Source organism: Volucribacter amazonae (assembly GCF_029783845.1).
In the GTDB taxonomy this organism is placed as follows: domain Bacteria; phylum Pseudomonadota; class Gammaproteobacteria; order Enterobacterales; family Pasteurellaceae; genus Volucribacter; species Volucribacter amazonae.
Genome location: NZ_LWID01000001.1, coordinates 1 through 57,671, shown reverse-complemented (window position 1 = coordinate 57,671; position 57,671 = coordinate 1). Strand labels below are relative to the sequence as shown.

At 36.1% G+C, this 57,671-nt stretch carries 59 protein-coding genes, 6 pseudogenes and 1 riboswitch (1 of these 66 running past the window's edge); of the genes and pseudogenes, 35 read left to right on the top strand and 30 right to left on the bottom strand.

The genetic code is table 11. From position 1 onward, the window contains the following. From A6A20_RS00325 to A6A20_RS00315, 3 genes are all read left to right on the top strand, one after another. Positions 1–431 carry the 3' portion of a T6SS immunity protein Tdi1 domain-containing protein gene (locus tag A6A20_RS00325; protein WP_279571605.1) on the top strand. 199 nt of this gene lie to the left of the window's left edge, so the window shows 431 of its 630 coding nt (coding positions 200–630); its start codon lies beyond the left edge, outside the window; it ends in the stop codon at positions 429–431. Positions 432–450: 19 nt separating this feature from the next. Beyond that, a complete protein-coding gene (locus tag A6A20_RS00320) occupies positions 451–930 on the top strand; it encodes a hypothetical protein (protein ID WP_279571604.1) in 480 nt (159 codons plus the stop codon). A gap of 76 nt (positions 931–1,006) precedes the next feature. Next, positions 1,007–1,438, top strand: coding sequence for a DUF7832 domain-containing protein (locus tag A6A20_RS00315; protein WP_279571603.1), 432 nt, complete (start codon positions 1,007–1,009; stop codon positions 1,436–1,438). A gap of 377 nt (positions 1,439–1,815) precedes the next feature. On the opposite strand, the gene A6A20_RS00310 is transcribed toward A6A20_RS00315, so the two are convergent. Both A6A20_RS00310 and cls read right to left on the bottom strand, forming a co-directional pair. Next, positions 1,816–2,457 (bottom strand): histidine phosphatase family protein, encoded by a 642-nt coding sequence (locus A6A20_RS00310; protein ID WP_279571602.1) that lies wholly within the window; start codon positions 2,455–2,457, stop codon positions 1,816–1,818. 38 nt (positions 2,458–2,495) lie between these two features. Then, on the bottom strand, positions 2,496–3,971 hold the full coding sequence (cls, locus tag A6A20_RS00305) for a cardiolipin synthase (RefSeq protein ID WP_279571601.1): 1,476 nt from the start codon (positions 3,969–3,971) through the stop codon (positions 2,496–2,498). A gap of 45 nt (positions 3,972–4,016) precedes the next feature. On the opposite strand from cls, the gene A6A20_RS00300 reads away from it, so the two are divergent. From A6A20_RS00300 to folC, 6 genes are all read left to right on the top strand, one after another. After that, positions 4,017–4,673, top strand: a complete 657-nt coding sequence (locus A6A20_RS00300) for a TIGR01621 family pseudouridine synthase (RefSeq protein WP_279573704.1) — start codon at positions 4,017–4,019, stop codon at positions 4,671–4,673. A gap of 224 nt (positions 4,674–4,897) precedes the next feature. Further along, entirely contained in the window at positions 4,898–5,887 is a 990-nt protein-coding gene (gene pheS, locus A6A20_RS00295) for a phenylalanine--tRNA ligase subunit alpha (RefSeq protein WP_132687982.1), read from the top strand. 18 nt (positions 5,888–5,905) lie between these two features. Further along, a complete protein-coding gene (gene pheT, locus A6A20_RS00290) occupies positions 5,906–8,293 on the top strand; it encodes a phenylalanine--tRNA ligase subunit beta (RefSeq protein WP_279571600.1) in 2,388 nt (795 codons plus the stop codon). Between the two features lie 3 nt (positions 8,294–8,296). Continuing rightward, complete coding sequence (locus A6A20_RS00285; RefSeq protein ID WP_279571599.1) at positions 8,297–8,587, top strand: integration host factor subunit alpha; 291 nt, start codon at positions 8,297–8,299, stop codon at positions 8,585–8,587. Between the two features lie 156 nt (positions 8,588–8,743). Continuing rightward, on the top strand, positions 8,744–9,262 hold the full coding sequence (locus A6A20_RS00280) for an NlpC/P60 family protein (RefSeq protein WP_279571598.1): 519 nt from the start codon (positions 8,744–8,746) through the stop codon (positions 9,260–9,262). 14 nt (positions 9,263–9,276) lie between these two features. After that, the gene (gene folC / locus A6A20_RS00275; RefSeq protein ID WP_279571597.1) at positions 9,277–10,584 is read left to right on the top strand and encodes a bifunctional tetrahydrofolate synthase/dihydrofolate synthase; all 1,308 of its coding nucleotides are present in this window, start codon (positions 9,277–9,279) and stop codon (positions 10,582–10,584) included. Between the two features lie 207 nt (positions 10,585–10,791). Here folC and A6A20_RS12675 read toward each other — a convergent pair whose 3' ends face one another. The 13 genes and pseudogenes from A6A20_RS12675 to A6A20_RS00210 all read right to left on the bottom strand — a co-directional run bounded on the left by A6A20_RS12675 (position 10,792) and on the right by A6A20_RS00210 (position 21,320). Further along, a complete protein-coding gene (locus tag A6A20_RS12675) occupies positions 10,792–11,154 on the bottom strand; it encodes a T6SS immunity protein Tdi1 domain-containing protein (RefSeq protein ID WP_341670582.1) in 363 nt (120 codons plus the stop codon). Further along, positions 11,143–11,298, bottom strand: a pseudogene (locus A6A20_RS00265) (GAD-like domain-containing protein); the annotation flags it as partial. The gene A6A20_RS12675 and the pseudogene A6A20_RS00265, both read right to left, overlap by 12 nt. Before the next feature lie 153 nt (positions 11,299–11,451). Continuing rightward, positions 11,452–12,081 (bottom strand): T6SS immunity protein Tdi1 domain-containing protein, encoded by a 630-nt coding sequence (locus A6A20_RS00260; protein WP_279571596.1) that lies wholly within the window; start codon positions 12,079–12,081, stop codon positions 11,452–11,454. A gap of 22 nt (positions 12,082–12,103) precedes the next feature. Next, positions 12,104–12,733, bottom strand: coding sequence for a T6SS immunity protein Tdi1 domain-containing protein (locus tag A6A20_RS00255; RefSeq protein ID WP_279571595.1), 630 nt, complete (start codon positions 12,731–12,733; stop codon positions 12,104–12,106). A gap of 54 nt (positions 12,734–12,787) precedes the next feature. Next, positions 12,788–13,240: a YrhA family protein gene (locus tag A6A20_RS00250; RefSeq protein WP_279571594.1), complete on the bottom strand. Its 453-nt coding sequence runs from the start codon at positions 13,238–13,240 to the stop codon at positions 12,788–12,790. Between the two features lie 353 nt (positions 13,241–13,593). After that, a complete protein-coding gene (gene trpA / locus A6A20_RS00245; RefSeq protein WP_279571593.1) occupies positions 13,594–14,406 on the bottom strand; it encodes a tryptophan synthase subunit alpha in 813 nt (270 codons plus the stop codon). Continuing rightward, positions 14,406–15,605, bottom strand: coding sequence for a tryptophan synthase subunit beta (trpB, locus tag A6A20_RS00240; protein WP_279571592.1), 1,200 nt, complete (start codon positions 15,603–15,605; stop codon positions 14,406–14,408). The genes trpA and trpB overlap by 1 nt, the downstream gene beginning before the upstream one ends. A gap of 3 nt (positions 15,606–15,608) precedes the next feature. Then, positions 15,609–17,030 (bottom strand): bifunctional indole-3-glycerol-phosphate synthase TrpC/phosphoribosylanthranilate isomerase TrpF, encoded by a 1,422-nt coding sequence (gene trpCF, locus A6A20_RS00235; RefSeq protein WP_279571591.1) that lies wholly within the window; start codon positions 17,028–17,030, stop codon positions 15,609–15,611. A gap of 13 nt (positions 17,031–17,043) precedes the next feature. Further along, positions 17,044–18,045, bottom strand: coding sequence for an anthranilate phosphoribosyltransferase (trpD, locus tag A6A20_RS00230; RefSeq protein WP_279571590.1), 1,002 nt, complete (start codon positions 18,043–18,045; stop codon positions 17,044–17,046). Positions 18,046–18,066: 21 nt separating this feature from the next. Then, entirely contained in the window at positions 18,067–18,453 is a 387-nt protein-coding gene (locus A6A20_RS00225; protein ID WP_279571589.1) for a tautomerase family protein, read from the bottom strand. 23 nt (positions 18,454–18,476) lie between these two features. Then, complete coding sequence (locus tag A6A20_RS00220) at positions 18,477–19,061, bottom strand: aminodeoxychorismate/anthranilate synthase component II (protein WP_279571588.1); 585 nt, start codon at positions 19,059–19,061, stop codon at positions 18,477–18,479. Positions 19,062–19,076: 15 nt separating this feature from the next. Beyond that, positions 19,077–20,624: an anthranilate synthase component I gene (gene trpE / locus A6A20_RS00215; protein WP_279571587.1), complete on the bottom strand. Its 1,548-nt coding sequence runs from the start codon at positions 20,622–20,624 to the stop codon at positions 19,077–19,079. A gap of 102 nt (positions 20,625–20,726) precedes the next feature. Further along, the gene (locus tag A6A20_RS00210) at positions 20,727–21,320 is read right to left on the bottom strand and encodes an FMN-dependent NADH-azoreductase (RefSeq protein WP_279571586.1); all 594 of its coding nucleotides are present in this window, start codon (positions 21,318–21,320) and stop codon (positions 20,727–20,729) included. A gap of 222 nt (positions 21,321–21,542) precedes the next feature. On the opposite strand from A6A20_RS00210, the gene sohB reads away from it, so the two are divergent. The 4 genes from sohB to A6A20_RS00190 all read left to right on the top strand — a co-directional run bounded on the left by sohB (position 21,543) and on the right by A6A20_RS00190 (position 24,090). After that, on the top strand, positions 21,543–22,604 hold the full coding sequence (gene sohB / locus A6A20_RS00205; RefSeq protein WP_279571585.1) for a protease SohB: 1,062 nt from the start codon (positions 21,543–21,545) through the stop codon (positions 22,602–22,604). A gap of 7 nt (positions 22,605–22,611) precedes the next feature. Further along, complete coding sequence (locus A6A20_RS00200) at positions 22,612–22,926, top strand: YqcC family protein (RefSeq protein WP_279573702.1); 315 nt, start codon at positions 22,612–22,614, stop codon at positions 22,924–22,926. Continuing rightward, positions 22,919–23,686, top strand: coding sequence for a tRNA pseudouridine(65) synthase TruC (gene truC, locus A6A20_RS00195; RefSeq protein ID WP_279573701.1), 768 nt, complete (start codon positions 22,919–22,921; stop codon positions 23,684–23,686). Before A6A20_RS00200 ends, truC begins: the two co-directional genes overlap by 8 nt. A gap of 224 nt (positions 23,687–23,910) precedes the next feature. Next, the gene (locus tag A6A20_RS00190; protein WP_279571584.1) at positions 23,911–24,090 is read left to right on the top strand and encodes a YoaH family protein; all 180 of its coding nucleotides are present in this window, start codon (positions 23,911–23,913) and stop codon (positions 24,088–24,090) included. 10 nt (positions 24,091–24,100) lie between these two features. Here the strand turns inward: A6A20_RS00190 and uspE are convergent, their stop codons facing one another. Together uspE and A6A20_RS00180 are read right to left on the bottom strand one after the other, a co-directional pair. Beyond that, a complete protein-coding gene (gene uspE, locus A6A20_RS00185) occupies positions 24,101–25,030 on the bottom strand; it encodes a universal stress protein UspE (protein WP_279571583.1) in 930 nt (309 codons plus the stop codon). Positions 25,031–25,140: 110 nt separating this feature from the next. After that, positions 25,141–25,914 carry an FNR family transcription factor gene (locus A6A20_RS00180; protein ID WP_279571582.1) on the bottom strand — a complete coding sequence of 258 codons (774 nt, stop codon included), beginning with the start codon at positions 25,912–25,914 and terminating at the stop codon, positions 25,141–25,143. Between the two features lie 160 nt (positions 25,915–26,074). Between A6A20_RS00180 and A6A20_RS00175 the strand changes: the two genes are divergently transcribed. Further along, on the top strand, positions 26,075–26,227 hold the full coding sequence (locus tag A6A20_RS00175) for a hypothetical protein (protein ID WP_279571581.1): 153 nt from the start codon (positions 26,075–26,077) through the stop codon (positions 26,225–26,227). Between the two features lie 9 nt (positions 26,228–26,236). Here A6A20_RS00175 and yedF read toward each other — a convergent pair whose 3' ends face one another. From yedF to A6A20_RS00150, 5 genes are all read right to left on the bottom strand, one after another. Further along, entirely contained in the window at positions 26,237–26,485 is a 249-nt protein-coding gene (gene yedF / locus A6A20_RS00170) for a sulfurtransferase-like selenium metabolism protein YedF (RefSeq protein WP_279571580.1), read from the bottom strand. 16 nt (positions 26,486–26,501) lie between these two features. After that, complete coding sequence (gene yedE / locus A6A20_RS00165) at positions 26,502–27,695, bottom strand: selenium metabolism membrane protein YedE/FdhT (protein WP_279571579.1); 1,194 nt, start codon at positions 27,693–27,695, stop codon at positions 26,502–26,504. Positions 27,696–27,875: 180 nt separating this feature from the next. Continuing rightward, entirely contained in the window at positions 27,876–28,598 is a 723-nt protein-coding gene (gene moeB, locus A6A20_RS00160) for a molybdopterin-synthase adenylyltransferase MoeB (RefSeq protein ID WP_279571578.1), read from the bottom strand. A gap of 4 nt (positions 28,599–28,602) precedes the next feature. Beyond that, complete coding sequence (gene moeA / locus A6A20_RS00155) at positions 28,603–29,832, bottom strand: molybdopterin molybdotransferase MoeA (RefSeq protein ID WP_279571577.1); 1,230 nt, start codon at positions 29,830–29,832, stop codon at positions 28,603–28,605. Between the two features lie 86 nt (positions 29,833–29,918). Next, positions 29,919–31,799: a UDP-glucose:protein N-beta-glucosyltransferase gene (locus A6A20_RS00150; protein WP_279571576.1), complete on the bottom strand. Its 1,881-nt coding sequence runs from the start codon at positions 31,797–31,799 to the stop codon at positions 29,919–29,921. 181 nt (positions 31,800–31,980) lie between these two features. On the opposite strand from A6A20_RS00150, the gene folE reads away from it, so the two are divergent. Beyond that, positions 31,981–32,637 (top strand): GTP cyclohydrolase I FolE, encoded by a 657-nt coding sequence (folE, locus tag A6A20_RS00145; RefSeq protein ID WP_279571575.1) that lies wholly within the window; start codon positions 31,981–31,983, stop codon positions 32,635–32,637. A gap of 46 nt (positions 32,638–32,683) precedes the next feature. Here the strand turns inward: folE and A6A20_RS00140 are convergent, their stop codons facing one another. Next, a complete protein-coding gene (locus A6A20_RS00140; protein ID WP_279571574.1) occupies positions 32,684–33,238 on the bottom strand; it encodes an NAD(P)H nitroreductase in 555 nt (184 codons plus the stop codon). A 199-nt stretch (positions 33,239–33,437) separates the two neighbouring features. On the opposite strand from A6A20_RS00140, the gene sppA reads away from it, so the two are divergent. Beyond that, positions 33,438–35,306 (top strand): signal peptide peptidase SppA, encoded by a 1,869-nt coding sequence (gene sppA, locus A6A20_RS00135; RefSeq protein ID WP_279571573.1) that lies wholly within the window; start codon positions 33,438–33,440, stop codon positions 35,304–35,306. Positions 35,307–35,401: 95 nt separating this feature from the next. On the opposite strand, the gene minC is transcribed toward sppA, so the two are convergent. Next, positions 35,402–36,064, bottom strand: coding sequence for a septum site-determining protein MinC (minC, locus tag A6A20_RS00130; protein ID WP_279573700.1), 663 nt, complete (start codon positions 36,062–36,064; stop codon positions 35,402–35,404). A gap of 93 nt (positions 36,065–36,157) precedes the next feature. Here minC and A6A20_RS00125 point away from each other — a divergent pair, with 93 nt between their 5' ends. Continuing rightward, positions 36,158–36,436: a YcgL domain-containing protein gene (locus A6A20_RS00125; RefSeq protein WP_279571572.1), complete on the top strand. Its 279-nt coding sequence runs from the start codon at positions 36,158–36,160 to the stop codon at positions 36,434–36,436. A gap of 4 nt (positions 36,437–36,440) precedes the next feature. On the opposite strand, the gene A6A20_RS00120 is transcribed toward A6A20_RS00125, so the two are convergent. Further along, positions 36,441–36,755, bottom strand: coding sequence for an HI1450 family dsDNA-mimic protein (locus A6A20_RS00120; RefSeq protein ID WP_279571571.1), 315 nt, complete (start codon positions 36,753–36,755; stop codon positions 36,441–36,443). Between the two features lie 362 nt (positions 36,756–37,117). Here A6A20_RS00120 and proQ point away from each other — a divergent pair, with 362 nt between their 5' ends. The 5 genes from proQ to A6A20_RS00095 all read left to right on the top strand — a co-directional run bounded on the left by proQ (position 37,118) and on the right by A6A20_RS00095 (position 43,029). Beyond that, on the top strand, positions 37,118–37,735 hold the full coding sequence (gene proQ / locus A6A20_RS00115; protein ID WP_279571570.1) for an RNA chaperone ProQ: 618 nt from the start codon (positions 37,118–37,120) through the stop codon (positions 37,733–37,735). A gap of 101 nt (positions 37,736–37,836) precedes the next feature. Beyond that, on the top strand, positions 37,837–39,858 hold the full coding sequence (gene prc / locus A6A20_RS00110) for a carboxy terminal-processing peptidase (protein ID WP_279571569.1): 2,022 nt from the start codon (positions 37,837–37,839) through the stop codon (positions 39,856–39,858). A 149-nt stretch (positions 39,859–40,007) separates the two neighbouring features. Then, positions 40,008–41,657, top strand: coding sequence for a L,D-transpeptidase family protein (locus A6A20_RS00105; RefSeq protein WP_279571568.1), 1,650 nt, complete (start codon positions 40,008–40,010; stop codon positions 41,655–41,657). A gap of 90 nt (positions 41,658–41,747) precedes the next feature. After that, positions 41,748–42,308: a peptidoglycan L,D-endopeptidase MepK gene (gene mepK / locus A6A20_RS00100; protein ID WP_279571567.1), complete on the top strand. Its 561-nt coding sequence runs from the start codon at positions 41,748–41,750 to the stop codon at positions 42,306–42,308. A gap of 91 nt (positions 42,309–42,399) precedes the next feature. Then, complete coding sequence (locus A6A20_RS00095) at positions 42,400–43,029, top strand: MBL fold metallo-hydrolase (protein ID WP_279571566.1); 630 nt, start codon at positions 42,400–42,402, stop codon at positions 43,027–43,029. A gap of 61 nt (positions 43,030–43,090) precedes the next feature. Here the strand turns inward: A6A20_RS00095 and A6A20_RS00090 are convergent, their stop codons facing one another. The 3 genes from A6A20_RS00090 to erpA form a co-directional block, all read right to left on the bottom strand. Continuing rightward, positions 43,091–43,654, bottom strand: a complete 564-nt coding sequence (locus A6A20_RS00090) for an acetate uptake transporter (RefSeq protein WP_279571565.1) — start codon at positions 43,652–43,654, stop codon at positions 43,091–43,093. A gap of 136 nt (positions 43,655–43,790) precedes the next feature. Next, positions 43,791–44,156 (bottom strand): YacL family protein, encoded by a 366-nt coding sequence (locus tag A6A20_RS00085; protein WP_279571564.1) that lies wholly within the window; start codon positions 44,154–44,156, stop codon positions 43,791–43,793. 17 nt (positions 44,157–44,173) lie between these two features. Beyond that, on the bottom strand, positions 44,174–44,515 hold the full coding sequence (erpA, locus tag A6A20_RS00080; RefSeq protein WP_132688209.1) for an iron-sulfur cluster insertion protein ErpA: 342 nt from the start codon (positions 44,513–44,515) through the stop codon (positions 44,174–44,176). 236 nt (positions 44,516–44,751) lie between these two features. Between erpA and map the strand changes: the two genes are divergently transcribed. The 3 genes from map (at position 44,752) to thiI (ending at position 49,795) form a co-directional block, all read left to right on the top strand. Next, the gene (map, locus tag A6A20_RS00075; protein ID WP_279571563.1) at positions 44,752–45,555 is read left to right on the top strand and encodes a type I methionyl aminopeptidase; all 804 of its coding nucleotides are present in this window, start codon (positions 44,752–44,754) and stop codon (positions 45,553–45,555) included. Between the two features lie 67 nt (positions 45,556–45,622). Further along, a complete protein-coding gene (gene glnD / locus A6A20_RS00070; RefSeq protein WP_279573699.1) occupies positions 45,623–48,211 on the top strand; it encodes a bifunctional uridylyltransferase/uridylyl-removing protein GlnD in 2,589 nt (862 codons plus the stop codon). 129 nt (positions 48,212–48,340) lie between these two features. Further along, complete coding sequence (gene thiI / locus A6A20_RS00065) at positions 48,341–49,795, top strand: tRNA uracil 4-sulfurtransferase ThiI (RefSeq protein ID WP_279571562.1); 1,455 nt, start codon at positions 48,341–48,343, stop codon at positions 49,793–49,795. On the opposite strand, the gene A6A20_RS00060 is transcribed toward thiI, so the two are convergent. Further along, positions 49,792–50,730, bottom strand: a complete 939-nt coding sequence (locus A6A20_RS00060; protein WP_279571561.1) for a gluconeogenesis factor YvcK family protein — start codon at positions 50,728–50,730, stop codon at positions 49,792–49,794. The two genes, thiI and A6A20_RS00060, sit on opposite strands and share 4 nt — an antisense overlap. Before the next feature lie 242 nt (positions 50,731–50,972). Further along, positions 50,973–51,110, top strand: a riboswitch (molybdenum cofactor riboswitch). On the opposite strand from A6A20_RS00060, the pseudogene moaA reads away from it, so the two are divergent. From moaA to moaE, 4 genes and pseudogenes are all read left to right on the top strand, one after another. Then, positions 51,100–52,117 (top strand): annotated as a pseudogene (gene moaA, locus A6A20_RS00055) (GTP 3',8-cyclase MoaA). It overlaps the preceding riboswitch by 11 nt. Before the next feature lie 18 nt (positions 52,118–52,135). Beyond that, positions 52,136–52,618 (top strand): annotated as a pseudogene (gene moaC / locus A6A20_RS12710) (cyclic pyranopterin monophosphate synthase MoaC). A 13-nt stretch (positions 52,619–52,631) separates the two neighbouring features. Further along, positions 52,632–52,872, top strand: a pseudogene (moaD, locus tag A6A20_RS00040) (molybdopterin synthase sulfur carrier subunit); the annotation flags it as partial. A 6-nt stretch (positions 52,873–52,878) separates the two neighbouring features. Further along, positions 52,879–53,337 (top strand): molybdopterin synthase catalytic subunit MoaE, encoded by a 459-nt coding sequence (gene moaE / locus A6A20_RS00035; RefSeq protein ID WP_279573695.1) that lies wholly within the window; start codon positions 52,879–52,881, stop codon positions 53,335–53,337. Between the two features lie 49 nt (positions 53,338–53,386). On the opposite strand, the pseudogene A6A20_RS00030 reads toward moaE, so the two are convergent. Further along, positions 53,387–53,989 (bottom strand): annotated as a pseudogene (locus A6A20_RS00030) (DedA family protein). A 216-nt stretch (positions 53,990–54,205) separates the two neighbouring features. Between A6A20_RS00030 and A6A20_RS00025 the strand changes: the two are divergent. From A6A20_RS00025 to A6A20_RS00005, 6 genes and pseudogenes are all read left to right on the top strand, one after another. Then, on the top strand, positions 54,206–54,565 hold the full coding sequence (locus A6A20_RS00025) for a DUF695 domain-containing protein (RefSeq protein WP_279571558.1): 360 nt from the start codon (positions 54,206–54,208) through the stop codon (positions 54,563–54,565). Further along, positions 54,525–54,908: a ribonuclease E inhibitor RraB gene (locus tag A6A20_RS00020; RefSeq protein WP_279571557.1), complete on the top strand. Its 384-nt coding sequence runs from the start codon at positions 54,525–54,527 to the stop codon at positions 54,906–54,908. Before A6A20_RS00025 ends, A6A20_RS00020 begins: the two co-directional genes overlap by 41 nt. Beyond that, complete coding sequence (locus tag A6A20_RS12705; RefSeq protein ID WP_424585432.1) at positions 54,836–55,003, top strand: ribonuclease E inhibitor RraB; 168 nt, start codon at positions 54,836–54,838, stop codon at positions 55,001–55,003. Before A6A20_RS00020 ends, A6A20_RS12705 begins: the two co-directional genes overlap by 73 nt. 770 nt (positions 55,004–55,773) lie before the next feature. Next, positions 55,774–56,172, top strand: coding sequence for a hypothetical protein (locus A6A20_RS00015; RefSeq protein ID WP_279571556.1), 399 nt, complete (start codon positions 55,774–55,776; stop codon positions 56,170–56,172). 82 nt (positions 56,173–56,254) lie between these two features. Further along, complete coding sequence (locus tag A6A20_RS00010) at positions 56,255–56,401, top strand: hypothetical protein (protein WP_279571555.1); 147 nt, start codon at positions 56,255–56,257, stop codon at positions 56,399–56,401. Next, positions 56,398–57,372, top strand: a pseudogene (locus A6A20_RS00005) (proline dehydrogenase family protein). Before A6A20_RS00010 ends, A6A20_RS00005 begins: the two are co-directional and overlap by 4 nt. Positions 57,373–57,671 lie beyond the last annotated feature (299 nt).

Sequence of the window (57,671 nt, the reverse complement as noted above, 5' to 3'; positions counted from 1 at the left end):
AATATGATTTTGTTTTTGACTATGTGGATAAATTGTTAGAACCTACTATCGTCTGGGGCATTACTGCACTAGGTGATATTCTATTTTGGGAAGGAAACGATAATTGGACAATTGCTCCTGATGAAGGAAATAGAGATAAAATTCTCAATATAAGGACACTAAATGATTGGCCTATTAGCAGTTCTTTTAGTGATGATATAGACTTTGTGTTATCTGAAGACGAAATGATTGTAGAATATTATAAAGCAAGTCTATATTTTAAGATAAAAGATAAGTTTCCTAAATTAGAATATGGACAATGTTATGGCTATGTTCCTGCGTTATGTTTAGGTGGGAGTAAAGCATTCAAAAATATCAAAATTGTAGATGCCAAAGCTTATATTATGCTTATTGGTGAGTCTGTGGGTAAAATTATTGATTTGTATGATTAGTTGATAAAGAGAAATATATATGTCAATAAATAAACAAGAAGCATTGGAAGAGCTGGAGCTATTTATTTTTCATATAGATGATTGGGTAGAAGAATTAATAGAAAAAGCAGAAAATCAAGGCTTTAGATTAGATTTTTCTCAGGAAAGCTTAAAAGATCTTGCTGTTTTCGTTAGAAAAAACAATATTATTAATAATAGAGAAAATATTAATGATTTTGCTAATTGTTGGATCTATCTTGGAGAAGTATTTAGAAAAATGGCAAAAAATGCCTATTGGACAGTAGGAATAGAAGATAAAAGAAATATGAATTATGGTCTCTATTATCTAACAGGTTATGATCTTGAAATGTCAGAGTTTATTCCTGTTCTTTACTTAAATAATTTTACTTTAAGTACAGAAGATGAATTAGATAACAATTTCTTTTATAGACTAGTAGAGTTTGAGTTAAATCCAGTTATACCTAATTTAGATTATTTGCCTACAGAGGAAGATGATTAATTTGTACATTTTCTCTCATACAACAATAGGTCCTTTAATTTGGGAATAATTAAATTTTTATATAAAAGAGGTAACTATGAAATATGACGATCAAAATTGGCATATTAATGAAAACTTTCCTGAATATCTTGATAGTCGATGTGCTATGACACATATGGGGTATTATATGGCTTGGATTGTTAATAATGATCTTGTTAGTGATATGCTAAAAGAAAACTTTCCTAAGGAAATAGATTTATTGTTACAAAGAAAAATTACAGGGGTGGATTTTATAATTACCTGTTGTGATAATAAAATAACGTCTGATGATATGAATGAACTTGGAAATCTATTTTCTAAATATTATTATGAAGAGAAATATTTTACGGATTATGTGGATTTATGTGATCTTGAAAATGAGAGTATATTTGATGAACCAAATACATGGAGTAAGTATGATAAACTAAGTGAAGTCATTGATGTGAGATATCAAAAATGGCTTAAACGTAATAATAAAACTAAAAAATAATTTTTACTTATAGTGGAATTATCTGTTGAACTTATTCAAAGTGCGGTCAGTTTTAGAAAAACTTTCCTCCAAATATAGATATTTCCGATTTTCCCCCTTAAAAATTCCCTGTGTAAAACTTAGAACCATAGACACATTTCTGCTGTTTGAGCCTTGCGGAGCAAGGTGAGTTCAGAAATGTGTCGTAATGGTTCAAGTTGAAACACAGGATCAGAATTTTTCTAGGGGGGCATTTCTTTGCCTACTTTCTTTACACGAGTAAAGAAAGTAGGTCGCACGAATGTGCGAAATACATTTGTGAAGTCGGAAAAAGAAAAGCAAAAAAATAATTCAAAAACCCACCGCACTTTTAGGCTAGAGAACAAAATGTCTTCAACCTATTGCAAATGTTCCGTATTATTAAGCTGTTCAATAATAAATTTTCTGCTATTTTCGTTTTCTTGGTATTTAACAATACTAATAGCTGTATTGGCGAGGGATAAACTGAGTTCTGGGCCGCGGTGTTGTTGCCAAGGGATATTGTTGATGAGGGCGAGTAATAAGCGTAGGGTATGCCCATGGGAAACAATAAGAATATTGCCTTGTTGATGATTTTGGGTAATTTGTTGGATTGCTTGTTCAACACGTTGGGCTAATTGAGCGTAGGTTTCGCCGCCGTTGAGGGCTTGATAAGCCTCTGGTTGATGTTGCATAGCGTAAAATTCTTGGCTTTCGGTTTGTTTGAGTTCTGTAATGGCTTGTCCTTCCCAAGCACCAAAGTCCTGTTCATTTAATTGAGCAAGGGGGATAATGGGGCTGTTTTTGCCCGCTAAAATATATTGAGCGGTATCAATGGTGCGTTGTAGCTGGCTAGTATAAACTGCCGCAAAATCAATTTGTTTGAGCTTTTGTCCTGTGCGTTTTGCTCCCTCTATGCCTTGAGGTGTAAGGGGGGAGTTTTTTGCACCTTGTAATAGGCCTTGTTCATTCCATTCAGTGCGTCCATGGCGAACTAAATATAGCGTTAATGTTTTTGTCATAACCTTTGTTGTTCCTGTTGCTAAGTGAAACATAGCGTTTAAAGCAATGGGCTAAATAAGAAAAAGATTTTTTCTACAATGCGTGAATAAAGAGAACGGGTTTTCCATTGCTGATAATCAAGCAGGGACGCCGTTTGCAGATAATTTTCGTGTAATACGGCAATTTCATTGGCAAAGCCTTTATCTTCAACCACCATGGTTACTTCAAAATTCAGCATAAAGCTACGCATATCCATATTTACTGTACCCACTAATGCCAGTTTGTTATCAATTAGCATACTTTTGGTATGCAGTAAGCCTTTTTCAAATTGGTAAATTTTTACTCCAACGGATAATAATTCATCAAAAAAACTGCGACTTGCCCATTTTACCATAAGCGAGTCGTTGCGTTTTGGAATGATTAAATTCACTTCAACCCCTCGTAGGGCAGCAATGCGTAACGCTTCAACAATGCCATGGCTTGGTACAAAATAAGGTGTTGTAATGGTAATGCTTTTACGTGCGGAAAAAATGGCTAAGGACAGGGATTGTGCCATAAGATCATCAGGAAAACTCGGTCCCGAGGCGATCAGTTGTACAGCGTGAGAATGGCTATTATCGCTTGTTATCGCAGGGCAAGCAGGGAGAATTAATGGCAGGGCTTTTTCGCTTTCAATTTCCCAATCCCACGCATGCAGGGCATTAAGCAAAGAAGATACAGGGCCTGTAATGCGTACCATAATATCGATCCATTTGCCCACATGGGCGTCTTGTTTAAAACAGCTTGGATCAACCATATTCATACTTCCTGTGTAAGCAATTTGATTATCGATCACAATAATTTTGCGGTGTTGTCTGAGATCAATACGGCGTAGGAAAACCCGTAATAAGCTCACATGTAATGCTTCGGTAATTTCAATGCCTTGTTGTCGCATATAATGATAATTTGGGCTTTTAAAGAAAGCACGACTGCCCACTGAATCAAGTAAAATATGAATAGCAACGCCACGCTGGCGTGCTTTGACTAACGCCTGCATAACTTCATCAACCATACCGCCATTAAACCAAATATAAAAGGTCATATTAATACTGGTTTGAGCTTGGTTTATATCTTGGATTATGCTTTGCATAATAGATTCAGGGGTATCATAAATATGCAATTCATTACCCAGTACACAAGGAATACCTAAGCGATTTTGAGCAAGTTCAAAAATAGGCTTGTATAGCAAATTATTGTTGGTATTGATTAAATGTCCGCAGGTTTTAAATTGTTCAAACCAAGCCATAAATTTAGGCTGGAGCTTTTTAAAGGAATTTCCCCGTCTTTTGCCTAAATTAATTTCACCGATGATTAAATAAGCCAAAATGCCAACAATGGGAATAAGATAGACGATCATTAACCAAGAGAGGGTAGCGGATACCGATTGCTTTTTGGTAATTAGGCGAAAGGTAATGGTAACGGTTAATGTCCACATAATAACAGGGATAATGTAGGGAACAAGGTAATCAAAGATTTGCTCAAAGGAAATATTCATATTATGCTTAGCCAATGTATTACAACAAATAAAATTAATGGTTCAATGTTTGAAATTGTATTTTCTCATCAGGATTTTATTATAATTAATAAGCCTTGTGCAATCAGTGTGCATAAAGATGATCAAGAAACAGGTCTGACCACTTTATTGGCTCGTCAATTAGGAAAAGAAAAGTTATGGTTGGTTCATCGTTTGGATAAGGTAACCTCAGGCTTATTAATTCTCGCCTTAAATATTGAAGCTGCAAAGGAATTTTCTCGATTATTTGCAGAACACCGTATTCATAAAACCTATTTGGCATTATCTGATCATAAACCCCATAAAAAACAGGGAACCATTATTGGTGATATGAAAAAAGCGAGAGCAGGGGCGTGGAAATTATTGAGAAGCCGAGAGCAACCCGCTATTACCACTTTTTATAGCCTAAGCATTGTTCCTCGTTTACGTTTATTTGTGCTAAAACCACAAACAGGCAAAACTCATCAAATTAGAGTGGCAATGAAAAGTTTAGGTAGCCCTATTTTGGGTGATCATTTATATGGAAATAAAAGCAAAACAGACCGCACTTATTTGCACGCTTTGAAACTTGAGTTTGACTATTTGGGACAACAGATAGCGGTAAGTTGTTTACCTCAACAAGGGGAGTATTGGCAACAAGCAGAAGTTGCACAACAAATAGTTTCTTTGTTAGAAAAAACGTGATTTTTTAATTATTTAGTATTATCATTAAAGCAATTTTATAAAATCTTGAACTAGACTATGAATATAACAGGAATTTTTGATAAGGTTAGCAATAGATATTTTGGCTTTTTGGCTTGATAAAGTCATTGAGGCAATCAGTTTGTTAACCTAAAGATTCAAACTGTAAGCCTCCATTTTGGAGGCTTTTTTCTTGTCGTAGATCATTTATTATTTAGAGGACAGGTATGCAAAACCTAAAAGAGATCGTTGATAAAGCACATAAGGCAATAGAATCCATTGCGGATAAAAATTTAGCGGCGTTAGAGGAAATTCGCGTTGAGTTTTTTGGTAAAAAAGGGCATTTCACTACCTTAATGCAAGGTTTGCGTGATGTGGCGGCAGAAGAGCGTCCAAAAGTGGGGGCGAAAATTAATGAAGCCAAGCAAAAAGTGCAAGAATTATGGAATGCCAAGAAAGCGGAATGGGAAAAAGCGGAGTTAGATGCCAAACTTGCTCAAGAAAAAATTGATGTTAGTTTGCCGGGGCGTAAGGTGGAAATTGGTGGGCTACACCCTGTTAATATTACAATTCGCCGTGTGGTAAAATTCTTTTCTGAATTAGGTTTTACCGTTGAAACAGGCCCAGAAATTGAAAGTGATTATTATAACTTTGATGCCTTAAATATTCCAAAACATCACCCTGCAAGAGCGGATCACGATACTTTTTGGTTTAATCCTGAATTATTATTGCGTACCCAAACTTCTGGTGTGCAAATTCGTACAATGGAAAACAAAAAACCGCCTATCCGTATTATTGCGCCAGGGCGAGTATATCGTAATGATTATGATCAAACCCATACACCAATGTTTCATCAAATTGAGTTGTTATTTGTGGATAAACACGCCAACTTTGCCGAATTAAAAGGCTTGTTACATGATTTCTTGCGTGCGTTTTTTGAAGAAGATTTACAAGTGCGTTTCCGTCCTTCTTATTTCCCTTTTACTGAACCCTCTGCGGAAGTTGATGTCATGGGGAAAAATGGTAAATGGTTGGAAGTCTTAGGTTGTGGTATGGTGCATCCAAATGTGCTACGCAATGTGGGCATTGATCCAAATGAATATTCAGGTTTTGCGGTAGGTATGGGAGTAGAACGCTTAACTATGTTGCGTTACAACGTAACAGACCTGCGTTCATTCTTTGAAAATGATTTACGCTTTTTAAAACAATTTAAATAATTTTAGGTGGAGAGATAAATGAAATTCAGTGAATTATGGGTTCGTGAGTGGGTTAATCCAGCAATTACCACCGAACAATTATGCGATCAAATTACTATGCTTGGCTTAGAAGTTGATGATGTGGCTAAGGTGGCAGGCGAGTTTACTGGCGTTGTGGTGGGCGAGGTTGTGGCTTGTGAGAAGCACCCTGATGCCGATAAATTACGCATAACGAAAGTGAATGTAGGTGGCGAAAGATTATTAGATATTGTTTGTGGTGCCCCAAATTGCCGTCAGGGGCTAAAAGTGGCTTGTGCTGTTGATGGTGCGGTATTGCCCGGTAATTTTAAGATTAAGAAAACCAAATTGCGTGGGCAGCCCTCAGAAGGTATGCTTTGCTCTTACAGTGAATTAGGTATCACAGAGGATCATGATGGCATTATTGAGTTACCTGCTGATGCCCCTATTGGTACAGATTTACGCCAATATTTACAGCTTGATGATAAGAGCATTGAAATTAGCCTTACCCCAAATCGTGCCGATTGTTTAAGTATTGCAGGTATCGCTCGTGAGCTTGGCGTTGCCAATAAACTTTCGCTAAATCCACCGCACTTTACCGCAAGTCAGCTAACCGCAGAAGAAAAAGTGCAAATTGAGGTACAAGCACCAGAGGCTTGTCCTCGTTATTTATTGCGTGCCATTCAAGGGGTAAATGTTAAGGCAAACTCGCCTGTATGGTTAAAAGAAAAATTACGCCGTTGCGGCATTCGCTCTATTGATCCTATTGTGGACGTAACCAATTATGTGCTACTTGAGTTAGGTCAGCCAATGCACGCCTTTGATGCCGCTAAAGTTGTCCAACCAGTGCAGGTACGCTTAGCACAAGCAGGCGAAGTATTAACCCTATTAGACGGAAACCAAGTTAGCTTACAACCTAACACCTTAATTATTGCCGATCAGCAAGGTCCATTGGCAATGGCGGGGATCTTTGGTGGTAAAGAAAGTGGCGTTAATAGCGAAACTAAAGATATTTTATTAGAATCCGCTTTCTTTGCGCCATTAGCCATTACAGGGCGAGCACGTCAATATGGTTTACATACGGATTCTTCACATCGTTTTGAACGCGGTGTTGATTTTACTTTACAACATCAAGCAATGGAACGAGCTACCGCCTTGATTATTGAGATCTGTGGTGGGCAAGCGGGCGAAATTTGCGAAGTGGTCAACCAACAATATTTACCAACCTCTGTTCAAGTGCGTTTACGTCGCAGCCAATTAGATAAGGTATTAGGGCATCATATTGCGACAGAAACCGTAACTGATATTTTTGAACGTTTAGGCTTTAAGCCTGAATATGCTGATGAGTGCTGGACAATCACTTCACCTTCATGGCGTTTTGATATTGCCATTGAAGAAGATTTGATTGAAGAAGTTGCCCGTATTTATGGCTATAACAATATCCCTAATCAAGCACCATTAGCCCATTTAACCATGGGACAACATCGTGAATCAGAAGTTGATATTGAACAAATCAAAACTGCATTAGTGGCAAATGATTTCCACGAAGCCATTACTTATAGTTTTGTTAATCCAAAGGTTCAACAATTATTGCACCCTGAACAGCCAGCTTGGATCTTACCAAATCCAATTTCTTCAGAAATGTCAGCGATGCGAGTTTCCTTATTAACGGGTTTACTTGATGCAGTGCTTTATAATCAAAATCGTCAGCAAAATCGTGTGCGTTTATTTGAAACGGGTTTGCGTTTTATTCCAGATAGTCAAGCAGAGTTTGGTATTCGCCAAGAGTTTGTATTCTCTGCTATTATGACAGGGGCGAGATTAAATGAACATTGGACAGGTAAATCAGAAAATTCGGATTTCTTTGATTTAAAAGGTTATTTAGAAAATATTTTAGCCTTGACCAGTGTGGCAAATAAAGTGAAATTTGTGGCAAAAACCTACCCAGCTTTCCACCCGGGACAATCCGCTGCCATCATGTTGGACGGAGAAGAAATTGGTTTCATTGGACAAATTCACCCAAGTATTAGCCAAAAATTGGGGTTAAGCGGGAAAGTATTTGCTTGTGAGATTATGGTAAAAGCCATAGCTCATCGTGATGTCGCTAATGCGAAAGAAATTTCACGTTTCCCATCAAATCGCCGAGATTTAGCGGTTGTTGTGCAACAAGATATTGCGGCATCAGATGTCCTTGAAGTTTGCCGTTCAGTGGCAGGGGATAAACTGGCACAAATTAATTTATTTGACGTTTATCAAGGTGCTGGTGTCGCAGAAGGGCATAAGAGTCTAGCGATAAGTTTAATTATTCAAGATAGTGAAAAAACCCTTGGTGATGAAGAAATTAATGCGGTTATTAACCAAGTGGTTACTGAATTAAAACAACGTTTTAACGCCTATTTGAGGGATTAAGCAATGACATTAACAAAAGTAGAAATCGCTGAGAATTTAATGGAAAAATTTAATCTCAGCAAGCGTCAAGCAAAAGCACTTGTTGAAAGTTTTTTTGAAGAAATTCGTACCGCACTAGAATCTGGCATTGATGTCAAATTATCTGGTTTTGGTAATTTTGAGCTTAGGGATAAATCTTCACGTCCCGGACGTAACCCTAAAACAGGGGAAAGTGTTGCGGTTTCTGCTCGTCGTGTGGTGGTGTTTAAAGCAGGACAAAAACTGCGTAGCCGAGTAGAAAAACAAAAAGGCTAATTATTTCCTTTACTCAGCGAAAATATCATCGTTTTAATTTTAAATAAGACAAGGCGACAGGTTAAAGGTAGTACAATGCAGTACAAGCAAGACCTGTCAACACAGTATTATTTAAAATAGCCTGATTTTAAAATAGGGCTATTGATGGAGAACGCTATGCAATACATTAAACAAGGACGAAATTATTTAAAATTATTGTCTTTTTTGACCGCACTTTCTACCTTGGTGGCTTGTTCATCGTCAAATAATGAGGATTATTCAACTAATAATCCTATTCATTATCAGGGATCATTAAATGATCCTATTATGACTATTGCTTTATTAAGTGAGCAACAAAGGGAATGGGCTGGAACGAAATATCGGCTAGGTGGCAATAGTAGACAGGGTATTGATTGTTCAGCTTTTGTACAAGTTACATTTCAACATCGTTTTGGTATTCAATTACCTCGTATGACGACTGAACAAGCTAAACAAGGTAGGGCAGTAGCTAAACACGAAATTCAAACGGGTGATCTGGTCTTTTTTAAAACAGGTCGAGGCCCAAACGGCTATCATGTGGGAATTTATGTGAAAGAAGATAAATTTTTACACGCCTCAACCAAAGGTGGGGTCATTTATTCTTCCCTTAATAGCCCTTATTGGCGTAAGGCTTATTGGCAAGCAAGACGAATTTAACCATTAGGAAAACTATGCAACATCAGCAATTAAATGCACATTCGCCACTCAACGAGTGGCTTTGTTATTTAGAACAACAACATTATAAAGCGATTGATCTCGGCTTAGAACGGGTTGCCTCAGTGGCAAAACAATTGGATTTATTAAAACCTGCCCCTTTGGTAATTACCGTTGGTGGCACCAATGGCAAAGGCACAACCTGTCGTCTATTGGAAAAAGTGTTATCAGAAATTGGCTTAAAAGTGGGCGTTTATTCCTCACCACATTTAATACGCTATAATGAACGAGTACGCATTGAACAACAAGAATTATCCGATCAACAACATAGCCAATCCTTTGCTTTTATTGAACAACAGCGAAATCAATCGCTAACCTATTTTGAGTTTTCTACCTTATCCGCCCTACATTTATTTAAGCAAGCTAAACTTGATGCCGTGATTTTAGAAGTGGGCTTAGGCGGACGTTTAGATGCAACTAATATCGTTGATGCGGATATTGCGGTTATTACGTCCATTGATATTGATCATACGGATTTTTTAGGCTCAGAAAGAGAACAAATTGCCTTTGAAAAAGCAGGTATTTTTCGTGCCAACAAACCTGCGGTAATTGGCGAGCAACATATTCCACAATCAATGCTAGATTATGCTCAACAATTAGGTTGTGAGCTTGCTTGTCGTGAGCAACAATGGCAATTCCAACAACAAGGCAATACTTGGTGTTGGCAAAATCAGCATACTCGCTTAGAAAATTTACCATTATGTCAAATTCCTTTAGCTAACGCCGCCACCGCCTTAGCCGTATTAAGTTTTGTGCCTTATTCTATTCCAGACAAGGTAATTTATCAGGCATTGCAAAATGTCCAATTAACAGGACGATTTCAATATTTAACCGCTACACAGCAACAACGATTAGCACAAAAATTTGCTCAACAAGATTTACCACAAATTATTTTAGATGTAGCACATAATCCACATGCCGCCCATTATTTAGCGGAAAAATTGCAGGCAATAAAGGCACAACATACAAACAGTAAAATTGTCGCAATTTGTGGTATTTTGCAAGATAAAGATAGCCAAGGTATTTTTAAGCCTTTAGTACCAGTGATCGATCAATGGTATTGCATAAGTTTACAAGGAACAAGAGGGCAGTCAGCCCAAAAGTTACAGAAAAACTTACAAGCTCTCGCTAAGGTTGATAGCTATTGTGCAGAAACGCTAGCCGAGGCATTAGCAATGGCATTAAAAAATAGCCAAGCCCAGGATTATCTTATTATCTTTGGCTCTTTTTATACGGTGGCTGAGTTATTGTGGTTGCTTGAGTAGGTAATATTTTTGATAAAAGTGCGGTTGTTTTTGAAATTTTTATTACTCTATCTCCGCCTGTTGGCGAACAAGATTCGTCCCCTTTTATAAAGGGGACTTACTTTTCCTCGTACAAGCAAAGAAAAGTAAGTAAAAGAAACATATTCCTAGAAAAAACTTATCTAGCCTTTCACTAAGAATGATATACGAATAATATTGGAACATCTTTTAATCATACAAATCAATAATCTTCCCTACAGCTTCACCAATAACCATAATATAAGCTTTGGTATCTACAATTTTAATATTTTTAATTGATTTACTCCCCCCTAAACATAATGCAGGAACATAACCATAACATTGACCATATTCTAATTTAGGAAGTTTTGGCAATTTATTTTTTATTTGGAAGTATAACTTAGCATTATAGTTTTTAATTAAATAACGTTCTTTAGGAAGAATTATATCTAATTCAATATCAATTAAACTTGTTATTACATCATCATCTAACTTTCTTAAATTAATTATAGAAATTCTATTACCTTCATCAGGAGCTACTGTCCAATTATCATTTCCTTCCCAAACAAGAATATCACCTAGTGCAGTAATGCCCCAGACGATAGTAGGTTCTAACAATTTATCTACATAGTCAAAAACAAAGTCATATTCATCAGGATTAACAATTTGTAAAAAACCGTCTTCATAAACCCCAAAGCCCATATTTTCCCAAATCCAAAGTAATTCCTCGGAAAATAAGAGTTACCTTGATACATATTGCGGTATTTTTCTATGGTTGCTTTATCGGCTAAACTATGTTTGATATACGAATTTTTATTACGTTCAATAAAATTTTTTATTGTTTCCATATATTTTTCTCTTTGTTATCTGTTAATCATATAAATCAAAAATCTTGCCTACAGATTCACCAATAACCATAATATGAGCTTTAGTATCTACTATTTTGATATTTTTAATTGACTTACTTCCTCCTAAACATAAAGCAGGAACATAGCCATAGCATTGTCCGTATTCTAATTTAGGGAATTTATTTTTTATCTGAAAATATAAGTTAGCTTCATAATATTCTTTTATAAGCCTTTCTTTAGATAAGATAAAATCTATATCATCACTAAAAGAATGAGTAATAGGGTTAGCATCTAATTTCCTTATATTAATGATTCTATCTCTATTTCCTTCGTCAGGTGCTATTGTCCAATTATCATTTCCCTCCCAAACAAGAATATCTCCTAATGCAGTTATTCCCCAGACAACTGTAGGATCTAACATTTTATCTATATAGTCAAAAACAAAATCATATTCATCAGGATTAACAATTTGTAAAAAACCGTCTTCATAAATACCAAAACCCATATTTTCCCAAATCCAAAGTAATTCCTCTGGAAAGTAAGAGTTACCTTGATACATATTGCGGTATTTTTCTATGGTTGCTTTATCGGCTAAACTATGTTTGATATACGAATTTTTATTACGTTCAATAAAATTTTTTATTATTTCCATATATTTTTCTCTTTGTTATCTGCTAATCATACAAATCAATAATCTTCCCTACAGCCTCACCAATAAGCATAATATAAGCTTTTGCATCTACAATTTTGATATTTTTGAATGCTTTACTTCCTCCTAAACATAAAGCAGGAACATAACCATAACATTGGCCATATTTTAGTTTCGGAAATTTATCTTTTATCTTAAAATATAGACTTGCTTTATAATATTTTGCTATCATTCCTTCTTCAGATAATACAAAATCTATATCATCACTGAATGAACGAGTTATAGAATCATCATCTAATGTTCTTAAATTAATAATTACATCTCTATTGCCTTCATCAGGAGCAATCCTCCAATTATCATTGCCTTCCCAAACAAGAATATCCCCTAATGCTGTAATTCCCCAAACAACTGTAGGCTCTAACATTTTATCCACATAGTCAAAAACAAAATCATATTCATCAGGATTAACAATTTGTAAAAAACCATCTTCATAAACACCAAACCCCATATTTTCCCAAATCCAAAGTAATTCCTCTGGAAAATAAGAGTTACCTTGATACATATTGCGGTATTTTTCTATGGTTGCTTTATCAGCTAGGCTATGTTTGATATACGAATTTTTATTGCGTTCAATAAAATTTTTTATTGTTTCCATTTATACTCCTTCTATGCTTTAGAATAAATATAAATTTTTTGAGTAGGGAATAATTTATATTTCTCCCATTTCATCAAAAAAACTGTCTATTAACAGATTTATATCTTTGAATTCTTCCATTATTTCACCAGAGGGCATATCTAATACAAGGTATGAATTGTTATTCTTATAATAAACATACCAGCTAATGTTTGTTTCTCCTAAGTATGTATAAATTATATTTTCTTTGTTCTCATGCCATATTTTATTTCTCTCTATTAAATCATATATAAATTCATTTGGCGTTACATTTAGATACTGCTTTCCAATGCCATATAATATACAACCATCAAACTCAAAGCCATTAATTTCCTTTAAAATAGAAAAATATGAATCTGGAATGTATATTTTATTCTCTTTACATAATTTCAAGTAATCTTCTATATTTTTATCAGATACACCTGAATTACTGTACCCAGTATATTGTTCTTTTAATTTTTTTACTTGATAGAGTTTACTTTTCCACATAATTTTTCCTATTTTATAGGTATAGTTATCCCATTTTCAGATAATATAGTCGTTCCACTTTAAAATGATACAGCGTTGGTAAGCCTCGCCGTACTATTTGTACTGTCTTCGGCGTACCGCCTTGTCTCCTTTTAAATTGAAACGACTATACAGTGTTGACACAGGGTTCTTTTACTTTACTATTTATATTATCTTCCGTATGTTGCCTTATCTTATTTTAAATTGAAACAACTATAAATTGCTCACACTGAATAAAAATTCGGTTAATTTTAGAATAATTTTCCCAAAAAATCCTAAAATCAACCGCACTTTTGAAACAGATACAGGGTATTTAAAATACCCTTATATTAATTCTATTGTTTTCTCGTAGCCTGTTTCATTAAACGTACAAAATTAGCCAGTTCTTTTAAGCATTGTTTAGGATCATTGAGGTGTTGTTCAATAATTTTTACCGTAGCTGAACCTGAAATAGCCCCTTGTACACCTAGCGATAAGGCATTTTTTACTTGCTCAGGTTTAGCAATACCAAAGCCTTGTAGAATAGGGGGGGCATTGTGGGCTTTTAATTTTTCCACTAAATGATCAAGATTGGTTGCATAGCTGTGGTTTTCTGCACTGGTTACCCCAGCCCTTGAAACTAAATAAGTATAGCCTTCGCTATATTGGGCAACCTTAGCAATGGTGTTATCATCAGCGTTTGGTGGGCAAATAAATACAGGTTGGATACCCTGTGCTTTGGCAGCGGACACATAAGGCTCACAGGCTAACAAGGGAATATCGGCGACTAAGACTGCATCAACGCCCACTTCGGCACAACGTTGATAGAATGGGGTTAGCCCTTGTGCATAAATAAGGTTGGCACATAATAATAAGCTAATTGGAATATGCGGATATTTTTGTCTAATTTTTGCCAATAATTGGAAACTTTGCTCTGTACTACAACCTGCTTGTAACGCACGATTATTGGCAGCTTGGATTACTGGGCCATCTAATAGCGGATCGGAAAAAGGAAAGCCTAACTCAAGGGCATCAGCTCCATTTTCTACGAGGGTGCAGACAATATTGAAAGATTGTTCAAAATTAGGATCACCTAAGGTAACAAAGGGAACAAATGCCCCTTCATTCTGTTGGTCTAAATGTTGAAATAATTGGGCAAAACGGTTCATTATAAGCCTCCTTTGGCAGATAAAATTTTATCTACGGTAAAAATATCTTTATCGCCACGACCAGAAAGATTAACCACTAAAATTTGCGGTTTATCAGGATTTTGTTTAATCATTTTTAAGGCATAAGCTAAGGCGTGGGAACTTTCTAAAGCAGGGATAATGCCCTCGTGGCGAGCTAAGGCTTGAAAGGCCTCTAAGGCTTCATCATCGGTAATGCTTTCATAGTCGGCACGTCCAATAGCGTGTAAATAAGCGTGCTGTGGACCGACAGACGGAAAATCTAGCCCTGCGGAAATGGAATAAGATTCTTCAATTTGTCCGTCTTGGGTTTGCATTAAAGGGGCTTTCATTCCAAAATAAATGCCCACCGTACCATGTTTTAATGGTGCACCATGTTCGCCAGTGGCAATGCCATGCCCCGCAGGTTCAATGCCGATTAATCTCACATTTTTTTCGTCAATAAAATCATTAAACATACCAATGGCATTAGAACCACCGCCTACCGCTGCAATCACTGCATCAGGCAAACGTCCTTCCCGTTCAAGAATTTGTTGTTTGGTTTCTTCGCCAATCATTTTTTGAAATTCACGCACAATGGTTGGGAAAGGGTGCGGGCCAGCCGCTGTGCCAAGTAAATAATGGGTTGTGGCATAATTGGCTGACCAATCTCGCATTGCTTCACAACAAGCATCTTTTAAGGAACAAGAACCTTTTTGTACTGATTCTACTTCCGCGCCCATTAAACGCATACGAAATACATTAGGGGCTTGGCGTTCAATGTCTTTTGCCCCCATATAAATTTTGCAAGGCATATCAAGCATAGCACAAGCCAAAGCGGTGGCTACGCCATGTTGTCCTGCCCCTGTTTCCGCAATAATACGGGTTTTTCCCATACGTTTTGCCAATAAAATTTGCCCTAGCACTTGATTGGTTTTGTGTGCTCCACCATGCAATAGATCTTCTCGTTTTAAATATAATTTGGTTTGGCTACCCTTGGTTAAATTACGGCAAAGGGTAAGGGCGGTAGGGCGTCCTGCATAATTTTTAAGTAAATCTTGGAATTGGCGTTGAAACTCAGGATCTTGCTTCGCTTCAACAAATGCTTGTTCTAATTGCTTTAATACAGGCACTAAGATTTCTGGTACATACATACCACCAAATTCACCAAAATAAGGATTTAAAAGGGTTTCTTTTGTCATAATTTATCCTTGTGAACACTGATAAGTTAAAATTTTACTAAAAATAGACCGCACTTTTTCGCTTGCTTTGATACCTGCGGTACTTTCTACACCTGAATTAAGATCAAGCCCTAAACAACCTTGGGCTAAGGCTTGGCTAACATTATCAGGGTTAATTCCACCTGCGAGCATGGCTTTGGCTTTTAATCGTGGCGGAATATATTGCCAATTAAAAGATTTGCCGGTGCCACCTTGTTGCTGTTTGGTTTTACTATCAAACACATAACGATCCACCTCAGCAAGTTCCTGAATGTTAAGTGGCTCAGCTTGTTCAATATCAATAGAAATGGCTTGCCATATTTGCACTTGTGGCGGTAATTGCTGGCGTAATTGTTGAATATATTGCGGATCTTCTTGCCCATGCAGTTGCACCGCAAACAGCGATAATTGGCGAGCTAAATTGACAATCAATTCCATAGGCTGATTTTGAAAAACGCCAACAAAACGCAATGGGGCAGTGGTTACCAACTCTTGTGCTTGCCTTAAAGATACACAACGAGGGGAGCTTTCCACAAAAATCAATCCCCCATATAACGCCCCTTGTTGGTAAGCCAGTTCAACATCTTGCGGGCGAGTTAGCCCACAAATTTTGTTTTCACCAAAAATCACTGCACGTACGGCATTATTTAAATCTTGTTCCGCCATTAAACTTGAGCCAATTAAAAAGCCATTAACCACAGATTGCAATTGTTGGACTTGTTGATGAGTATAAATTCCTGATTCACTGATAATAATACGATCTGTTGGAATTTGTTTAGCGAGTGGCGGTGTGCGTTGTAAATCTACGCTGAGATCGTGCAAATCTCGGTTATTAATGCCAATCACTTTTGCCCCCAAGGCTATGGCTCGTTCTAACTCGGCTTGATTAGAAGTTTCGGTTAATACCCCCATATTTAATTGGTGGGCTAGCTGTGCCAGTTGTTGATATTTGTCATCATCAAGTACGGATAACATTAATAAAATGGCATCAGCTTGATAATAACGTGCGAGATAAACTTGATACTCATCAATAATAAAATCTTTGCATAACACTGGTTGTGGGGCAATGCTACGCACCTGTTGTAAATAAGCAAAGTCGCCCTGAAAATATTTTTCATCAGTTAATACCGAAATGGCATTGGCGTAATTTTTATACACCTGCGCAATCTCGTTTAAGTCAAAATCCGCTCGGATAAGCCCTTTTGACGGCGAGGCTTTTTTACATTCTAAGATAAAAGCAGGACGTTGCGAGTTATCTTTTGCCAAGGCTTGATAAAAAGAGCGGTCTGATTTTTCAATTTTTTTTACAAATTCTGTTAAGGGAAAGGCTTTTTGTTTTGCGTTAAGCCAATCCATTTTATCTAAGATAATTTGTTGTAAAATCGTGGGTTTGTCGGTTAAATTCATTATGCTTAGCCTTTTAATATTGGGTTAATCGGGTTAAGGTTTCAAATGCTTTGCCAGTGGCAAGGTGTGCCATAACTTGTTCTGCATTTTGTTTAATATCAGGTTGCCCGAATAATTTTAATAACAGCGCCGTATTCATTGCTACTGCTTGTTGATGAGCTGGTTTTCCGTTACCCTGTAACAGATTGGTAATCATTTCCGCATTTTGTTGTGGCTCGCCACCTTGCAAACTTTCTAAAGGCTGAGGACGGAAACCAAAATCCTGTGGTGAAAGACTATAATATTCAATGTTACCCTGAGAAATTTCAGCCACTTCTGTTTTACCATGAATGGCAACCTCATCTAAACCACAACCATGCACTACAATACTATGTTGATGACCGAGTTTAACCGCTGTTTCTGCATAGGTTGGAATAAGTTTTGCGGTATATACCCCCAATAATTGCTGTTTAGGACGAGCAGGGTTAATTAATGGTCCAAGAATATTAAAAATGGTACGAGTTTTTAACGCTTGGCGTACCGCAACGGCGTGCTTAAAGCCTAAATGGTATTGTTGGGCAAATAAAAAGCAAAGATTAATCTCATCGAGCGCTTGTCTTGCGGTTTGAGCATCAATGCTAATATTGACCCCTAAGGCAGTAAGTAAATCGCTTGAGCCTGTTTTACTGGAAACACTGCGGTTACCATGTTTAGCAACTTTGATCCCCATGGAGGCGGCAACAATAGCAGAGGCAGTGGAAATATTAATAGTATTCGCCCCATCGCCACCTGTGCCAACAATATCGGCAAAGGGATAATCTGGGCGAGGGAAAGGTTGAGCTGCTTGTAATGAGGCGGTTACCGCTCCGCTAATTTCTTCCACACTTTCGCCTTTAATTTTTAAGGCAATTAAGGCTGCGGCTAATTGTTCAGGCAATAAATTGCCTTGAATAATCTGTTGGAAGAGCTGTTCACTTTCTTGCAGTGTAAGGGATTGTTGGTCAAAAAGTTTATTTAAAATGTGTTCTGTTTGCATAATTGTCCCCTAAGTATTGTATTATTGATAAATATCATAACTTAAATCATTGGCTTCATCACCTGTCATACCACGAAATCCCCAACAATGGGCAGGTTGTTCCTTAATGGTAATTTCTACATTAATGGGCGAAATATGGAGTTTATTTTCAAGTTCACAAAATAACATTTTAATCAGCCGCTTTTTACTAAATTCGGTTCGCCCTGCCATTAAATTGATTTCAATGACGATAAACTGTTCAGTACGACCCTCGGGATAATAAAAATCTTCCGCATTTAATCCAATAAAACGCAAGGCGTGTTTACGCTTAGGAATGCCTAGCCCAAGGTATAAACAATCAAAAATAATTTGCATAATTGCTGTTTTATGGGACGATAATTGTTGTTTTAAGCCATAAACCGTAATCATTGCTGTTTTCCTTTGGGTTAAGATTAACGAGAGCGGAGTAACCAATCTATAGCTTGTGCCAATAATTTTCCCCCTTCTACCGTTAAGATACTTTCAGGGTGGAATTGAAAGCCACAAATCGGCAAATGTTGATGACGTATTGCCATAACAATATCATTATAAGTGGCATTAACCACCAATTCCTCAGGCAAATCATTGCCCATAAGAGAATGATAACGAGCCACAGGCATAGGGTTTTGTAATCCTGCAAACATTGCTTGGTTATCATGTTGGATTTTGGATACCTTGCCATGTAGCACTTCGCCAGCATGAATCACTTTGCCGCCAAAGGCTTCAATTAATGCTTGATGTCCTAAACAAATACCAATCATTGGGACTTGGTGTTTTAACTGAGCAATTAATGGCAATAAATTGCCTGCTTGAGCGGGATTGCCCGGCCCCGGTGAGAGGGCTAAAATGGTATCAGGTTGTGCTAAGGCTCGCTCAATTAATAAGGATAACGCACAATCATTACGGTAAATTTGGACTTGGTGTCCAAGGGTACGAAATTGATCCACAAGGTTATAGGTAAAGGAATCAAAATTATCAATAAATAAAATATTTGCCATAGTTCAATCCTTGTATTAATTGCCGGTCTGATGATTGGTTTGCATAATAGCGTTGATTACTGCACGGGCTTTATGTCTTGTTTCATCAGCTTCCATTTGCGGATCAGAGTCTAACACCTCGCCACAACCAGCTTGTACATAAGCTGTATTATTTTGGACGAAAGCAGAGCGGATAACAATGCAGGTATCAAAATTGCCGTCAGAGGATAAATAGCCCACAGCACCGCCATAAGAATGGCGTTTTTGTTGTTCAAATTGATAGATTAATTGCATGGCTTTAATTTTAGGTGCACCTGTTAGCGTTCCCATATTCATACAGGCTTGATAAGCGTGCAGGGCATCAAGTTCAGGGCGTAATTTACCCACCACACGAGAAACCAAGTGCATAATATGCGAATAGCGATCCACTTGCATTAATTCTTTAACCTGTCTTGTTCCGCTTTCACAAACTCGTGCAATATCATTGCGAGCTAAATCCACGAGCATTAAATGTTCTGCTAATTCTTTGTGATCTAAACGTAATTCTAATTCTAAACGGGCATCTAATTCCTGATCGATATTGCCAGCCTGATCAAAACCTCTTGGGCGAGAACCTGCAATAGGGTAAATCTCTAATTGGCGAGTTTTTGCTGAATATTTTAACGCACTTTCTGGCGATGCCCCAAATAAAGTAAAGTCTTCATCTTGCATAAAAAACATATAAGGGCTTGGATTATTGCTTTTTAATTGCCGATAGGAGGCTAATTTATTCGGGCAAGGTAAAGAAAATCGGCGTGATGGCACAATTTGGAACACATCGCCGATATTAATATGGTGTTTTAGGGCTTGAATAATCCCTTTAAATTCAGGATCTTCAATATTCACTTGTACTTCTGTTTGCACATTTTGTATGTCTAAGTGCGGTGCAATTTTGTGTAATTTTTGTTGAATTTCCGCTTGTTCTTTTAATAAGGTTTGCCCTTGTTCAGGATTAAAACAAAAACTAAATAATTCCGCAGTTTGATGAGCATGATCAAAGGTTAATAATTGCTCGGCAAGATAAAATACATAATCGGGACAGGTTAAGCCATCATCTTGTAGCTGAATATTTTCCATTGGAATAAAATTGCTGACGAGATCGTAAGCAAATAATCCCCCAAGAAAAATGGGGGTTTGACTATATTGGAATAATTGGGTTAAAGCTCTTAGTCCATCAAAAATGGTGGCGGATTGTAATTTGCTATCTTCATCTAAATTAGGATCAAGTGGCGAAAATTCGGCAATTAATAGGTGTTCATTGACTTGGTTAAGGGAGCAATAAGTGGCTAAATATTGTTTAATCAGAGGAATAACCGCTTTACCATTTGCTGTTAATGCTTGAAATTTTACTTGTTGAGCAAGACAAGAAATTTTTACCGCCGTTTTGGCTAATAATAAACTTTTTAGGCTATTTTTACTGGTAATTTCCGCAGATTCAAGTAATAAAGTATGGGATTGATTGGCACATAGGGTAGCAAAAACCGCTGTGGGATCGGAATGATACGCTACTTGCTGATTAAAGGTTTGGATATAAGGAAATAACATAGATTGCCTCGATAACATAAAAAATAATCTTGCACTATTAAACTAGTACAAGATTATTTTGTCAAGGTGTTTCGCTATGATAAAAGTAGGATTGTTTAGAAATTAAGCATTTTTAATGATTTCATCAATATGCTGTTTTGCTTGGCGTTGAGCTTGAGCAACTGCCTCGGCACCATAACCGATACCTTGTGCATAGACAAATTGTACATCAGTAATGCCAATAAAGCCTAAGAATGTTTTTATATAAGGGGTAACCAAATCCGTTGCCGTACCTTGATGAATACCACCGAAAGCACATAATACAATGGCTTTTTTACCTTTTATCAAACCTTCAGCGCCATTTTCTCCATAACGGAAAGTTACACCTGCACGAGCGATAAAATCAAAATAAGTTTTGAGCTGAGTTGGAATATTAAAGTTATACATTGGGGCATTGATCACAAGGGTATCTACGCTATTTAATTCTTCAATCAGTTGATCGGATAATGCCACTAATTTTTGTTGGTTTTCGTTCTCAGCTTGTCCCTTGCGTAATGCTTGAGCAGCATTGGCATCGTAGCTTGGTAGAGGGTACTGAGCTAAATCACGTTCAATAATATGTACTCCTTCAAGTTGGGCGGTAAGATAATCGGATAATTGGTTGGTTTGTGATTGATCGCCTAAAATACTTGATTTTAATACTAATAGATTTTGCATAATAAATTCCTCTTTCTTCATTTTGTATGGAATGAACACGAATGGCAAATATTATAAGCAGAAATAATAGGATAAAAAGCCTGAATTTGGAAAAAGATTATTTACTCAGAGTGAATAATCTAAGGATTTAATCTTATGAATAAATAAGGTATATTATTGCCCTTAAATTTTAAAGTGAAACAACGATATTTTAACCTGAACAATGACAAAAGGAGGATAACAATGTGGTCTGAACTAGCCTTAGGTTATGGCTTATTTATTTTACAAATTCTGACGATTATTGTAGTTATTGGCATTATTTTCGCCATTATCATTGGCTTAAAACAAAAAGGAAAATTAGCACAAGGCGAACTTGAAATTATTGATTTAGCCGAACAATACCAAAAAAATCAACAAAAATTAGCGGATTTTCAGTTAAGTGAACAAGCGGCTAAAGTGGCGGAAAAAGCCAAGAAAAAAGCGGATAAACTCAAAGCAAAAGCGGAAAAAGAGCGGTTAAAAAATGGTGAAAAAAATAATGAGCAAAATAAACCGCACTTATATGTTTTGAGTTTTAAAGGCGATATCCAAGCCTCAGCCACAACGGCTCTGCGAGAGGAAATTAATGCTATTATTGCGGTTGCTAAACCTGAACAAGATGAAGTGTTGTTACGTTTAGAAAGCCCGGGTGGGGTAGTGCATGGCTATGGTTTAGCTGCCTCACAATTAAATCGTTTAAAACAACATGGCATTAAATTAACCGTTGCGGTAGATAAAGTGGCGGCGAGTGGTGGTTATATGATGGCGTGCGTGGCAGATAAAATTGTTGCCGCCCCTTTTGCTATTATTGGGTCTATCGGCGTGGTGGCTCAAGTGCCAAATATTCATCGCTTATTAAAGAAAAATGATATTGATGTGGAAGTGATGACCGCAGGCGAGTATAAACGAACCCTAACGGTATTGGGCGAAAATACTGAAAAAGGTAAACAAAAATTCCAACAAGAACTGCAACAAACTCACGATTTATTCAAACAATTTGTGGCACAACAACGCCGCCATTTAGCCATTGATCAGGTTGCCACTGGCGAACATTGGTTTGGACAACAAGCCATTGAATTGCAATTAGTTGATGAAATTGCCACCAGTGATGATTTAATTTTAGCGGCGATAAAAGAAAAATCGGTGCTGGCAATCAGTTATAAAACAAAGAAATCCTTGTTACAAAAATTTGGCAAACAAGCGGAAGAAAGTGCGGATAATTTATTGACTAAATTATTAAACCGCCAAGGCAAAGATTTTTATTAAGGTAGCAATAATGCAACAGGTTAAAACCCATTTACAGGCATTACAAGCGGTTTTACAACACCACCAATTATGGCAAGCTGTCGCCCCAGAGGCGGCGGCTTTTGAAAGTCAACAACCCTTTGCTTTAGATACAATGACCGCAACAGAATGGCTACAATGGATTTTTATTCCACGTATGTGGGCATTGTTAGAAAGCAACGCCCCTTTACCAAATAAAATCGCCATTTCGCCTTATATTGAAGAAGCGTTAAAAGAGCATCAAGCCTTGCCAGAATTATTAACCCCTTTGCTCGCCTTGGAGCAATTATTAAATGATGATTGATAATATTTCCCCTGATTTAATCCCTTTATCCTCAAGTGCGGTAGATTTAGAGATTATTTTTCAAGATGATTATATGGTTGCGGTAAATAAACCCGCTGGTATGTTGGTACATCGTAGTTGGTTAGATTCGCAAGAAACGCGTTTTGTTATGCAAACTTTGCGTGATCAAATTAGTCAATATGTTTATCCTATTCATCGCCTTGACCGCCCAACTTCTGGTGTGTTGCTATTTGCCTTAAACCCTGACATTGCTCAACAGCTTTGCCAACAATTTGAACAAAAACAGGTGGAAAAAAGTTATTTGGCAGTGGTGCGAGGCTATTTGCAAGGGCAAGAGCGTATTGATTATCCCCTTAAAGTTAAGCAGGATAAAATTGCAGATAAATTTGCCGACAAAGAGAAATTACCCCAATCGGCGATTACCGATTATATTGGTTTAAAAACCGCAGAAATGCCTTATCCTTTAGGGCGTTATCAAACTAGCCGTTATTCTTTGGTAAGATTATTACCAAAAACAGGGCGAAAACATCAATTACGCCGCCATATGAAACATATTTTTCACCCCATTTTAGGGGATACACAATATGGCGATTTACACCAAAATCGCTTATTCCAACAAAAAACAGGCAGCCACCGATTAATGCTACATGCCGAAAGCCTACAAATTACCCACCCAATCACTCAGCAAAAATTACGTTTAACAGCGGATCTTGATCAACAATGGGAACAAGTGTTTAGGTGTTTGGGGTTTAGTGAATAGATAAAAGAATGATAGGGAAAAATTATTCTAAAATTGACCGCACTTAACATAAAATGTATTTATAATTTTTATTTGTATTACTTGTATTTATGCTTAATTATTTGCGCGATTATTATTACGGCATTAGAAATTGGACATCGTAGCAAAATTTATCGCCATTGATAGTTATTTAGGCGTGTTTTCTGATATAGTTACGCCTTATTAAATTAACAAGGCTTAAAATAATGAACGAACAATCTCTTCTTAATTTAACCCATGAACAACAGCAACAAGCGGTGGAAAAAATTCAGCAATTAATGGCTCAGGGTGTCAGTAGTGGTGAAGCTATTCGTCTTGTTGCTCAGCAATTAAGGGAACAACAAAAAAAAACTAGGTTAATTAACCTAGTTTTAAATTTATCTTAAATAAGCTAAGTTATTCTTCATTTTTACTTGGCTTAACTGCGAGTAAATTACAGCTCAATTTACTAATTACGTGTTCTGCGGTATTTCCCAAGAACGCAGCGGATAATCCTGTACGTCCGATAGTGCCTAATACTACCAGTTCTGCTCCAATTTGCTGAGCAACCTGGGGAATGACTTCTTCTGGGAATCCCTCAAGTACATGGGTATGATCTTCATCAATACCAAACTGTTGGCGTAGGGCTTTCATATTAATTAAATGTTGCCCCCGAATACTTTGATTATATTCAGCGGTATTAAATTCTGGCAAATCAATCGCCATATTAACTGGGGCAGAAGGGTAGGCACTGACTAAATGGATATTACCACGATCAAAGCTTTCCGCTAGATCAAGACTGATATTGACTAGCTCTTGATTAAAGGTTTGATGATATTCTTGATCACCTGCAACATTGACTGCCACTAAAATACGGCGTTGGTGTTTCCAGTCACCGTCTTTTACCATTAAAATAGGAACAGGACATTTACGCAATAATTGCCAATCCATAGGCGTAAATAATAAAGAGGCTAAACTTTCTTGCTCTTTGGTATATTTAACCACCAGATCGTAATGTTTTTGTTCAACTTGCTCCGCAATAGCTTCTGCTTCGTTACTGTTCCATACCACAGAAGCATCAAATTCAATTATAGGATCAGCATATTTATCCAAATAAGGTTGAATTAATGCTAAACGTTGTTGAATAACTTTTTTGTGCATTTCTTCTCGTTCTTCAGAAGAAACAAGTGCGGTCATTTCAAAGGAAAAATCATAAACAGTTAGAAAAAGAGTAATTTTAATTGGACTAGAATAGGCTTGTTCTTTAGCTAATCGTACAGCACGTGCGAGAGCATATTGTTTTTCACTTTCGGGATTTAATACCACAAGGATATTTTTAAATTTCATTATAACCTCCGTAAAAACGATTGCTAATAGCATAGGGGATATTAAGAATAATAACAAGCATAACAATAAAAAATAAAAGCACAATCGTGGAATATTGTGCTTTATAGAAATTAGCTAACCATTTTAATTTTAGGCTTTGTTGTTCCAGCCAATTCAATAAGCTCAGGCATATTATTGATAGTAATATATTTGCCTTGTACACTCAATAACCCTGATTTTTGGAAACGCCCTAATAAACGGCTAATGGTTTCTACGGTTAAACCAAGATAATTACCAATATCGCCTCGAGTCATGGTTAAACGAAATTCACGTGCTGAAAAACCACGGGCAGAATAGCGGTTAGATAAATTTAAAATAAAAGCGGCTAGGCGTTCTTCTGCGTTCATTTTGGAGAGTAATAAAATCATTTCTTGATCACTTTTAATCTCATTACTCATTAAACGCATAATTTGTTGGCGTAATTTTGGCATTTTACCTGATAAGTCATCAAGAATATCAAACGGAATTTCACACACCATTGCTGTTTCTAATGCCTGTGCAAAGCTAGGGTGTTGCATATTAATAATGGCATCAAACCCTACTAAATCACCGGGTAAATGAAAAGAAGTAATTTGTTCTTCGCCACTTTCACTGATTGTATAGGATTTTATTGTGCCTGAGCGAATCGCATATAAAGATTTAAGTTCATCTCCTGCTTTAAAGATAATTTGCGATTTTTGGATAGGTTTTTTGCGTTCAATGATATTATCAAGTTGATTAAGTTCGTGTTCATTTAATGTGAAAGGGATACAAAGTTGGCTAATACTACAATCTTGACAATGAATGGCGCAACCTCCAGATTGAATACGCCGTCCAATTTTCACTTCATTTGCTAAAATTTTCATTTTATCCTCGTCCTTAGGCAAAAAAATCGTGTAAAATTGATCTAACTCAATAAATGATATAGTAAAGTGGCTTAATTTTCAATAATAACTCTTCTAACTAACCCATTGAAATTGTTATATAAATGTTAATTAAGTTAAATTAAATAAGGATAATCTCATTGTGGCAGCACAAAAATTAACAAAAACTCGTTTTATTCAATTATTAATCACATTAGCCATTCTCATTGGTTTAGTGTCTTATCAAACTTATCAATATTTTCAAAAAACAATACCGCAACAGTCTGCGGTATTGGAACAAGCTAAGGAAGAGTAAAATTGGTGATTATTTTTGAATTAAATATCGAATAATAGGTCCATTTTGTTCAATACTTAAAAGAGTATAACCATAATTTTTCGCATCAATAGGAATATTGTTAATCGATTGTGCACAATCACTTAATACCTCTAAGATTTCGCCTTTTTTTAATTGTGGCATGATCTCCAAAGTTGCTATTGTTGGGTATGGACAAGGCTCGCCAAGCATATCTAAACTATAATCAGGTTCAATCAATGTGTTGTCTTGGTCAGTCATAATTTTCTCCTTTTATTTATGATGATTTCATTTTGTTGGCAAGGAAACGTTTTTCCCACCAAATTACAAAGATTAAGGCGATGATTAATAAAGTATAATTAATAAGCAAGCCGCCGATATTGCCAAAGGATTTTAATAAATTGATTTTTTCATAATCAAGTGCAAGTACAGGTGCAAGATCGTCCCAAAGATAAGCTAATAAGGTTGAACCAAAAATATTACCAATGCCTACCCACCAAAAATGAGTTTGCCCTTCAATAGAACGGTAAATCCAACCTGTTTCACAACCGCCTGCTAAAACAATGCCAAAACCAAATAATAAACCACCTAGAATAGCATTAGGTCCAGCCCACATAATTTTAGGTTGCATACCTATTTGAATATAGCTAAAAATACCAATACAACTGATTAGCATACCGTAAATAATGGCTTTAGTAAGATAGGCACGTCCGGTAATCCAAAGATCACGAAAAGCAGAGGTAAAGCAAATTTGTGCACGTTCAATAATTAAACCAAAGGCTAATCCAAATAACATGGCAAAACCTAATTTGCTAGAAAATTGAAGGACATAAAGAGAGGCTATGAGGTAAAGAATAAAAATGAACATGCCTAACCAAAAACGGCGTTGACTACGTTTTGGATCGGCTTTTTCTATTTTGGCCGCTCCTTTCTTTAGTTGTATCGGTAAACGAAATAAGGGAAGTAAACTAAATTTAGCTCCAAAATAAGTACCTATGGCAGTGGCAAGGGTAAAATACCAAGCGTGTACAGAAAATTGAGGAATACCTGTAAAAAAAGAGGCAAGATTACAGCCCATGGCTAATCTTGCTCCAAAGCCTGCTAATGCACCACCGATTAGAGCCTGCATAATACGAATAGGGTGGTTTTTTCCACGCCAGCGTACATTATTTGCCCATAAAGCCGCCGCTAAACAGCCAGCAAACATTCCCAAAATCATAACGCCGTCAATACGGGTAAAAATATTACCGTCTAAACCAATGATTTTGTAATATCCCCAATCGGTTACATTTACGCCAAAGGTTTGTAAAATATGCCCGCCCCAACGGGTAAATTCGCCTGTTACTGCCCAATAAGTACCTGTTAAACCAAAATAATAGGTAGAAAGTAAACCTGCGGCGACAACTGCAATAATGGGATTCCAAAACTTAATCAGATAATTTTGTTTAAAATTAAGCCAAATTTCTTGCATAAAATTTCCTCTAAACAAGGTTAAATAATGATTAAAACTCGCAAGAAAGGCGAAAATACCTTAGGGTAAGCAGATTTGGTGGGATAATGCTCATCTCATTGCTATACACAAACTTGCGATATATAAATGAATTGAGTGTATATAGTAGCGAAAAATTAAGCAAAGTTAAAGTAATTATCTTTACACAGGAATAGTAATTTCTTTAAATTGCATTTTCATACCATCAATTAACAATAAACGCCCAGCCAAATTTTTGCCGATATTCAACCGCACTTTAATGGCTTCAAAGGCTTGAATTGCCCCAACGATGCCTACAATAGGAGAGAGTACGCCACTTTCTACGCAACTTAATGGGCTTTCGCCGAATAAACGGCTAATATCTTGATAAGTGGGGGTATTGGGTTGATAAGTGAAAACAGAAACTTGCCCTTCCATACGAATTGCCGCACCAGAGATTAATGGGATTTTGTGCTGTTGACAACAGCGATCCAATAGTTGGCGGCTGTTGAGATTGTCGGTACAATCCAATACCATATCTACTTGGCAAATTAAGGCTGAAAGTTCGCTTTCATCAAGCTGGCGATTAATACTATGTATGGTTAAATGGGGATTTAATGCGGTTAAACTGAGTTTGGCTGAATCCACTTTTGCCATATTAATACGGCTATCGTTATGTAACACTTGGCGTTGTAAATTAGATAAAGACACCTTGTCAAAATCAAGTAGGGTTAGCGTGCCAATACCTGCGGTGGCGAGATATTGACTAGCTGCACAACCTAATCCACCTAAGCCTACGATTAACATATGACTGGTTTTAAGTTGTTCTTGCCCAGTAAAATCAATGGCGGGTAAAATAATTTGCCGATTATAACGTAATTCTTCTTGCTCAGATAAAATGCTCATTATGCTAACCTAATAATTCGTTAAAAGGTTCAATAGTAACTTGTTCCCCTGCGTTGACATTGCCACGCTCTTGCTCTAATACAATAAAGCAGTTACTGGCAACAAAGGCACTAAAAATATGTGATCCTTGAAATCCAACAGGTTTTACTTGTAAATTGCCTTGTTGATCAAGCCAATAAAATCCACGTTGAAAATCTAAACGTCCTACGCTTTTTTTCAATGGAGTCGCGGTAGTCGCGATTAATTGCGGACTAGGCTGCCATTGTGTATGCCCACTTAATTTCGCAATGATAGGCTGAACTAATTGATAAAAGGTAACTAAAGCGGATACAGGATTACCCGGTAATCCACAAAACCAAGCCTGTGGTAATTGCCCAAAGGTAAAAGGTTTACCCGGTTTGATAGCCAACTTCCAAAAATTAATTTTCCCCACTTTTTCTAATACGGTTTTGGTAAAATCGGCTTCACCTACCGAAACTCCACCGCTAGTAATGACTAAATCGGCTTGTTGTTGAGCCTGCATAAAGGCTTGCTCAAATAGGGTAGGGTTATCAGGTAAAATACCACAATCAATCACTTCACAACCCATTTTATTTAACATTAATTTGATACAAAAACGGTTAGTGTCATAGATTTGCCCTGTTTGCAGGGGCTGTCCAACAGGGACTAATTCATCGCCCGTAGATAAAATAGCAACCTTTAAACGGCGATACACATTAACATGGCTAATCCCTAACGAGGCGAGTAATGGCAATGAAAGTGCGGTCAGTTTTTCACCTTTTTTTAAGGCAATTTGTCCTTGCTGTAAATCTTCGCCACAACAGCGGATATTTTCATTTAAGCGAGGAATTCGTTTAAAACGAATTGTGCCGTCAGGATTTTGCTCGGTATCTTCTTGCATCACAACAGCATCTGTGCCTTGAGGAAGCATTGCCCCTGTCATAATACGGATTGTAGTTTTGTCTTGCCATTGTCCTTGAAAGGGGCTGCCAGCAAAGGATTTTCCTGCTAACGGTAAACTGTCGCTTTCCGCTAAATCGGCTAAACGTACCGCATAACCGTCCATTGCTGAATTATCAAAGGCAGGCACATTGATAGGTGAGGTAATATCTTCTGCACAAATACGATTTTGTGCTTGAGTGATGTTGATTATTTCTGTTGCGATTGTTTCTGCGCAAGGTAGCTGTTGTTCAATCAAGCTAAGTGCTTGTGATAATGATAATAAATTAGCCATAAATATCTTTTATAATTTTTTAGTAAAATTAGGGCAGAAATAAAAATATATTTAATCCGCCCCAAAAGTATTATGAGTTATGAAAATCAATTATTTTTTTCTAAAAACTCTGTTAGCTTTTGTTTTAGAATATTTCCCATTGGTTTAGGGTTTCCAGTAAACAATGTTTGTAACTTATTGTTTTCTATAATATGTTTACGTAATTCTAGCCTTTCCTGATGATTTTCAGCTAATCTAATAGCCTGTTGAATATATTCTTCTATGGAATGAGTGATCAACCATTCAGGTAATCCTAATCGTTTAAATAACCCTTCATCAATATGTTCGTGTACTTCATCACCAGTTTTGCAAATGCCTACCAAACCTAATGTAACCATATCAATAATGCCATTCGTATTTCCAAATGGAAATGGGTTTAACATCATATCGCAATGATTTAAAATTTCTAAATATTCGTTATATGGTTTATGGGAATGTGCAGTGGCTGAGTCTCCTAGATACTTTCGAATAAAACGAGCGACATAAGGATGTGTGATACCGTTTGAAATACCAAGAGCGAAATGAAAATGTACTTTAACTTTTGATCTGTCCTTGATTTCTCTTAATGCTTCTAAGAAAAAAGGATTTAATTTCATTGTGGTTGAAGCTATACCTATATTGACTACCTCTGGTTCTTCTCTAAGATTATATTCTACAAATTTAGGGGCTGCTGCTGATGGAACATAGGGTAGAGCATCTTTAGGTAATCTTATTAATGTTTCACTAAAACATTTTTCTGAACCAACATAATCATCTTCAACAATAACATATTCAATAAAATCAGAATGTGTTGTAGCTGGATGTCCTAATGCAATTGCTTGTATTGGAGCCAAACGGGTATTACTAGCAAATATAGTTAATAAATCCATACCAATACTTGGCATATAAAATATAGCTGGTTTATATTTATTACAGAGTTTCTTAATATATTCAAGTTTTTGAATTAAGTAATCGCCTTCTACAACAAAAAACTCATCAAATACAGCTTTACCTATATCATCAACGTTTGAATTACCTAGACCTACTAAATGAAAGTGTTCTTTTGCTGCAATCATTGATGTAGAGTGGGTTCGATAAATAGAATGATTTGCATTAAAATGTTCTAATAATACAATCATTACTGGTTTGTTATTTTTTTCTCCAATTTTTGAGGTATTTCTGCGATCTTTCCAACCATTTTTTATCAAATGGCGACGAATAACCGTATTTAAAGACTTTTTAATATCATGTTTGTTAGGTGCCATATCATAGCTACAATGCATATATACATCATGTAAAATACCCTCGGTTAAATTTGTTAGATCTTTTAATTGGGTAAGTTTTTCTGGTAACCATTGTATGATTGCTGCTCTTTTGTTATAAGACTCTTCCGAACCTAGAAAACGTGGTGATTGAAGAGCAATACATAAAGAAGCACATAGTTCAGGAGATATATCCCATACTGTATCTAAATTTAAGAGTACATTTGATTCGGGAAAATATAATACGATAAACTTATAAAAAGCTTCTAATGTTGGAGCAATGTGTACATCATTTGGATTTTCGATGTCTTTTTTTACATTATAACTACGTAATATATGATCAGCATTAACATAAGGGGAGCTAGCAAAAATTAACCCAAGCCATCGTTGTAAAGTAAGGAAACGTATTACACCAGAATCAGAAATATTAAAATCTTTATCAGTGAATAGTTGTGTAATAGCTGCCGCCATTCTTGTACAGAAATAGGTATGTGTATCTTCAATTAAATTATTTAACTGAGGTGGGATATCAAGTTCTATATTGTCTAACATACCAAAATTAGTGTCTAATTGCCCCAATATGGATAAGAGCTCAGTACATGATTTTTCATAATCCTTGGTAGCTATTGCTTGTTCTAAAGTATTTACACTTGGAGTAACTTTCTCAATATTATTGTTATGTGTCATTAATAATCCTTTTTTTTGCATTTAAATTTTTCGATTATAGCATATCATAGCTTTTTTAATAGAAAATTAGTGTTCAAATCATTGTATATTTATCTAATTCAAAGTAAGGTATAGGTTCTTAATTTTATTATTTAGCATTACTTTGTTAGAATAACCACCTTAAATTTTTCAGGAGCAAAATATGAAAAAAATTTCACCAGAGGCATTAAAAGTTCGTCAGGCTTTAGTTGATAAGGGGATTGAAACCCCAATGATTAATTTAACCAAAGATAAGGATCAACGTCGAGGTGAAATTGAGCATCATATGCGTCAAGTGATGCAATTAATTGGTTTGGATTTAGCCGATGATAGCTTAGAAGAAAGCCCAAAACGTATTGCGAAAATGTTTATTGATGAAATTTTTAGCGGTTTAGATTATGCCAATTTCCCTAAAATTACCAATATTCAGAATCGTATGCAGGTAAGTGAAATGGTGTTAGTCAATGATGTAACCTTGACCAGTACCTGTGAGCATCATTTTGTAACCATTGATGGTATGGTGTCTGTGGCTTATTATCCGAAAAATTGGGTAATTGGCTTATCTAAAATTAATCGAGTAGTGAGCTTTTTTGCTCAACGTCCACAGGTGCAAGAGCGTTTTACTGAACAAGTTTTACTTGCGTTTCAAACTATTTTAGAAACCGAAGATGTGGCTGTTTATGTTAAGGCTACCCATTTTTGTGTGAAATGTAGAGGGATTAAGGATAGCAATAGTTACACTGTAACGTCTGCATTTGGCGGCGTGTTTTTAAATGACCGAGAAACGCGAAAAGAGTTTTTAACTGCAATTAACCGCTAAGTGTTTTTCTCCCTCAGTGAAGTGAATCATTGAGGGAGAAGTTTAATTATAAATAGCTAATAAATTCCTTAGTATCAAGGGATTTTATTTCTCGTTCACATTTTTCTTGCTCACTGCCTACCATCATCAATGCCACAATTTTATCTTGCTCTTGACAACCAAAGGCTTGACGTAATGCTTCCGCTTCAATCCAAGGTCCCGTTACCCAAACATTGGCAAAACCTTGTGCATTTGCAGCAAGTTGTAAAGCATAAGTGGCACAACCAGCAGTCAACATTTGTTCCCAACCCGGCACTTTCTTAACCGAATGATCAATTTTTGCCACCACAGCGATAATCATTGGTGCTTTATCCGCAAAAGACTCTGCTTTTTTAATGCGTTCTTCGCCAAGATCTAATTCCACAACCGCTTGTTTTAACAATTCAACCAATTTAGATAAACCTTGTTTTTCAATGATAATAAAACGATAAGGACGTAATTTGCCATGGTCAGGTACATGTAATGCTGCTTGAAACATTTTTTCTAACTGTTGAGCATTGGGAGCAGGCGCAACTAATTTTTTTTCTGAACGTCGGCTCGTTAATAAGGTTAATGAATCCATAAATTTCCTCATAAGTTATACTAATTGTGGAGATGATTATATAATATTCACAGTTTAATTTCTCGTTTTATAGGGAAAAGTGCGGTCTATTTTCATTTATTTTTTATTAAATTTCCCATAAGATTTTTTCCGCAATGTGTCGCTTTTATGATAAAGTGACAGGCCTTTACATTCTATACTTTTGACAAAAGAGCCTATTATGCAATTTATTTTTTCTATTATTAAGTTCTGTTGGCGAACATTAAATTTTATTCGTGATTGCGTGATGAATTTAATTTTTCTTGTTTTTGTATTGGTCTTTTTTAGCATTATTGGCATTGTGAGCCAATTTGATAAAGAGCCAGAACCTTTAATTGGCGAACAAGGAGCATTAGTACTAAATATTGAAGGTTATCTAGCAGATAATCGTGAACAAGAGAGCTGGCAAAATTTACTTAAAGCAGCCAATAATCAAACTGTTCCTCGTCAATATTCTGTTTTTGATTTGTTTTATGCTATCCAAAATGCTGCGGAAGATGAAAGAATTACAGGGCTAGTGCTGGATTTAAGTTATTTTGAAGGGGGAGATTTGCCTGCTATTAGCTATCTTGGTGAGGCAATTAACGCCTTTAAACAACAAGATAAACCTGTTATTGCGGTAGCGGATTATTATGGACAATCGCAATATTTGCTAGCAAGTTATGCGGATAAAATTTATATGAATAAGGCAGGACAGGTGGATATTCATGGTTTCGCAATGCAAAATCTTTATTTCAAATCTTTATTAGATAAATTGGACGTTACACCGCACGTTTTTCGGGTAGGCACCTATAAATCGGCAGTAGAACCGTTTTTGCGAGATAATATGTCAGCGGAAGCAAGAAAAAATACTACCCAATGGCTCACTCAAATGTGGCAAAGCTATCAACATACCGTAGCTGAAAATCGTCATATTGACATAAACGAAGTCTTGCCAGAACCACAGCGTTTTCTTGCAGAATTAACCGCATTAAACGGCGATTTAACTGCATATAGTGTAAAGCGTCAGTTAATTTCTCAGCTTATTACCCCTTTTGAATTTAATCAAGAATTGATTAAGTTATTTGGCTATGGGGCTAATGATCGCTATAAGCATATTGATTACGATCGTTATTGGCAAAGTTTACCTGATCCCTTTATCGCCAATAGCGAACAAAAAATTGCAGTAGTGAATGTAGAAGGAGCTATTATTGATGGGGAAAGTGATGAAAGCTCAGTGGGAGGCGATACTATTGCGAGATTATTACGTCAAGCTCGTGAAGATAGCGATATTAAAGGTGTGATTTTGCGTGTAAATAGCCCAGGTGGTAGTGCCTTTGCCTCGGAAATTATTCGTCAAGGGGTTGATGATTTACAACAGGCAGGAAAACCTGTGGTGGTTTCTATGGGAGCGATGGCGGCATCGGGGGGATATTGGATTGCTAGCACTGCTGATTATATTGTTGCCGATCCGAATACCTTAACAGGATCTATTGGCATTTTTGCTATGTTCCCTACCTTTGAAAATAGTATTAAAAAAATAGGAATTTATGGTGATGAAGTGGCGGTATCGCCTTTTAGTCAAGGAAGTTTAATTACCCCACTTTCTAATGAAGTGAAAGACGTTATTCAATTAAGTATTGAAAATGGTTATGATAAATTCTTATCCATTGTGAGCAAAGGGCGAGGCTTGAGTAAAGATGAGGTAGATAAGGTTGCTCAAGGACAAGTTTGGCTAGGTACAGATGCTTATCGCTATAAATTGGTTGATGAATTAGGTTCATTTAACCAAGCGGTATCAAAAGCAGTAGAATTGGTAGAAAAACGACAACCGAATGAAAAGCAACCGCATTTGAGTTTAGAATGGTTAGTAGATGAGCAAGGGTTATTTGATAAATTGTTCCAAGATTTTGATCGACAGATTAAAAGCAGTATTGGGCAAGCTATCTTTGATTTGTTGGGAATAAAACCAGATCATTATCAACAGGTTAAATCGCAATTTGGATTAAGCCAATTTAATGATCCAAAAGGACAATATTTATATTGCTTGAACTGCAATGTTAGTCAATAAAGGGTTATTTGCTTACTCTTATTTTCCTTTTTGATACAAGATTTAAATTAAAACCACTATAATTCATAAAAACCACCTATTCAGGTGGTTTTTGTTTAGAATATTTTTAACATTAATTTTTCTTTATCAGGAGCAATCATTACCGCTTTTTGCCAATATTCAAGGGGAATATTTTGTCGGTAAAGTGAACGTTTGCATACGGATACAAATTCCGCTTCAAGAGATTGTACATATAATAATCCCTCATGATGATTGACGCCCGCCATTGCTCGCCCTTGTAATTTACCATAAATATGGATATTGCCTTCAGCGGCAACTTCTGCCCCTTGAGCAACATTGCCATTAATAATTAAATCACTGTTTTTGGCATAAACCACTTCCCCTGCGTTAAGATTACCATAGATAATTTTCGGTGGGAGATAGCCATATTCAGGTAAAATTTCATCAAATTGTTGGCTTTTGCCTAAAATAGGTAAATTTGCCGTTAGGATAAGCTCTTTTTCTAGGCTATTTTGCCAATCACTAACCCCAATAAGATGAATATTAAATTGTTGTAATAGGTCTTTGAGGGCATTAAGATCAACTTTATGTAGGCTAGGGGTAAATTTTAGGATAACAGGAACATTTTGGAAAAAGAGCGGTGATTTTTTGACTTTTTTACTTAATGCACGTTTAATGACATTAAGATTTGTGCTGTTTAAGGTAATAAAAATAGAGGAGAAATGCCCTGTTTTTAGCTCGATCACGTCTTTTGCCATAATTTTTCCATTATTCATTTAGTCTGTTTTTTATATTAGAGAATTCAGGTAAAATCATCAATATAAATTTTTGTTAATTAAGGAATAAAAACCATGCTTTGTGCTATTTACAAAAGTCATAAGAAAGTCGGCTGTTATTTATATTTACCAGCAAAAGCCAAGTTTGATCAGCTGCCAGAAACATTATTAAATCATTTCGGTAAGCCTGAACTCGTAATGTTATTTAATTTGGCAGGGAATAAGTCGTTAGCACAAGCGGATAATCAACAGGTTCAACAACAAATTGAGCAACAAGGATATTATTTGCAGTTAGCTAAACCTGAAGAAAACCTGTTTGAAACCTATCAACGTCAACAACAAGTTTCTAAATAAGACCTTATTGTTTCCAAATAACGTGAAATTCTCGATTTTCCGCTTGGTGCGAAATCAAAAATTTAGCAAATACATCGTCCATAATATCTTGTTCATTAACCAGTCCAATCCATACTTCAATATATTGTTCTGGATCAATAAGAATGCCCACTTCCATATCCCAATTATCTGCGGTTTCTACCACTTCTACCGCACCTCGTTGCTCAAATTGTAGATTAAATAATAAAATATCCGCAGGATCGAGATGTTCTGGCGCCATTTCCAAAAAAATATCATAAGCTAAATCAATCGCCATATCAGGATCTAATTGTTGTTGCATTATTCTGTTCCTTAACGATGAAAAAGCGTCATTATAAATAGCTGATGACGTTTGTGCAATGTATAGTCGCTCCACTTTAACGACTATAGCGGCAAGATAAATCCTGAAATCAAATTTATTATGTGTTCCTGATAAAATTTACCAATTTGAGTGGATTATCATTGTCAAATTAACCTGAATTAAGCTAAACTAACGAACAATATTGTATTTAACATTATTTATAAGTCATTATACTTTGAGGTAATACAGCGTTACTATGTTTTACTGTGCTTGTATTTGTACTGTATTCAGTGTATCAGCTATTTTATTTTAAATTAAAACGACTATATCATAATCAACATATTTAATTTTTAGGAAAAATCATGACTGAAGTTCAAAAGCTGGCAAATAATAAAGAAATTATTGCTTATTTAGCGGAAAAATTTCCCCTTTGTTTCTCCGTAGAAGGGGAGGCAAGACCGCTTAAAGTGGGGATTTTTCAAGACTTAGCGGAAGCCTTGCAAGATGATGAAAAGGTCAGTAAAACTCAACTACGTCAGGCATTACGCCAATATACTTCTAATTGGCGTTATTTACATGGTTGTCGTCAAGGGGCTCAACGTGTTGATTTAGCTGGCAATGATTGTGGTGAATTAGAGCAACAACATGTGGAGCATGCTGCTCAACAATTACAACAAGCAAAAGAAAAATTTGCTCAACGTAGAGCAGAACAACGTAAAACAAATAATGAAGCAAAAACAAAGAAACCCGCATTTAATAAACAGCGAAATCATTCTTCTCCACATAGAAAAGGGCAAAAACCAAAATTTCATTTAACGCCAGTGGATATGTCAGCATTACAAAAAGACAGTCAGGTAAAAGTTAAAGCAGGGCAGCGTTGGCAGAGAGCTAAAGTGCTTGATGTAATGAAAGATTCAGCGAGAGTGGAATTAGACAATGGTTTAGTGATTAATGTTACTGCTGATCGTCTGTTTACATAGATTTTACATAAAATTATGTTGAAAAATTAACAGAAAACATCACATAAGTGAAATGACTTATGCGATGTTTTTTTCATCTTAACTTATAAGGATTCTGTTAAATGCAATTCAATAAATTAAAAAAAGTATCGTTTATTTTGGTAGCAACAAGTTTTTTGTTGCTAACCAGTGGCTCGATCAATGCGGTTGAGCCTACCATTAAATTGTCGGAGATACAGCTACCTCAGCCAAGTAATGAAAATAGTTTAGCCACTAAACGAGCAACTACGAGATTAGTCCAATCACATTACCGAAAATTTACGTTGAATGATGAATTTTCGCAAAAAGTGTTTGATCGTTATTTAAATATGTTGGACTTTAACCATAATACGTTTTTACAATCCGATGTGGATCAAATGCGTGCTGAATATGCGGATAAACTTGATGATGCTCTTAATGAAGGAAATTTGAGTATTGCCTTTGAAATGTATCAACGTATGGTAGAACGCCGTTATGAACGTTATCGTTATGCCTTGTCTTTATTAGATAAACGACCTGATTTAACAGGTAATGATCAGATTGAGATTGATCGTGAAAATGCCCCTTGGCCAAAAACAGAACAAGAGGCTGATGCTCTTTGGCAACAACGAGTAAAAAATGATGTGATTACCTTGTCTTTAAAAGATAAAAAATGGTCTGAAATTAAGAAAACCTTAACTAAACGTTATAATCTTGCGATCCGCCGTTTAACACAAACTAAGGCTGATGATATTACACAATTATTCTTAAATGCCTTTGCACGAGAAATTGATCCACACACCAGTTATCTTGCACCAAGAACTGCCAAAAACTTTAATGAAGATATGAATTTATCATTGGAAGGCATTGGAGCAACATTGCAGGCAGAAGATGATGAAATTACGATTAAATCCCTTGTCCCCGGTTCGCCTGCCGAACGGAGTAAAAAATTATCTTCTGGTGATAGAATTATTGGCGTTGGACAAGAAAAAGGCGAAATTGAAGATGTAGTTGGTTGGCGTTTAGATGATGTAGTGGATAAGATTAAAGGCAAAAAAGGCACTAAAGTACGTTTGGAAATTGAGCCAGCTAAAGGAGGTAGACCACGTGTAGTTACCTTAGTGCGAGATAAAATTCGTATTGAAGATCGTGCCGCTAAATTGACTATTTCTAATATTGATGGGCAGGCGATTGCTAGCATAAAAATTCCGGGTTTTTATTTAGGCTTAACTAATGATGTGCGTAAATTATTAACGGAAATGCAAGGCAAAGATGTTAAAGCCTTAGTGATTGATTTGCGCGAAAATGGTGGCGGTGCATTAAATGAGGCTGTTGAATTGACAGGGTTATTTATTAGTGATGGGCCAGTAGTGCAAGTAAGAGATGCTTTTGGGCGTATTCGTGTGCATGAAGATCCTGATGCTAAGCAGGTTTATACTGGTCCTTTAGTGGTAATGATCAACCGTTTTAGTGCTTCAGCTTCTGAAATTTTTGCCGCAGCCATTCAAGATTATGATCGTGGTATCATCATTGGGCAAAATACCTTTGGTAAAGGAACAGTACAACAAAGTCGTTCGCTAAATTTTGTCTATGATTTAAACCAAAATCCTTTGGGTTTTTTACAATATACCATTCAAAAGTTTTATCGGATTAATGGTGGAAGTACTCAATTAAAAGGTGTTGCGCCAGATATTAAATTCCCTGAACTTATTGATATGCAAGAATATGGTGAAGATAAAGAAGATAATGCTTTACCTTGGGATAAATTACCTTCGGCTTCTTATTCGCAAGCAGGTAATGCAAAACAATGGTTAAATCAGCTTGAGCAAAATCATCAAGAGCGAATTGCTAAAGATCCTGAATTTATCGCTTTAGCAGGGGATTTAGCGGTGCGTAATGAAAGAAGAGAACGTAAGTATCTTTCCCTCAATTTAAAAGAACGCAAAGCAGAAAATGACAAAGATGATGCAAGACGCTTGAAAAACCTTAATGAACGTTTTGCGCGAGAAGGAAAGAAAAAAATTAAAAATCTTGATGCCTTGCCAAAAGATTATGAAGCCCCTGACTTCTTCTTAACCGAAGCGGAGAAGATTGCTGCAGATCTTAGCAAGTTATCACAACAATAATATTGAGGGCTAATTTAGCCCTTTTATAGTCGTCCCACTTTAAAATGATACAGCGTTGGTACGCCTCGCCGTACTACTTGTACTGTCTTCGGCGTACCGCCTTGTCTCATTTTAAATTGAAACGACTATATCATCTCGAGGAACTTTTTATGTTTAAACTAAAACCGGTAAATTTTACTAAATTGGCTTTGTTAGGCTATGGATTATCCGCCGTTTATGCTCAAGCAAACCAAGAAGAATTATCCACACCAAATAACTCTGCTGAGCAAGCTGTTATTGAACAGGTGGATCTCGCACAACAAAAAATCGCTGAGTTAGTAGGGCAGTATCCATTACAATTTGAAAACTTACTAACAAAAATTTATGGCGAAAATGGTTTTACCCCTTTATGGCAAGATCAAAAAGCCCTTAAACAGTTTTTACGCGAATATAGTGCATTGGTGCTAAGTGGTGTGTCAAAAAAATCGGCAACGAGTTTGGACGCCATTGCTAGTGCTGAACCTAATAGCCTTGTTTACGATATGTTGGTTACTGACGCATTTTTAGATTATATGTATTATTCTAACCATTTATTGAAATCTGCACAGCAATGGTTATATAGCCCTAATGCCTATCGTGCGAAAGCACCGAAGGAACAACAAATTGAGGCTTGGTTAAGTGCGGTGAAAAATGGCGATAATTTTGCCTTTGTGCAATCACTTTCCTCAAATAATCATTTATATCAACAAACATTAAATTATTTAGCAGAACAACTTGCTCAACAATCTTTTGAGCAAACGGAAAAACATTTAGAAATTAGCAGTACCTTAAGACCGGGTACACATTCACCAGAAGTGGCAATTTTAATAAAAATGCTTAAAGCAAAACACTTATTGCCTGCACAAACCCTTGAACAAAATGATTATAGCCCTGAAATTGTTGCGGCAGTAAAAAAATTACAGGAAAAACATGGCTTAACCCCTGATGGTATCGTGGGAAGTGCTACCCGTATGCTATTAAATAACCCGACAGGCAAAGCCTTATTATATCAATTAGCCATTAATGCTCAGCGTTTAAGGGTAATCCCTGATTTTCAAAATGGATTGTTTGTGAATGTGCCAAGCTATAAATTACAATATTATCGTGATGGTAATCTGATATTAACCTCTCGCGTGATTGTGGGAACCAATGCTCGCAAAACGCCAGTTATGTATAGTGAATTAAGTAATCTTGTGGTTAATCCACCTTGGAATGCCCCTGTAAGATTAATTAACGAAGATATTATTCCTAAAGTGCGTCAAGATCCAAGCTATATTTACCGTAATGGTTATACCATTATTGATAGCAAAGGACGTAGTATCGATCCTTATACCATTGATTGGGAAAATATGACCTCTAAAAATTTCCCTTATCGCTTACGTCAAAGACCGGGTGATGACAGTGCTTTAGGACGTTATAAATTTAATATGCCAAGTTCTGATGCTATTTATTTACATGATACGCCACGCAAAGATTTATTTTCCCGTAAAAATCGTGCCTTAAGCTCAGGTTGTGTGCGTGTTGAAAAATCTGATGAATTGGCTACGCTTTTATTAAATGAAGTAGGTTGGAACGAAACCCGCAAACAAAATACCTTAGCCAGTAAGCAAACAACTTCTGTACCGATTAAGGGCAAACACCCTGTTTACTTATATTATGTTACCGCTTGGGTAGATAATAATCAGGTGTATCGCCTACCTGATATTTATCATTATGATACCAAGCCAAACCTAAATAATATAAACTGGTCGGTAATTAGCAAGTTTTTGTTGGAAAACTAAGCCAATTTCAGTAGAATAAAAAGGTTATTTTTATAACCTTTTTATTTAAAAAGTGCGGTTAAATTTTTCAATTTTTAATAGGTATTATTTATGAATGAAATTAATCATCATCGCCGTAAATGGTTATCCCTCGGCGGTATTGTTTTAGGGGCAACATTATTACCTAATACCTTATTAGCTTCTGTTTCTACAGCAAAACCTCGTATTTTAAAATTTAGAAATGTGAATACAGGGGATAAATTAAGTTTAGATTTTATAGTTGGTAAAGGGTTTTCAAGTGCAAATTTAAAAAAATTAGATTACTTAATGCGTGATCGCCGTACTAACCAAATTCATAAAATGGACGTGAATTTATTTAGCAAACTTCATCGGATTCATCGCCAAATTGGTGTACCTAATGCAGAAATTTTAGTTATTTGTGGTTATCGAGCTCCCGTAACCAATGCCAAAATGCACCAACGTAGTCGTGGTGTTGCCAGTAATAGTTACCATACACGGGGGCAAGCCATTGATTTCCGTTTGCAAGGTGTAAGCCTAGCCAAAGTCAAACAAGTTGCTGAAAGCCTAAAAAATGGCGGGGTAGGTTATTATCCAAAAAGTAATTTTATTCATATTGATACTGGGCCAGTTCGTACTTGGCGTGGTAGCTAAAAATAAATGAAATTTAGACCGCACTTCTTAGCCGTTTAGTCAACATAAACGGCTATTTTTATAAAAAATATCTTTATATCAAGGTGGTATTATGAATTTAGAGATTATTCCTGTTACAGCGTTTCAACAAAATTGCTCGTTAATTTGGGATCAAGATAATAATGCAGCGATTATTGATCCCGGTGGCGAAGGAAATCGCTTAATTCAGCGTATTGAGGAATTGGGATTAAAGCTGAGCAAAATATTATTAACCCATGGTCATCTGGATCACGTTGGGGCAGCAGTACAATTAAAGCAACATTTTGGTGTGGAAATTATTGGTTCAAATCCACAGGATAAATTATTATTTGCCACTTTACCTCAACAATCACAGCGTTTTGGCGTTGAGGAAATAGAGGCGTTTGACCCCGATCAATGGCTAGCAGGCGAGGGGGAGGTTTTATCCCTTGGAGAATTTCAATTTGAAGTCTTGCATTTACCAGGACATAGTCCGGGGCATATTGGTTTTATTGAACACGAGAAAAATATTGCTTTTACGGGCGATGTATTGTTTAAGAATAGTATAGGACGTACTGATCTACCCGGTGGAGATTATGATACGCTGATTGCAACTATTCATAATAAACTTTTCCCTTTAAATGACGAAATGATCATTATTCCGGGGCATGGTGCTTACACCACTTTGGCAGCAGAAAAACGTAGCAATCCTTTTTTAAAATAAAATAAGGCAATACAAAAAAATACCGAGGATAATACTCGGTATTTTTCAATCCATAAATGATTTATTTCGGTTCACCAATCGGTAATATCGTTCTGCCATAGGCCTCATTTATGATTTCCGCCGCAGCTAGATAGAAAGCACATAATGCAGTTAATAAGCCTAAATAACCACCGATATTGACAATACTATGATTACCTGTGGCATCACCAAGAGCTAACGCATAAAAGGTTAGGGTTAAGCAGAAGAAAATCGCTTGTAATGCTTTTGCTTTTTTCAGGGTAGCAAGTAACATCATTAGGGTAAAAGTTCCCCAAACAGCGAGATACCAAGCTACAAATGTTGTTGGGGTTTCACCTTTGAAGAAAACGGTAAATAACGCCCAAGACCACCAAAAAGCCCCATAGCTATTAAATGCTGTAAAACCAAAGGTATTGCCTTTTTTAAATTCAAACATTCCAGCAATCATTTGGGCTGTACCGCCAAACGCAAATGCCATAGCGATAACTAAGCCTAAGCTCTTGCTATCAAAAATACCTGCATTCACTAAACATAATAACCAAGTGGTTAATGCAAAACCGCAAAGTCCTAATGGACCGGGGTTAGCATATTGATTTGTTGTTGACATAAATTTTCCTTATAAACAAATGACAAAGGCGCTAATATACACGCAAGCAAGATTAATGCTCAATATAAAGATAGCAAATTTTAAGAATATTTTGGCTTTATTTTTGGAGTTGATATAATGTTTTTATATATAAAAATTATTTTGCTGTGTGAAAAGCAATATATGCTTCTAAAAGTTGGATAAAATCCTCTAGACCACAACTTGCTACGGACTCTGAATCATAATAATGTAAATCCTGCTCTAATTGTAGAGCTGTTTCTGTGCCAAAAGCCAAACTATTTGCTTGGCAAATCACTTGTTGCTGATCAATATATAGGCTATATTCTTTCCCCTCAATCATCTTTACTTGTAGGCATTGTGAGGGATTAAGTTGAGTGAGAATTTGTTGTGCAAGGTTGAGATTGGCATTGATTTCAGTATTTAGCCAATGGGCAAATGCTTCATGTTCCATTGAGCATTTTACTAAGGTTTGTCCAAGATATTGGCTAAATTGAAAATCCATAATAAAAGATTGAGAGATTAAATACTAAATGATGAACCACAACCACAGGTTGTTGTGGCATTTGGGTTGGTAACCACAAATCTTGAACCTTCTAAACCCTCGGTATAATCTACTGTACCGCCGATTAAATATTGTAAGCTCATGGGATCAATGACTAATTGCACCCCTGATTTTTCAATGGTCAAATCGCCTTCATTGACTTTTTCATCAAAGGTAAAGCCATATTGGAAACCGCTACACCCACCGCCTGTAATGTACACTCGCAATTTTAACGCATCATTTTCTTCTTCGCTAATTAATGATTTTACTTTATTTGCAGCTGCGTCAGTAAACGTCAACGGCACTACTACATCACTCATTCGCTTCCCCAGTTAAAAATCAAATCAAAAACCATTGGGCTATTATCTAATAACCCACTAAAGCATTCAAGTTTTTATTAGTTAGTGAACAAAAAAATATAAATTAGCATTTCTTGAAATGGGGAAAAAATGCCAAAACTGACCGCACTTTGGTTAAAAATCTTCGCTTATTTTGTTAGCTTGAAATATGTTATACTTAGAGCCAATTTTTTATTAATTAGCATAGAGAGTCGTAAATGAATATCCCATTAAGAAAGAGTGAAGAAATTGAGAAATTGCGTGAGGCTTGCCGATTAGCCGCAGAAGTTCTTGTGATGATTGAACCTTATGTTAAAGCTGGCATTAGTACCGGAGAATTAGATCGTATTTGCCATGATTATATGGTAAATCATCAAAAAGTTATTCCTGCTTGTTTGGGTTACCATAATTATCCTAAAGCTACCTGTATTTCCCTGAATGAAGTAGTGTGCCATGGTATTCCAAGTGATGATAAAATCTTGAAAAACGGCGATATTTTAAACATTGATGTTACGGTCATTAAGGACGGTTATTTTGGCGATAACTCAAAAATGTACATTGTAGGCGAAACCAATATTCGCAGTAAAAAGCTAGTAGAGGCTGCTCAAGAGGCACTTTATGTGGGATTACGCAAGGTAAAACCCGGTATCCGTTTAAATGAAATTGGGCGAGCAATTCAGCAATATACTGAAGCACAAGGATTTAGTGTGGTGCGTGAATATTGTGGACATGGTATTGGTACGGAGTTTCATTGTGATCCCCAAGTGTTACATTATTATGCTGATGATGGTGGGGTGATTTTACAAGAAGGCATGGTGTTTACCATTGAACCTATGATTAATGCCGGCAAAAAAGAAGTACGTTTAATGGGCGATGGTTGGACAGTGAAAACCAAAGATCGTAGTCATTCCGCACAATATGAACATCAAATTGTAGTAACGCAACAGGGTTGCGAAGTCATGACCATTCGTGATGAAGAACAACAAGCAGGGCGGATAAGTCGTTTTATGGTTAATCTTTAAATCTTGTAAAAGGGGCTTGTTTTAATAGCAAGCCTTTTTGTTCATTTAAGCTAGGGAAGTGAAAAAAATGGCGTTATTCTCTTATCAAGCACAACCAATCCCTACAGTGGAAAATATTAAACAACAAAAAAATGCGTTAGCACAAAGGGAATTAGCACATTTTAATCAAGCTAATGTATATGAATTGATTGCACAACGTAACCAATTTTGTGATGATTTATTATGTCATCTTTGGCAATATTTTGCTTTAAATCAACAGCCTGATTTAGCATTGATTGCGGTAGGAGGATATGGACGGCAAGAGATTTTTCCGCTTTCTGATTTAGATTTTCTCATTCTTAGTCAATCAGCTATTTGCCCCGAAACTGAACAAAAAATTGCTCAGTTTATTCAATTTTTGTGGGATTGTCATTTTGATATTGGGCATAGTGTACGCAGCCTTACCCAATGTATAGAGGAGGGCAAAAAAGATATTAGCATCGCTACCAATTTATTAGAAAGCCGTTATTTATGTGGCAATCAGCAAATTTTTGCTCAATTAGAAAGTGCGGTGCATTATCAAGCAGATTTTTGGCCAGCTGCCGATTTTTTTCAAGCCAAATTACAGGAAAAAAATGAACGTTATCAACGTTATCATAATACCAGCTATAATTTAGAACCTGATATTAAAAACAGCCCGGGCGGATTGCGAGATTTACATTTACTGTATTGGATTGCATTACGCCATACCAAAGCCAAAAACCTCAGTGATATTTTACAAGCAGGGTTTATTTATCCCGAAGAATATGCTTGTTTACAGCAAAGCCAGCATTTTTTATTTCGCACTCGTTTTGCCCTACATTTGATCTTAAAACGCTATGATAATCGCTTGTTGTTTGATCGCCAGCTTAAGATTAGCCAAATGCTGGGTTTTGGCGAGGGCAATCAAGGGGTAGAAAAACTGATGAAAGTGTTTTTTCAAAGTTTGCAACATATCGCTTTATTAAGCCATATTTTATTAAAGCATTATCAAGAACATTTTCTAACCTCGCCAGAGAAAACAAGTGCGGTGGATTTAGATGATAATTTTTGCTTGCTTGGGCAAAGTATTTTATTAAAAAACAAATCCAGTTTTACCCAACAACCTGAAAGTATCTTGGATTTATTTTATTATCTTACCCAACATCATAAAGCGGATATTCACTCTGAAACCTTGCGTGAATTAGTTATTGCTCTCGGTCAGCTTAATTCGCCCCTTTGCCAATATGCAAAAGCAAGGGAAAAATTTATCCAACTTTTAGCTCAACCTCAAGCCATCAGTCGTGCCTTTTTTCCTATGCACCAATATGGGGTATTAACCGCTTATTTACCGCAATGGCAACCTATTGTGGGCTTAATGCAATTTGATTTATTTCATACTTATACCGTTGATGAGCATACTTTGCGTGTTATGCTCAAACTAGAAAGTTTTTTACAACAAGAAAATCAGAAATTACACCCACTTTGTACCCAATTATTTCCCCAATTAGCCGATCGCCGCCTATTATATTTAGCAGGATTATTTCATGATATTGCCAAAGGGCGAGGTGGTGATCATGCGGAGCTTGGGGCAAAAGAAATGCAGGATTTTGCCATTCTACATGGTTTTAATGCCACCCAAACCGAATTAATGTGTTGGTTAGTACAACAACATTTATTTATGTCCATTACTGCACAACGGCGTGATATTCATGATCCCGAAGTGGTATTAGCTTTTGCTGATAAAGTTAAAGATCAACAGCATTTGGATTATTTAGTTTGTTTAACCGTAGCGGATATTTGTGCTACCAATGGTACCTTATGGAATGATTGGAAACGAACCTTATTATTTACCCTATACCAATATTGTTCACAACAATTTGATCAAGGAATGCAACATCGGTTGGATTATCAGCAACAAATTGCTCAAAATCGTCAGCAAGCCCTTATTTTATTAAAGGCATTACCTGAGCAATCCATTCAAGCCCTGTGGCAACAATGTCCTGATGAATATTTTTTACGCAATACGCCGAAACAAATTGCTTGGCATAGTCAGTTACTGTATGAAAATCAAGATAATCTTGTGGTTAAGGTAAGCAATAAATTTGCCAAAGGGGGAACAGAAATCTTTATCTATTGTGCGGATCAGCCTAGCTTATTTCATAAGGTTGTTAGCATTATTGGCACAAAAAATTTGAGTATTCACGATGCACAAATTATTACCAGACAAGATGGTTATGTGATGGACAGTTTTATTGTGTCAGAGCTTGATGGCAGTTTAGTACGCAATGAGCGGCGACGAGCATTAGAAAAAGCCTTATACCAAGGATTAACCACACCAGCTAAAGCCTTGCTAAATCAACGGCGAAATTATAAATTGCAACATTTTCAAGTGCCAACTCAAATACGTTTTTTAAATATACATCGTTCGGATCATACCGAAATGGAGCTTTTTGCCTTAGATAAAGCGGGATTATTGAGCAAAATTAGCCAAGTTTTTGTGGAGCAACAGCTCAATTTACTCAATGCTAAAATCACCACCATTGGCGAGAAAGCCGAAGACTTTTTTATTTTAGTCAATGCGGAGGGAAAAGCCCTCTGTGCCACGCAACGGCAACAGCTAGAACAACGATTAGTGCATACTTTAGCAAATGACTAAGCTTATTGTTGTTACATTGTCACTTTTCTTGATAACTATATAAGAAAATAGTCAAACTCTTAACTATGGCTTTGGGCGGAATTTTGTTATAATTCGCCCCATTTTATTAACCCTTATTTAAGCAACAGCATGAAATTTATTATTAAACTTTTTCCTGAAATTATGATTAAAAGCGATTCGGTACGCAAACGCTTTATCAAAATTTTAACCAGTAATATTCGTAATGTATTAACCCGCTTTGATGATCAAGTTGCGGTGGTTCGCCATTGGGATTATATTGAAGTGCGGTCAAAAAATAATGAAAATTTTGATTTATTAATTGAGCAATTACAACGTATTCCGGGTATTCATCATTTTTTAGCCGTAGAGGAAAAACCCTTTTCTTCTTTACATGATATTTTTGAACAAACCTTAGCTGAAGTCGGCGAGCAATTAGTAAATAAAACCTTTTGTGTGCGAGTAAGACGCAAGGGCAAGCATAGTTTTAATTCCTTAGAAGCTGAACGCTATATTGGTGGTGGATTAAATCAACATATTCCCTCAGCGAAAGTGAAATTAACTCGTCCCGATATTACCGTACGCATTGATATTGAACATGAACATATGATGTTGATCAAAGCACGTTATGCAGGTATCGGCGGCTATCCTATTGGTACACAAGAAGATGTACTATCGTTAATTTCTGGTGGTTTTGACTCTGGCGTATCAAGCTATATGTTGATGCGACGTGGTTGTCGTGTTCATTATTGTTTTTTTAATTTAGGCGGTGCAACCCATGAAATTGGGGTTAAACAAATGGCTTATCATCTTTGGCAACGTTATAGCCAATCCCATAAAGTCCGTTTTATTGCCATTAATTTTGAGCCTGTGGTTGGCGAAATTTTGGAGAAAATTGATAATGGGCAAATGGGTGTGGTATTAAAACGTATGATGGTACGAGCGGCAAGCCTAGTGGCAGAACGTTTTGCCATTCAAGCCTTAGTTACTGGTGAAGCATTAGGGCAGGTATCTAGCCAAACGTTAACCAATTTACGCTTAATTGATGAAGCGGCAGGTTGTTTAGTGTTACGTCCATTAATCTCCCACGACAAAGAGCAAATTATTGCGTTAGCTAAGCAAATTGAAACCGAAGATATTGCGAAATCTATGCCAGAGTTTTGTGGTGTTATTTCCAAAAATCCAACGGTAAAAGCGGTTAAAAGCAAAATTGAACAAGAAGAACAACATTTTGATATGAATATCTTACAAAGTGCGGTGGAAAATGCCAAAATTTTAGATATTCGCCAAATTGCCGAGCAAACCGCTCAATCGGTTACCGAAGTAGAAACTGTTGCTGTATTAGCTAAGGACGATATTATTATTGATATTCGTAGCCCAGAGGAAGTTGAAGAAAAACCTTTGGCATTGAATATCAGTAATCCGATTATTACTTTACCGTTTTATAAATTATCAAGCCAATTTGCCACACTTGAGCAAGATAAAACCTATCTTTTGTATTGTGAAAGAGGGGTAATGAGCAAGCTACAGGCTCTATATTTACAAGATGCAGGTTTTAATAATGTTAAGGTTTTTCGCCAAGATTAAAAATCGTTTTGTTTAAACCTTTCTAATAGTTCAGCAATAGCTTGACATAATAAATGCCGATCATGTCGATATGGCACATCATCGGCATTTAATTTTCTTGTAAGCCATTGTGGTTGCTGTTCGGCATCTATGCGCTGTTCCTTTTGTTCGGTGCTAGTAATCACGCCATCAATAATGTTTTGCCCTACATTGTGATTAATCCAATTAATCCGTTGTGCCAAAGACAATTTAGCCGCTGGGCTATGCTCAACCCCTAAATTATCAATAAAAATTTTCGGACATTGTGCTTGGCGTAAACATTGTTGCACTTCTTTGAGTAACAAAGGGGGCATAATACTGGTAAAAAAACTGCCCGGCCCAATAAGAATAAGTTCTGCTTGTTGTAAAGCGGTAATCGCTTCTGGTGTAGCTGAAACAAGGGGAGTAAGAGCCAATGATTGAGGCAATTCCTCAAGATTATCAATATTTACTTCGCCTAATATTTGTTGCCCTGAAGATAATTGTGCAACAAGATGAACAGGCGTTTCTGACATAGGAATAATAAAGGATTTTACCTTTAATAAATCACGAATCAAATTTACGCCCTCTAAAGGACGAATTTGCATATTTTCTAATGCGGTTAGCATTAAATTACCTAAATTATGCCCAGCAAGTTCGCCTGTGCCACTAAAACGGTATTCAAAAAGGGTAGAAGCGGTACTTGGCTCAGTAATAATTTGATTTAAACAATTACGCAAATCACCCCACGCAATGCCACCATAATCATCACGAATTCGCCCCGTAGAACCACCATTATCTGTGGTCGTAACAATGCCTGTTAATTTTTCTTGCATAAAATTTAAGGCTGATAACATACGCCCTAAACCATGGCCACCACCAATGGCGACAATATGTTTTAGGTTGGTTAATGGGATAGTGTTCTGTTGCAATAACATAATTTATCTCAAATCAATTATTTGCCGAGAAAGATAGCATTTTTTGACGAAGAGATAAATAAGCGATATTTGAAACGACTATAATAACGAAGCATGTTTTTAAAATAGACGATTACATACCCTTTGTATACTTACTTATATAACTAATTTACCTTCTATCCTTAATAATAGTTACCTCAATAAGGTTATTTTTTCCTTGCCGATTGTACATTTATTTCTTTCTATTTTAGAATGATCAAAAATTTATTTGATAACTCCGAGCTTGTTGACCTAAACTGTTTAGATAGCATGGTTTACCAAGCCGACAAATTTTTGTCCAAGGATAAGATTGGAAACGATTTATCCTCTCGTATTTAGAAAGGTGTCTTGATGCAACGCATTCCTATTAAGTCGTTGGGAGCTAACCGTTTGGTTGATGCTTTCCAGCGAGAATATTATTATCTTCGTTTGTCTATTACCGATGTTTGTAATTTTCGTTGTAAACTATTGTTTACCTAATGGTTATCAACCAGAAAAAAATAAACCGCATTTTTTAACGCAAGAGGAAATTATTCGTGTGGCAAAAGCCTTTGTTGTCATGGGAACAGAAAAAATCCGCATTACAGGTGGTGAGCCTACTTTACGCAAAGATTTTTTATCCATTGTTGAGCAAATTAAGGTGATCGATGGCATAAAAAATATTGCCTTGACAACCAATGGCTATCGTATGGCAAACGAGGTGGATAATTGGAAAAGAGCAGGTATTACGTCAATTAATGTGAGCTTGGATAGTTTTAGATCCTAAAATGTTTCATATCATTACAGGCGAAAATAAGTTTTATCAAGTAATGCGAGGGATTGAACGGGCTTAGAAATTGGTTATCGCCAAGTTAAGGTTAATGCAGTATTGATGAAACAACTCAATGAGCGTGAATTTGAGCAATTTTTAGCTTGGATTAAAGATAAACCTATTCAAATGCGGTTTATTGAATTGATGCAAACAGGGGATATGGATCATTTTTTTTTCCAACAATATCATTTATCAGGACAATTATTGGAAAAAAAAATTATTGCAACAAGGCTGGAAATTGCGTTTGAAAGGGCGAAGTGATGGGCCTGCTAAAGTGTTTATCATCAAGATTATCAGGGCGAAGTGGGATTGATTATGCCCTACGAGAAAAATTTTTGTGCCAGTTGTAATCGTTTAAGAGTTTCTGCTCGAGGTAAATTGCACCTTTGTTTATTCGGCGAAGAGGGGATTGAACTAAGAGATTTATTACAATCTGATCTCCAACAATCTCAATTACAGGCACGCTTATTTTCTGCCTTACAACATAAACGGCAGCATCATTATTTACATATGGGCGATACTGGCGTACGTGCTAATTTATCAACCATTGGCGGTTAATTCATAAAGGAATATAAAATGACAGAATTTACCCATATTAATGCCCAAGGCGAAGCGAATATGGTTGATGTTTCGTTGAAACAAGATACTGTACGAGAAGCTCGAGCAGAGGCTTAGTGACAATGTCACAAATACATTAACGATGATTTTAAACGGACAACACCATAAGGGCGATGTATTCGCTACGGCGCGCATTGCAGGCATACAGGCGGCAAAAAAAACTTGGGAATTGATCCCATTATGCCACCCATTATTATTAAGCAAGGTAGAAATCAATATTTGCCCCTTGCTGAGAGTAATCAGGTACGGATAGAAAGCTATTGCAAATTGACAGGTAAAACTGGCGTTGAAATGGAAGCCTTAACGGCAGCAAGCGTGGCAGCTTTAACCATTTATGATATGTGTAAAGCAGTACAAAAAGATATTGTTATTGAACAGATTCGCTTGTTAGAAAAGTGCGGTGGAAAATCAGGTTATTTTGTGTACCACAAGAAACAATAAATGAGATAACAAAATGATAAAAATATTATTTTTTGGACAAATTAGAGAATTAGTCAATACCGATGAATTAATGCTTGAGGCTAAAATTTGAGCATATTCAACAATTATTAGATTATTTAGTACAAAAAGGCGACAAATGGCAATTAGCCTTACAACAAGGAAAAGTGCTTGTAGCAGTTAATCAAACATTATCTTCGTTAGATAGCCCAATTCAAGCAGGTGATGAAATTGCCTTTTTCCCACCTGTTACGGGGGATAATATGGATAATATTAAAATTCAGGTCAGTCCATTGTCCTTTGATCAAAATGAGGAATATCAGTGGCTTGCTCAATCTCAATCTGCTGGGGCTGTGGTTATTTTTGTAGGGAAAGTACGAGATCTTAATTTAGGAGATCAGGTGTCGCAATTATATTTAGAGCATTATCCTGCAATGACAGAAAAAGTATTAAAAGAAATCGCGGAACAAGCTCAACAACGTTGGGATATTCAAGCTATCAGCATTATTCATCGAGTAGGGCAATTAAAAGCAGGCGATGAAATTGTTTTGGTAGGGGTAAGTTCCGCACATCGTAAAGAGGCTTATCAAGCTAATGAATTTATTATGGATTATCTAAAAACCAAAGCCCCTTTTTGGAAAAAAGAAACAACCTGTTCAGGCGAACGCTGGGTGGAGGCTAAGCAAACTGACGATCAGGCAATGGAAAGGTGGTTTAAGTAATAATCATAGGGGAGTAGAATACCCCCATTTGGGGGTATATATATTTTATTTATTTGGCTGACTTACGTTTTTTAGCCCGATATAATTTAAAAATCACATAAAGAGCAACAATGGCAATAATATATAAATACCAACTTGACCTCGCTTATTTGTTGCTCAATCCAATCTAAATTGGCTGCTCCATGATAACCAAGGTAAACCCAAATCGGCACAGAAATAATCGCAGCAAAAAAATCAATTAAAACAAAACGCGTATAGCTTATACGGCGAGTAATGCCTGAAATCATATAGATAGGAGCGCGTAATCCGGGTAAAAAGCGAGCAATAAATAAAACTCGGTTACCATATTTATCAAATTTCTCACGCACTAACGCAAACGTTGCACATTAATAAAACGGCGAACAATTCTTACTCTCAATATTTTTGGCACCATAAATGCGTCCAAGCCAATACATAATACTATCGCCGAAGAGAACGCCAAACATACTTACAACGAGCATAATGTGAGGATTAGCATAACCAAGCCCTGCGATAATTCCCCCTGAAACAAGGTAATATCTTCAGGAATAGGCACACCAAAGCCACAAATAATCAGCACGAAAAGTACGGCACAATAGCCATAATTTGAAAAAAAATCAATCAGTAATTCCATGGCTTAATCTTCTATTCATATCAATCAATCCAACAAGGTGTATATTTTGCCTTTTTTAACAACAAAATACTACTGTAAAATTTCGATAACCGTCACAAATCTTAATATTTTTTGCTTAATTTATACGATAAAGATTAAACTTCTTGATAAGAGTTTGGTAGATTATGGAACGAATATTTGATTATCTCACTAAAATTTATTAAATAGGGGAGAGTTATGGAAACAGATAAAACATTAGATGAGTTAAACGACACATTATCAATGATACAAAATTGGAAAGTTTATCGTAGTATTATTAATCATAATGAATGTATCTTTTCCGTCAATTTAGCCATAGCCGATATTTTTAAAGATACCGCTTTTTCCTCTGTTGTTCAATTCTCCCTCACTTATGACGTGGAGGATACAAATTCCGATGGTTTACCTGATATAGCACAAGCTGATATTTTAATTGATAAAATGGTTAAAATCATTACTCAATTAAATGCCTTACCTGATACATTATATTCAGGGCATGTTATTGGTAATGGAAAAAATGAAATCTTTTTATACAAATTATGCGAAAGAAGTCATTGATATTCTTAACGGATTTGATTCAATTACTGATATTAAGCAACAACAAGATCCTCAAGCAAGTATTTATTTTGATTTTCTATTGCCGTCACCATTAGAGTTAAAACTTAATGCCACAGAAGAAATTTTAACCATATTACAAACCAATGGCGATGATCTGTCTGAACGAAGACCAGTAGAACATATTTTTCATTTTAAAATGAAGACAGCCTACAACGTTTTATTGATAATTTTAATACCAATTTCTTTGATTTTTTTGATTTACAACATGGTATTGAAGAAGAAGAACCAGAACAAGAGGAAGATAATAAAACAGCAAAAACACCAATTTATGTTGCAACATTAACCAATGAAATGACATTAGATGATCGGGATATTTTTCATTTTGTTGAACAATTTAATATCTTAGCCGATCGTTTTGATGGTGAATATATTGGTTGATGAGTAAAGAAACGAAATCAACTCAGCAAGCCTTGCATTAATTTCTCAAAATTCATCAAATCTCTAATTGCCAATTTATTATTGGGCATTTTCAATTATCTATTCATACAATATCCATATAATTCCGAAATAATGAAATATAGTCGTTCACATTCTTAACGTATATAGGGTAGATAAACATTTTAGCCTGTTACATTTATAAATTTATTATTTAACATAATATACATTATGCGAAATTAGTTATAAGGTAAGTAGGAACTACGGTATAAATAAATCACAGACTTATACACAGGTAACAAATACTATCTAAGCAAGACATAATGCTACTATATTGAACACTGTAACAATCATTTTTGTTTAAATATCCTTATTGATTTTATAGTGTAAAGGGAAAATATAGATTTTATGATGAAAAATTATTAATACAGGGACATCAATATAAATAAAGGGTTTCTGTTATTAGATAAGAGAAAAGATATGTTTTTGCTTGCTCGGATATCTAGGGTTGGTTTCCTATTAACCAATTAAAAAACTTAACTCTAGTTAAGTGACATTGTCACTATATGCTAGATTTTATTCATTTATTTAGTGTATTTTTTATTAAAAATTAATGATAATGCGTTCAGATAAAATTTTTCTTCAATTAACCATTGTCTTTTTCTCTTTTTACATTAATTTGTACTTCACAATATGTTAAAGATTTAAACATATTCGTTACTTACTAGGTACTATACTATCCCCCATTTTCCTTATTTTTTCTTGGAGGCAATATGAGTTTTGATTTAGCTCGTCAATATGGAGTATCACGTCAAGCTATTACGGATTATTATCGCATTAATGAAAAAACTGTCGTTGATGAATTATATCAAACGTTGGATTTTAGCCCTGATCAAGAAAAACGTATTAAACAAAATGGAATCAAATTGATTAATCATCTTCGCCAAACCAAGAAAAATCGTTATAGCGTTGATGCCTTAATGCAAGAATATTCTTTGGGCGATGATGAAGGTATTGCCTTAATGTGTCTTGCTGAAGCATTATTGCGTATTCCTGATGCTCAAACTCGCGATGAATTGATTCAAGATAAATTAAAAGAAGGCGATTGGAAAGCACATATTGATAAGTCTCTTCTTTATTTATTAATGCTGCCAGTTATGGATTATTACTAGGTAAGAAATTAAGTGAAAGTTTGATGAAACTACCCTTTCAAATGCTTTAACCCGTAGTTTTGCTCGCTTATCGGCACCTGCTATGCGTTTTGCAATGATAAAAGCAATGAAAATCTTAGGTGAACAATTTGTAACAGGTACAACCATTGACAACGCATTAGCACGAATTCAACCCCGTTTATCGCAAGGTTATGTTTTTTCCTTTGATATGTTGGGGAAGCGGCGATGACACAACAAGATGCTGATCGTTATTTACAAGATTATATATTAGCCATTAAAGCCGTAGGGCAAGAATCTGCACAGCGTGATATTTATCAATCAAATAGTATTTCCGTTAAATTATCTGCAATTCACCCACGTTATAGCCGAGCACAATATGAACGGGTGATGAATGAACTTTATCCAAGAGTCAAACAGCTTTTCTTATTGGCAAAACAATTTAATATTAGTATTAACATTGATGCGGAAGAAGCTAATCGCCTTGAATTATCCTTAGATTTAATTGAAAAATTAATTGATGAACCTGAGTTACAAGGCTATAAGGGAATTGGTTTTGTGGTACAAGCCTATTCTAAACGTGCTGCCAAAGTGATTGATTATTTGATTGAACTTGCTCGTCAAAAACAGTCTTACTTGATGATTCGTTTAGTTAAAGGGGCTTATTGGGATAGTGAAATCAAATGGGCACAAAACCGAAGGATTAACTGATTTTCCGCTTTATACTCGCAAAAACCATACTGATATTGCTTACCTCGCCTGTGCCAAAAAATTATTGGCGGCACAAGATGTGTGTATCCGCAATTTGCCACCCATAATGTACAAACCCTTTGCACGATTTATGAACTTGGACAAGATAAACATTATGAGTTTCAATGTTTACATGGTATGGGCGAAACCTTATACAATAATGTCGTAGGCAAACAAAATCTTGATCGTTTAGTGCGTGTTTATGCCCCTGTGGGGACGCACGAAACATTATTGGCTTATTTAGTACGTCGTTTATTAGAAAATGGAGCAAATTCCTCTTTTGTACACCAATTAGCTGATCCACATATCCCAGCTGAACAATTAATGACACCACCTTGGCAACAATATGCAAAATCACAAGGGCAACCTAATAAAGCGGTACGTTACCACAAAATTTATTCCAAGAACGACAAAACTCTAAAGGGTTTGATCTTAGTAATGAACAGCATTTAGCCCAATTATCGACCGCACTTAATCAAGCCGCAATACCGCTGGGACAATCTTTAGTCGCAATAGAAAGTAGCAAAGATTATCATCTTACTAGTCAGACTGTACAAAATCCCGCTACCTTGGAACCAGTGGGAGAAGTTTGCTTTTTTAATCCTGATTATGTTGCAGATGTATTCCAAACAGGCTCAACAAAACCACGATTGGCAACAAAAAAGTGCGGTGGAAAAAGCCAAAATTTTGCTTAAAACCGCTGATTTATTTGAGCAACATTATGGTTTGTTAATGAAATTAGCCATTTTAGA

Coding starts and splice junctions, on each gene's coding strand:
- A6A20_RS00320 (WP_279571604.1), top strand. CDS start 451: ATGTCAATAAATAAACAAGAAGCATTGGAAGAGCTGGAGCTATTTATT.
- A6A20_RS00315 (WP_279571603.1), top strand. CDS start 1,007: ATGAAATATGACGATCAAAATTGGCATATTAATGAAAACTTTCCTGAA.
- A6A20_RS00310 (WP_279571602.1), bottom strand. CDS start 2,457: ATGACAAAAACATTAACGCTATATTTAGTTCGCCATGGACGCACTGAA.
- cls (WP_279571601.1), bottom strand. CDS start 3,971: ATGAATATTTCCTTTGAGCAAATCTTTGATTACCTTGTTCCCTACATT.
- A6A20_RS00300 (WP_279573704.1), top strand. CDS start 4,017: ATGTTTGAAATTGTATTTTCTCATCAGGATTTTATTATAATTAATAAG.
- pheS (WP_132687982.1), top strand. CDS start 4,898: ATGCAAAACCTAAAAGAGATCGTTGATAAAGCACATAAGGCAATAGAA.
- pheT (WP_279571600.1), top strand. CDS start 5,906: ATGAAATTCAGTGAATTATGGGTTCGTGAGTGGGTTAATCCAGCAATT.
- A6A20_RS00285 (WP_279571599.1), top strand. CDS start 8,297: ATGACATTAACAAAAGTAGAAATCGCTGAGAATTTAATGGAAAAATTT.
- A6A20_RS00280 (WP_279571598.1), top strand. CDS start 8,744: ATGCAATACATTAAACAAGGACGAAATTATTTAAAATTATTGTCTTTT.
- folC (WP_279571597.1), top strand. CDS start 9,277: ATGCAACATCAGCAATTAAATGCACATTCGCCACTCAACGAGTGGCTT.
- A6A20_RS00260 (WP_279571596.1), bottom strand. CDS start 12,081: ATGGAAATAATAAAAAATTTTATTGAACGTAATAAAAATTCGTATATC.
- A6A20_RS00255 (WP_279571595.1), bottom strand. CDS start 12,733: ATGGAAACAATAAAAAATTTTATTGAACGCAATAAAAATTCGTATATC.
- A6A20_RS00250 (WP_279571594.1), bottom strand. CDS start 13,240: ATGTGGAAAAGTAAACTCTATCAAGTAAAAAAATTAAAAGAACAATAT.
- trpA (WP_279571593.1), bottom strand. CDS start 14,406: ATGAACCGTTTTGCCCAATTATTTCAACATTTAGACCAACAGAATGAA.
- trpB (WP_279571592.1), bottom strand. CDS start 15,605: ATGACAAAAGAAACCCTTTTAAATCCTTATTTTGGTGAATTTGGTGGT.
- trpCF (WP_279571591.1), bottom strand. CDS start 17,030: ATGAATTTAACCGACAAACCCACGATTTTACAACAAATTATCTTAGAT.
- trpD (WP_279571590.1), bottom strand. CDS start 18,045: ATGCAAACAGAACACATTTTAAATAAACTTTTTGACCAACAATCCCTT.
- A6A20_RS00225 (WP_279571589.1), bottom strand. CDS start 18,453: ATGATTACGGTTTATGGCTTAAAACAACAATTATCGTCCCATAAAACA.
- A6A20_RS00220 (WP_279571588.1), bottom strand. CDS start 19,061: ATGGCAAATATTTTATTTATTGATAATTTTGATTCCTTTACCTATAAC.
- trpE (WP_279571587.1), bottom strand. CDS start 20,624: ATGTTATTTCCTTATATCCAAACCTTTAATCAGCAAGTAGCGTATCAT.
- A6A20_RS00210 (WP_279571586.1), bottom strand. CDS start 21,320: ATGCAAAATCTATTAGTATTAAAATCAAGTATTTTAGGCGATCAATCA.
- sohB (WP_279571585.1), top strand. CDS start 21,543: ATGTGGTCTGAACTAGCCTTAGGTTATGGCTTATTTATTTTACAAATT.
- truC (WP_279573701.1), top strand. CDS start 22,919: ATGATTGATAATATTTCCCCTGATTTAATCCCTTTATCCTCAAGTGCG.
- A6A20_RS00190 (WP_279571584.1), top strand. CDS start 23,911: ATGAACGAACAATCTCTTCTTAATTTAACCCATGAACAACAGCAACAA.
- uspE (WP_279571583.1), bottom strand. CDS start 25,030: ATGAAATTTAAAAATATCCTTGTGGTATTAAATCCCGAAAGTGAAAAA.
- A6A20_RS00180 (WP_279571582.1), bottom strand. CDS start 25,914: ATGAAAATTTTAGCAAATGAAGTGAAAATTGGACGGCGTATTCAATCT.
- yedF (WP_279571580.1), bottom strand. CDS start 26,485: ATGACTGACCAAGACAACACATTGATTGAACCTGATTATAGTTTAGAT.
- yedE (WP_279571579.1), bottom strand. CDS start 27,695: ATGCAAGAAATTTGGCTTAATTTTAAACAAAATTATCTGATTAAGTTT.
- moeB (WP_279571578.1), bottom strand. CDS start 28,598: ATGAGCATTTTATCTGAGCAAGAAGAATTACGTTATAATCGGCAAATT.
- moeA (WP_279571577.1), bottom strand. CDS start 29,832: ATGGCTAATTTATTATCATTATCACAAGCACTTAGCTTGATTGAACAA.
- A6A20_RS00150 (WP_279571576.1), bottom strand. CDS start 31,799: ATGACACATAACAATAATATTGAGAAAGTTACTCCAAGTGTAAATACT.
- folE (WP_279571575.1), top strand. CDS start 31,981: ATGAAAAAAATTTCACCAGAGGCATTAAAAGTTCGTCAGGCTTTAGTT.
- A6A20_RS00140 (WP_279571574.1), bottom strand. CDS start 33,238: ATGGATTCATTAACCTTATTAACGAGCCGACGTTCAGAAAAAAAATTA.
- sppA (WP_279571573.1), top strand. CDS start 33,438: ATGCAATTTATTTTTTCTATTATTAAGTTCTGTTGGCGAACATTAAAT.
- minC (WP_279573700.1), bottom strand. CDS start 36,064: ATGGCAAAAGACGTGATCGAGCTAAAAACAGGGCATTTCTCCTCTATT.
- A6A20_RS00125 (WP_279571572.1), top strand. CDS start 36,158: ATGCTTTGTGCTATTTACAAAAGTCATAAGAAAGTCGGCTGTTATTTA.
- A6A20_RS00120 (WP_279571571.1), bottom strand. CDS start 36,755: ATGCAACAACAATTAGATCCTGATATGGCGATTGATTTAGCTTATGAT.
- proQ (WP_279571570.1), top strand. CDS start 37,118: ATGACTGAAGTTCAAAAGCTGGCAAATAATAAAGAAATTATTGCTTAT.
- prc (WP_279571569.1), top strand. CDS start 37,837: ATGCAATTCAATAAATTAAAAAAAGTATCGTTTATTTTGGTAGCAACA.
- A6A20_RS00105 (WP_279571568.1), top strand. CDS start 40,008: ATGTTTAAACTAAAACCGGTAAATTTTACTAAATTGGCTTTGTTAGGC.
- mepK (WP_279571567.1), top strand. CDS start 41,748: ATGAATGAAATTAATCATCATCGCCGTAAATGGTTATCCCTCGGCGGT.
- A6A20_RS00095 (WP_279571566.1), top strand. CDS start 42,400: ATGAATTTAGAGATTATTCCTGTTACAGCGTTTCAACAAAATTGCTCG.
- A6A20_RS00090 (WP_279571565.1), bottom strand. CDS start 43,654: ATGTCAACAACAAATCAATATGCTAACCCCGGTCCATTAGGACTTTGC.
- A6A20_RS00085 (WP_279571564.1), bottom strand. CDS start 44,156: ATGGATTTTCAATTTAGCCAATATCTTGGACAAACCTTAGTAAAATGC.
- erpA (WP_132688209.1), bottom strand. CDS start 44,515: ATGAGTGATGTAGTAGTGCCGTTGACGTTTACTGACGCAGCTGCAAAT.
- map (WP_279571563.1), top strand. CDS start 44,752: ATGAATATCCCATTAAGAAAGAGTGAAGAAATTGAGAAATTGCGTGAG.
- glnD (WP_279573699.1), top strand. CDS start 45,623: ATGGCGTTATTCTCTTATCAAGCACAACCAATCCCTACAGTGGAAAAT.
- thiI (WP_279571562.1), top strand. CDS start 48,341: ATGAAATTTATTATTAAACTTTTTCCTGAAATTATGATTAAAAGCGAT.
- A6A20_RS00060 (WP_279571561.1), bottom strand. CDS start 50,730: ATGTTATTGCAACAGAACACTATCCCATTAACCAACCTAAAACATATT.
- moaE (WP_279573695.1), top strand. CDS start 52,879: ATGGATAATATTAAAATTCAGGTCAGTCCATTGTCCTTTGATCAAAAT.
- A6A20_RS00025 (WP_279571558.1), top strand. CDS start 54,206: ATGGAAACAGATAAAACATTAGATGAGTTAAACGACACATTATCAATG.
- A6A20_RS00020 (WP_279571557.1), top strand. CDS start 54,525: ATGAAATCTTTTTATACAAATTATGCGAAAGAAGTCATTGATATTCTT.
- A6A20_RS00015 (WP_279571556.1), top strand. CDS start 55,774: ATGAGTTTTGATTTAGCTCGTCAATATGGAGTATCACGTCAAGCTATT.
- A6A20_RS00010 (WP_279571555.1), top strand. CDS start 56,255: ATGCGTTTTGCAATGATAAAAGCAATGAAAATCTTAGGTGAACAATTT.